Raw genomic sequence first — 57,671 nt, 5'->3', positions numbered from 1 at the left:
CGACCGCCTGGAATCCCTGCTCACCGGCGAGACGCGCCGCATCAAGACCGTGCTGACCGACCAGAAGACGATCGCCGGCATCGGCAACGCCTACTCCGACGAGATCCTGCACACCGCGCGGCTGTCGCCGTACGCGACACCGGCCAGGCTCACCTCCGAGGACCTCGATGCGCTGTTCGACGCCCTGCACGGCGTGCTCACCGCCGCCGTGACGCGTTCCGTCGGCCAGGACGCTGCGCGGTTGAAGGGCGAGAAACGGTCCGGGCTGCGCGTGCACGGGCGCACGGGCCTGCCGTGCCCGGTGTGCGGCGACACCGTGCGTGAGGTGTCCTTCGCCGACAAGGCGTTCCAGTACTGCGCGACGTGCCAGACCGGCGGCAAACCACTCGCCGATCGGCGGTTGTCACGGCTCGTCAAGTGAGTATGTCGCCCACGTGGCCCATGACGCGCCGTGTCGAATCGGATACGCGAAGTACTCTTGCGGGCCTTGCCACCGGGCCGGTGACCCTCCAGCATTGACGCCGTGTCCGAGCAGCTGACCGTGCCGATCGTCCTGGGGGCGATCATTGCGCTGCTGGTGATCGCGCTCGCGGTCGTGCTGCTCAAGCGGCGCAAACCGACCAGCGCGATCGATGACGCCGTGCTCGAGGCCGTGTACGTCATGGCGAAGGCCCCGCTCGAACTCCGGGAGGGACTCGACCAGGCCGCGGCCGAGAAACTGACCAGCCGGTTGCTGCAGCTGCTCAAAGGCGTCGCCGTGGGCATCACCGACGGTGAGGGCACGCTGCTGGCCTGGGACGGCGAGGCCAACGACCACTACGTCGACCTGGTCGACACCATCGGCACCTGCATCCGCAAACACCGTCGCGAGGTCGTCTCGCACGACAAGATGCCGTGCAACCACCGCGGCACCTGCAAAATGCGCACCGCCGTTCTCGTGCCGCTCATCGTGGAGGGTGAGACCGACGCGGTGCTGATCGTCGTCGGCAAGACCCGTGGCAAGCGCATCGTGCAGATGGCCGACGCGGTCGCGCGGTTCGTCGGCACGCAGCTCGAAGCGGCGCGGCTCGAGGACACCAAACATCAGCTGCACCAGGCCGAGATCAAGGCGCTGCGGGCGCAGATCTCGCCGCACTTCGTCTACAACGCGCTGAACACGATCTCCTCGCTCATCCGCACCGACCCCGAAGAGGCGCGGGAACTGCTGCAGGACTTCGCCGACTTCACGCGCTACTGCTTCCGCACCGAGGGCACGTTCACGACGCTGTCGGACGAGCTGCGCAACATCGACCGTTACCTGACCATCGAGAGCGCGCGGTACGGCGGCAGGCTCGGCGTGCGGCTGAAGATCGCACCCGAGGTGCAGTCGGTCGTCGTGCCGTTCCTGCTGATCCAGCCGCTGGTCGAGAACGCCGTCAAGCACGGCATCGCCAACAAGCCCGGCGGCGGCACCGTGACCGTGACCGCGCAGGACTACGGCACCGAGGCCGAGATCAGCGTCGAGGACGACGGCGTCGGCATGGACCCGAAGCAGCTCGACGGCATGCGCGACTCGCGTTCCAGCGCGCACATCGGGCTGACCGGCATCAACCGCCGGATGAGCCAGGTGTTCGGCAACCGCTACTCGCTGATCGTCGAGACCGCGCCCGGCGCGGGCATGAAGGTGACGATGCGGGTGCCGAAGTTCGTCCGCGGCGTGCGGCCGGACATGTTGAAGTTCGCCACCGAGGGCAGCGCGGACGACGAGGCACTGCTGGCCGCGCCGGACGGTGCAGCCGGGCAGGGCGGTGCGGCCGGGCAGGGCGGGAACGGACAGACCGCGGTGGCCTCGGGCACCGGCGGTGCCGGTGCCCAGACCCCGAGTGGTGCCGGCGTCCCGACTGCAGGCGCGGGTGCCGGTACGTCGATGGCCGGTGCCGCGGGTTCCGGTTCCGCGGGCTCCGGCTCTGCGACCGCCGGATATTCGCATCCGCAGCAGGCACATGCCGAGGTGTCGCGTGCCGAGTCGCCGAGTGCGGATCCTGCGGGCGCGGGCGCGTCCGGCGCCGCTGCACCGCCGCCGTCGGCACCCGCGCAGCGCGGACCGGGACGAACCGGCCCGCCACCGGCGGGATCGCCGGCGGCAGGACCCCCCGGCGCGCCCGGCCAGCCCGGTGGGGCTCCGGGGCGACGCGGTTCGACCCATCCCGGGATGACCCCGGCGGCCGCACCGCAAGCACCACAAGCACTGCAGACGGCGCAGGCACCGCAGCGCCCGTCGACACAGCAGCCTCCGTCGACGCAGCAGCCCCCTGCCGCGCCTCCCGCGGAGGCGTCTCCCGCCGCGCAGGGATCGCGGCAGACGTCCTCGCAGCCTTCGCGCAGACCGGTCGCACGGGAGGCGTCGGAGGCCAAGCAGGCCGCGCGCGCCGCGCAGGCGGCAGCCCGCGGTGGCAAGAGCGGCGGCCGGCAGCGGCGGGCCGACGACGAACCCGAACCACCGTCAGGGCAGCGGTCCGGCTGAGCACGGCGCCGAGATCGACCCGTCCGGGTTTCGCCGGCCACCCGGCGGGCCGCTCGTGGCTACGGTGGGGAGCATGGCAAAGAGAGGGCTGGCGGGTCGGATTCCCGTCGTAGGGGACCGGATCGAGCGCAGGGACTCCGATGTCGTCGCAGTCGTGAAGCTGCACGGCATCATCACGCAGCACGCATCACCGGTCGGCAGGGGAGTGTTGAACCTCTCGACCGTTGAATCGGCGCTGACCAGGGCTTTTAGTCACGACAACCTCAAGGCCGTCGCGCTGCAGATCAACTCGCCGGGCGGTGCGCCCACCCAGTCGGGCCTGATCGCCGAGCGCATCCGGCAACTGGCCGACGAGAAGGGCGTGCCCGTGATCGCGTTCTGCGAGGACGTCGCCGCTTCCGGCGGCTACTGGCTCGCCTGCGCCGCGGACGAGATCGTCGCGCACCGCACGTCGCAGGTCGGTTCGATCGGTGTGATCAGCGGCGGGTTCGGGTTCACCGGGCTCATCGACCGACTCGGCATCGAGCGCCGCCTGCACACCGCGGGACAGAACAAGGCGAGGCTCGACCCGTTCAGCCCGGAGAAGGACGAGGACGTCGAGTGGCTCAAGGGCGTGCACGACGACCTGCACGGCCTGTTCACCGAGTGGGTTCGTGAGCGTCGCGGCAGCCGTCTTGCGGCGGAGCAGGACCTGTTCACCGGCGACGTGTGGCTCGGTCAGCGCGCCGCCGACCTCGGCCTCGTCGACCGCGTGGGCAACCTGCGCGACGTGGTGTCGGAGCGCTACCCGGATGCCGAGGTCGTGGTGGCCGAGCCGAAGAAGTCGCTGGCCGCGCGGCTGGGGCTGGGCGCACCCGCGGCGGCGGTGCTGTCGGCGCTCGAACACCGCGCCGCATGGTCACGTTTCGGCCTATGACACCGAGTTTCGCCCGGAGCGGTGTAGACAGTCGCGCTGTACTCACGGCAGGATAACGCTCACTGTGAGTGCTCGTGATGACAACCGAAAGCTCCTCGTCCTGGCGGTTGACGATGAGCTACCCGGCCTTGACCAGCTCCGGCACTGTCTCGAGTCGAACGAGGTGGTCGGCCGGGTGATACCCGCTGTCGACGCGTCCGAGGCGCTGCGGCTGCTGGGATCCGAGGACGAGGACATCAACCGGCGTAAGGATGCCGGCCTGCCGCCGGTCGACGCGGTGTTCGCCGACATCAACATGCCCGGGTTGTCAGGGATGGAGATGTCGCGGGTGTTCGCGTCGCTGAACCCCGCACCGGTGCTGGTGTTCGTCACCGGCTACGCGAGCGAGGCCGTCGATGCGTTCGATCTCGGCGCGGTCGACTACGTGCTGAAACCGGCCAGGCAGGAACGGATCGACAAGGCGATCGGCCGCGTGCTCGAGAAGCTCGACTCGCAGCCCGCCCGCACGCCCGGTGGCGGCGCGGCCGGCGAACCGGTCGTCGACGATGCGACCGGGGGCGACGAGGAGGTCATCCCCGTCGAGCTGGGGGGCACGACCAAGCTGATCCCCCGCTCGTCGGTGCGGTGGGTCGAGGCGCAGGGTGACTACGCACGGCTCTACACCACCGAGGGCAGCCACCTGGTGCGCATTCCGCTGGCCCAGCTGGAGGAACGCTGGGGCGGGGCCGGGTTCGTGCGCATCCACCGGTCGTACCTCGTCGCGCTGCCGCTGATCACGGAACTGCGCATGGCCCAGGGCGGTTACCAGGTCGTGCTGGGCGACGAGGAGAAGGTGCTGCCCGTGTCCCGGCGGCACACGCGGGCGCTCAAGGACAAACTGGTCGGCTCCTCGCGAGCGGGGTGACGCGCCGTGGGGGACGCGACGGACCCACCGGAGCCGGCGGACAGGCCGGGTGGCATCCGCGAACCGGATCCGACGCTCGGCAAACCTGCGCAACCGTTCGCGCCCGAGCCGGTCGTGCAGCGGCCGTCGCAGCGGTCGCCGGAACCACGGTCGTCCCGGTCGGGGCCCTCCCATGCGGCGACATCGCACTCGGCGTCCCGAGCCGCGGCGTCCCGAACCACGGAGTCTCGTGCCTCCGAACCCCGCGCCTCCGAACCCCGGCAGCCGCGGATCCGCAGGCAGCGTGTCGTGCTGGCCGAGCCGAGCCGGTCGTCGACGAGCCTGCGCGCGCGGGTCGAACTCGAGCAGCAGACCAGCTGGGGCGAACTGCTCATCAAGGACCTCGTGAAGGTGCAGCTGCGCACGGCGGTGCTGCTCGGGCTGCTGGTGCTCGCGGTGTTGTGTGCGATCCCGGCCGTGTTCTACGTCGCGCCCGCCGTCACCGAGCTGCGTCTCGCCGGCCTCCCACTGCCGTGGCTGCTGCTCGCCGTGGCGCCGTTCCCGCTCATGTTCGGCGTCGGACTGTGGTACAACCGGCTGGCCGAGCGGCGCGAGCGGGACTTCGTGAACATGATCGAGAACTGACGCCGAGCCGCCGGGAGACTCCGCGAGGAAGGCGTGCGTACAGGTGAACCCGTGGGCCCTGGTCAGCGTCGCGCTGGTCGTGGTGGTGACGTTCTATCTCGGTCACCGCACCTCGCGGTTCGCGCGCAGCACCCATGACTTCCTCGTCGCCCGCCGTACCGTGCGCTCGCGGCGCAACGCCGCGGCCATCGCGGGCGAGTACATCTCCGCGGCCTCGTTCCTCGGCGTCGCGGGACTGGTGCTCAAGGAAGGTGCCGACGCGCTGTGGTTCCCCATCGGATTCACGGCCGGGTTCCTCGCGCTGATGCTGTTCGTCGCGGGGCCGCTGCGCCGGTCGGGCGCGTACACGCTGCCGGACTTCATGGAGGCGCGGCTGTCCTCACCGACGCTGCGCACCGCGTCGACGTGGTTCGTGGTGTTCATCGGCGTGCTGTATCTGCTGCCGCAGCTGCAGGGCGCGGGCCTCGCGATGACGATGATCATGCCCGCACCGGCGTGGGCAGGATCGGTACTGGTCACGGTGGTGATCGCCTATAACGTCATGGGCGGCGGCATGCGCGCCATCACGCTGCTGCAGGCGTTCCAGTACTGGTTCAAGCTCTTCGCGATCGCCGCGCCGACGTTCGTGCTGTGCGCGGTGTTCGTCACCGGCGGTGCGGGCGCTCCCGGGTCGGCGGGCAGCCTCGACGAACCCGCAGCGCCGAACTTCGCCGCGCGCACCGCGGTCACGGTCGACACGGACGTGACCCTGCGCGTCGACAGCCCGACCCGCGTGCACGTCGACGACGGCTCCGGCGACGCGGGCTGGACCACGTGGCGCGCCGGCTCCGAGCACACCGTCGACGCGGGCGCCGAGCTGACGTTCCCCGGGGGCTCGGCCGTCCCGACCGTCGACCAGGCGAAGTCGGCCAACATCGACTGGCTCCTGCCGAGCACCGACCTGACCGGGCTGCTGTCGACGTACTCGCTGCTGCTGGCGCTGCTGCTCGGCACGATGGGCCTGCCGCACGTGCTGTCCCGCTTCTACACCAACCCCGACGGGAAGGCCGCCCGGCGCACCACCGTGCAGGTGCTGCTGCTGCTCGGGCTGTTCTACCTGTTCCCCGTGATGCTGGGGATGCTGTCGCGGATGTTCGTCCCGGAGCTGTTGATAACCGGCGACACCGACGCGGCCGTGATCGCACTGCCGACGGCGATGCTGTCGGGCGTGACGGGGCAGATCCTCGCCGCGCTCCTGGCCGCGGGTGCGTTCGCCGCGTTCCTTTCGACGGCGTCCGGCCTCGTGTCCAGCATGTCCGGGGTGATCGCCACCGACCTGCTCGCGGGCAAGGTGCGCGACTACCGGGTGGCGAGCGTGGGCGTCGCGGCCGTGTCCGTGGCGCTGGCCGTGACGCTGCCGATCGACGACCTGGCGTTGAGCGTGGGCATGTCGTTCGCACTGGGCGCGTCCACGTTCGCGCCGCTGCTCGTGCTCGGGATCTGGTGGCGGCGGCTCACGTGGCTGGGCGCGATGGTCGGCATGTGCACCGGCGGCGGTCTCGTGCTGCTGGCGGTGGTGCTCAACGCGGTGTCCGCCCACACCGGCGGCTGGGCGCCGTGGCTGGTTCAACAGCCCGCGCTGGTCACCGTGCCGGTGGCGTTCGGCCTGACCGTGCTCGTCAGCACCGCCACCTCGAGTCGTGTCCCCGAGGACGTCGGCGCCGTCATGCTGCGACTCCACGCACCCGACCCGCTGGGCTTCATGCGGGACCGCGCCGTGCAGCGATTCGGGCGCGCCGAGGAACACACCCGCACCACGCAGGGCCGCCACCGCAAGTAGCGGCTGATGCCCCCGGCCGGTGCCCGCCGCGTGGGTGGGGTCTCGCTCCTACGCGGGAGTGACGCGGTTCGTGCGACGATGGGGCCGTGGTGAACCCAGCCGAGATCCCGACGACACGCGTGTCCGAACTGCCCGCCGACGGCGCGGTGCTGCTCGACGTCCGTGAGGCCGACGAATGGGCCGCGGGTCACGCACCCGGCGCGGTGCACATCCCGCTCGGCGACCTGCCGGCCAGTACCGACAAGCTGGCCGAACTGCCCGACGACCGTCCCGTGTACGTCATCTGCCGCACCGGTGGTCGGTCCGCGCAGGCGACGGCGTGGCTCAACGCGGCAGGCCTGGTCGACGCCGTCAACGTGGCGGGCGGCATGAAGTCCTGGCAGACCGAGGGCCGCGCGCTGGAAACCGATCACGACGCGGCGGAACCCGAGGTGCTGTAGCCGCGATGCATCCGGGTAGGTACCCGAACCGGCAGCAGGGCAGGCAGCCGAGGCCGAGCGTGCGGTGGGTCGCGACCGTCCCGCCGGGCGAGGCCCGCCCGCGCCCGCGCGGGCGGCGCAGGCCGTACACCGGCCCGCCGCGGTACCCGTCCCCGCCGCGCTGGGGTTTCCCCAACCTCGTGTGGCGCCCGTCGACGGCGGTGCCAGGAACCGCGTCCGGAGGTATGCAGCCCCGCCAGCGGCTGCGTTCGACCAGCAGGAACGCTGTCACGCTGCTGATCGCGCTCGCCGCGTTGGCGGGGCTCGCAGCGATCGCCGAGGTCTGGCGGTACGTGCTCCTGCTGCAGAGCCGTACGTCGGCGCTGAGCCCGGCGGTCGTGGGCACGTCGGACGCGTTCGTGCTGGCATTCGCACTGATGACGCCGATCATGGCGCTGCTCGCCGTGGGTGCGGCGCTGTGGTGGCTGTTCGTCGCACGGTCGGTGGCCGCGGCCGACGCGGGGCAGGACGTGCCCCGGCCTGCGTGGCAGGTGCTCGTCGGCACACTCGTACCGGGCATGAACGTGCTGCTGGCCGGACCGATCATCGCCGAGTTGGAACACGCGGCGTTGCGCAGGCCCGCCCACGAGCGGCCGCGGCCGTCGCGGCTGGTGCTGGCCTGGTGGGCGACCTGGTGCGCCAATTTCGTCCTCGCCGTCGTCACCGTCGTGTGGCGGCTCCGTGACGGGGTGCAGGCCGACGCCGACGGCGTGGTGCTCAGCGCGCTGACCGATGCCTGCGCCGCTGGGCTGGCGATCGTCACGGTGGTGCTCGTCAACCGGATCACCCGACTGTTGTCCCCGGTCGACGCCGACGTGCTCGCGCTGCGACAGGTCGTCAAGGTGGCAGGCGCCCCCGAACCGGATCGACGTCCCCGCCCGGAGACCTCGACCCGCTGACGGCTCTTCCGCTGTGGGCGTTTCTCACGCGGCCGGCACCGTCACCGGGAAGTCCCGCAGACCGCGGATGACGAACTCCGCCCTGCGCTGCGGTTCGCGGGCGAAGCGCAGCTCGGGCAACCGGGTCACGAGGGCCTCCAGTGCCGCGGCGATCTCGATCCGCGCCAGCGGGGCGCCCAGGCAGTAATGGATGCCACCGCCGAAACCCAGGTGCGGGTTCTTCTCCCGCGTGATGTCGAGCCGGTCCGGCTCCTCGAACACCTCGGGGTCCCGCGCCGCAGCCCCGAGCAGCGCCGCGATCTTCCCACCTTCGGGGACGGCGAAGCCCGCGATCTCGACGTCGGCGGTGGCCGTGCGCTCGAACAGCTGCAACGGCGAGTCGAACCGGATCAGCTCCTCGGTCGCCGTGTCGGCCAGTCCGGGGTCGGCGACCAGCAGATCCCACTGGTCGCGGTGGGCGAGCAGCGCCCGCACGCCGTTGCCGATGACGTTGACGGTGGCCTCGTGCCCGGCCATCAGCAGCAGCACGGCGGTCGCGACGGCCTCGTCGCCCGTCAGCTCACCGACCGCCAGATGACTCAACAGGTCGTCGCCGGGCGAGGCTGCCCGCTCGTCGACCAGGCCGCGCAGGTGGCCGGCGAACGCCTCGGCTGCGCGTTCGGCCTCGGCCCGCTTGTCGTCGGGCAGGCCGTACTCGTACATCTTGACGATCGCGTTGCTCCACTCGACCAGCTGCGGTCCCGCCTCCTCGGGAATGCCCAGCAGCTCGGCGATCACCGCGACCGGCAACGGCTGCGCCAGGTGCTCCAGCAGATCGGCCTCGCCGTCCTCCCGGATCGCGGTCGCCAGCGTGTCGACCATTCGTGCGGCCAACGCCTGCACCGTCGGCCGCAGCCGTTCCACGTGCCCGCGCGCGAACGCCGACTGCACGAGCCTGCGCAACCGGGTGTGCGCAGGCGGTTCGTTCTCCAGCAGCGAGTTCCGGTGGAGCATGTTGAACGAGGCGAACTGTTCCAGCGGCGTGGCGTCCGTCCAGATGCGGCCCAGCGATCGGTTGCGCAGCACGGCTGAGGCGGCCTCGTGGGAGACGGCCACGGCGAGCCCGAGGCCGTCGTGGTGGTGGACGCCGCCGGTGCGGCGCAGGCGGGCGAATTCGGGGTACGGATCGGCGAGGAAGGCCGGGTCGGCAGGATCGAACACCCGCCGACCGTAGCCGAATCGCCGGTCGAGTAGCGTTTTCCGCCAGGCGAATCATGACCGGGAGGCGAGCGCAGTGGGCAAAGCCGCGCGGAAGAAGGAGCGCAAGGAGAAGGTCCGCGACGTATTCGTCGGGCGGCCGTTCGAGGGCCTGGCGGCGGAGCCGGAGCTCATCGCGATGCGCGAGTTCGTGCCGTCCGCGACCGCGACGCTGCCGCTGGCCGGCGAGCACAGCGACCGCACGGTGACGATCGCGTCGGTGCTGCCCATGGCGGCGGCCGCGTTCGTGCGCGGCGACGGCGAGGTGTACGTCGGACTGCAGGTGCAGACCCGCTCCGGCGACATCAGCCGTGACCTGGGCAGGGCGTTGTCGTGGGCGCTGACCGCGCAGCCGGGGCAGGTGCTGTCGGTCGCCGACACCCGCAGCCCCTCGCAGCCGGGCGAGCGGTTGCAGGATCTGCTCGACCCCTCGGCCGAACTCGACGTCCAGGTGCACGAGGACTTCTCCTGGTGGCTGCCCGAGGGCGAGGAACCGACCGGCGAGGTCGCGATGTCGCTGCAGCGCGCCAACGAGGCGATCATGCCGACCGAACGTCTCGACTCGGGCGCCTACTGGGTGCTGGCCGGGGAGAAGGCGCACCTGCGGTGGGTGTGGCCCGCCGAGGAGAACCGCCTGATGCAAGCGCTTGCGCGCCTGTCGGCCGCGGGCACGCTGACGCTCGGCGAGGACACGAAGTTCGCCGGTTCGTTCCGGGCGCACGGGCTGCTGGTTCCGGTGTGGGACCTCGACCCGGAGGCACACGCCCGCGAGTGGGTCGAACCAGCCAAGGCGCTGGGCACGCGACTGCAGGAGGCGTTCGCCTCGCTCGACGACACACCGCTGGACGCCGCCGAGCGCCGCGCCCGCGACGGCCTGATCGGCCGCCAGTTCACGCTGCGTTGAGTCGGGTGCGGCGATGATCCTCCACATCTGTCCCGAGGCCGACTGGGCCGCGGTCCCGGGCGACGGCGAGTACCGGCCCGCCTCGCTCGACGACGTCGGGTTCGTGCACTGCAGCGATTTCGGCACCGTGCAGTTTCCGGCCGAGCGTGTGTTCGCCGGCCGCACCGACCTGATCCTGCTCGTGATCGACCCGGCCCGCCTCGACGTCCCGTTGCGCTGGGAGCCCGCCGATCCGCCCGAACCGGGTGCACCGTGGTTCCCGCACGTCTACGGTCCGATACCGGCCGCTGCTGTCACGCGAACCTGCGCGTTCCCGCCCGAACTGGACGGAACGTTCCGACTGCCGAAGGCGCTGCACGAGTATCCGGCCTGACAGGGCGGCCGTGCTCGCCGCGGCATTCGGCCCCGGCCGGGCGCCGCTGCGGGCGCGGACGCAGCGGTTCGGACACGGCAGCGGTCCGGACGCGGCAGCGGTTTGGACACGGCGGGCGGGTTGAAGTGAGGGAGGACGTTCGTGGCGAACGACCTCACGGGTTTCGGCGACTTCGTCGAGGCCAACCTGACCGGGCTGATGCGCTACGGGCACGCGCTGACCGGCAACCCGCACGACGCCGCCGATCTGGTGCAGACGGTGCTCGAGAAGGTCGGCTCGCGCTGGGCGAACGTGCAGCGCAAAACCGCCGACCCGGTCGCCTACGTCCGCCGGTCGATGGCCAACGCCCACATCAGCCGCTGGCGCAAACTCAGGCGGGAGAACCTCGTCGCTGAGCTGCCGGAGACCGGCGCGGCGACGCCCTCCGACCCGTTCGAACACGAACCGCTGTGGCAGGCGCTCAAAGATCTGCCGCCGAGGCAACGTGCGGTCGTCGTGCTGCGTTATTACGAGGGACTGTCCGAAGCCGAGATCGCCCGTTCGCTGGGCGTGTCGGCCGGGACGGTCAAGAGCCAGGCCAGCAAGGCGCTCGCGACGCTGCGCGGGCGGCTCGGTGAGGACGATCCGGAGGCAGCGGGGAGGGCGGCGGTGTATGACGGGCACGGGTGACGACCGCGACGACCCGGAGGTCCGTGAGGGGCTGCGGCGGTTGTTCGGCAGCGCGGAACTCGGTGCCGGTCGGGCACCCGACCCCGGTGCGATCGTCGCCGGTGCCGGCCGTCGCAGGCGGAGGCGCGCGACGTTCAGTGCTGGCGCGGGTGTGTTCGTGATGGTCGGTGCCGTGGCAGGGGGACTGGCACTGGCGGGGGCCGGCGGCGAGCCTCGCCCCGGCGACGTCGCGGTTGCTGACCGTTCCAGCGGCATCGTGCACTCGAGCGGCGCTCCGGCATCGGACGACGAGGGCCCGCGCAGCGAACAGATGACGTCGGAGGCGCCGACGGTGACGCGGGAGTCCCGGCCGAGTTCCCCCGTGAGTGCACCCCCGGCGATACCGACGTCGACACGGCCGGGCCCTTCGCCCGCGGATCCGCCGCCGGGGACGAGCACCGAGGCGGGCGAACCGCAGCCACCACCCACACTCGGACAATCGGGGAAAGAACCCCTGCACCTGCTGATGACCTACGACGAGGCGGTGTCCACCGGCGCGATGGATCCCGGAGAGGGGCCGCCCGCTCAGGGTGAATGCCGCTCGTACGAGGTGGCCGACCCCGCGATCTCGCGGGTCGCCGTCCGCGGCGGGCACGGCATCGTGCGGTTCCAGGCCGACGCCGCGCAGACACCGGAACGCATCGTCGTCGGGTCGTCGTGGGAGCAGTTGAACCGCGCCTACCCGGAGCTGCAACGCTCTGACGACGGCCGGTGGGCGCGCGAGAACCCCGAAGCGGATTCCCGGTACGTCTTCGGTGTCGAGGCCGACGAGGTTGTCACGCTGCGGCTGACCGTGCCGAACCCCGACGTCAGCTGCTGAGAAGCGGCCGTACCGTCGCCCGGCTGCGAACGGCCCACTCGCCGGGAGCGAGCCACTCGCCGGGAGTCAGCTGCTGCCGGGAGTGGGCCGCTGTCGAGAGTGGGCCGCTCGCGGGGAGCGGGCCCGGCCGTACGGGCGTGGGCTAGTCCGGCGCCACACCTCCGGGCGGACCACCTCCGCCGGACGGCCCACCCTGGCCGGAGGGCCCGCCTCCGCCGGAGGGCCCACCCTGGCCGGAGGGCCCGCCTCCGCCGGACGGACCGCCTCCACCGGACGGACCGCCTTCGTCGGAGGGGCCCCCGGAGGAACGCTGGCGTTTGCCACGCCGCCGAGCGCGGGACAACGTACTGATCGGGGTGCGCTTGTCCGCCCGGTTCCAGATTCCGGTCGTGGTCGACAGTGCATAGTCGATGCGGTCGTCGACCTGCTCCCCGAAGTGCCGGTCGAAGTCCTGAGACAGTTCCCCGGCGAGTTCGCGGCGGTAGATGCGCCGTTCGGCTCTGATGATCGCGCGGTGCTCGGAGTTGAGCGCCTTGTACAACGCGACCGCCATCGCCACCAGCACGACGGCGAACGGCAGCCCGGTGGAAACGGCGCCGGCCTGCAACGCGGACAACCCTTCGTCGCCGCCCGCGAGCAGCAGTCCGATGGCCACGAGTCCCTCGAGGGATGCGAACAGCACGCGACTCCAGATGGGCGGGTCGGGGTGCCCTCCGGAAGCGAGCATGTCGACCACGAGCGAACCCGAGTCCGAGGAGGTGACGAAGAAGATGACCACCAGAATGATCGCGATGACCGACAGGATCAGTCCCAGCGGCAGGTTCTGCAGCGTGTTGAACAGTGCCTCCTCGGCGACCACTCCGCCTTCGGGCACGAGGTCACCCTGCCGCTGCTGTTGGTCGATGGCCGTGCCACCCATCACCGTGAACCACAGGAAACCGACGAGGGTGGGCACGAGCAGCGCGCCGGCGACGAACTCACGGACCGTGCGACCTCGTGAAATACGCGCGATGAACACGCCTACGAACGGGGCCCAGGCGATCCACCAGCCCCAGTAGAAGATCGTCCAGCTGCCTGCCCACTCGATACCCGCGTCGCCGGTGTAGGCGAACGCGTCGAACGTCAGCGGCAGCACGTTGGCGAGATAGGCCCCGAGCGACTGCACGAAGTCCCTGGCCAGGAACAGTGTCGGTCCGAGCAGCAGGACGGCGATCAGGAACACCCCGGCCAGCGACAGGTTGAAGTTCGACAACCAGCGGATGCCACGGCCGATCCCGCTGACCACCGACACGATCGCGACCAGGGTGATGGCCACGATCAGCACGACGAGCAGCAGATTGTTCGCCTCGTCGACCACACCGATCTCACTGAGACCGCTGGCGACCTGGGTCACGCCGAGTCCGAGCGACGTCGCCACACCGAACAAGGTCCCGACGATGGCCAGCACGTCGATCACGTCGCCGGGCCAGCCCTTGACCTTGTCCCCGAGCAACGGTTCCAGCGCCCAGCGGATGGACACCGGGCGGCCTTTGCGGTGAATTGCGTAGGCGAGCGAAAGGCCGACGATGACGTACACGGCCCAGGGGTGGAAACCCCAGTGCAGGAACGTCTGCGCCATGGCTTGCGAGGCGAGTTCGGCGGAACCGCCGTCGACACCGGGCTTCGGGTCGGAGTAGAAGGTCAGTGGCTCGCCGACCCCGTAGAACACCAGGCCGATCCCCATGCCTGCGGCGAACAGCATGGTGAACCAGGAGAACAGCCCGAACTCGGGCTCCTCCCCGTCCTTGCCGAGGGTGATGTCGCCGAAGCGGCTGACCCCGAGGAAGATCGCGAAGAGTACGAATCCGGCGATGGCCAGCGTGTAGAACCAGCCGAACCCGGTGACGATCTCGCCTTGCACCGAGTTCCACAGGTTTCCGGCCGTTTCGGGCGCGATGATGGAGAACAGTGCGATAGCCGCGACGACGATCAGGCTCGGCCAGAAGACGGAGGGGGCGATCCCACCTCGTCCCAGCCGAACGCCCTGTCTGCGGAGCTCGTCCTCGATCTCGTCATGGGTGGCGTCGGCCTGGGCGATACTTCCCTCGACGGCCTGGCCGGGTGGGGCCGGTTCCTCGCCGGAAGGTCCGCCGTGACCGCTGTTTGACTCGCTCATGGTGCCCCTGCTTTCCGTCGACCACGTCGTCAGCCGAGCGCAGATGCTCCTTGTGTCCGAAACCTACGGTGGCGGTGGAAACACGACTGGTCAAGTCGAAAGGGGGCGATGTTGTTACCTCGTTCGGTTCGGGCGACGGATGAGTGGGCCGCCGGTCGTCCCGGTGATCGCCTTGGCCGGGGACGGAGATCGGCTAGGAGCGAATGTTGTGGTGAACCGTGGCAACCGCCGAATGCGGACGAAGCCGGGTCGTCTTTCCCGTGGTTCGCAGTTAGCGTGCCGTGAGGTGAGCCTTCCCTCATGGAATTTGCGAAGAATGCGAAAAGGGCGGCGCTTCCGCTCGCGGTTGATCCGTGATCAGGATCGACCGCGAGGGGCGCCGCCCCTTCCGGTTCTAGAACGCTGCGTGTGCCACGACGGGAAGCGTCAGAGCTTGCCGCCCGCGACCTCCGGCATGTCGTCGTCGGCGTCGTCGCTCTGCAGGTGCTTGTGCACGAACCGTTCGACCTCGAACAGGTTGCCGTCGGCGCGCTCGAACACGTTCACGAGCGTGCTCATCGTCGCGACCTCTTCGACCTGCTCCTTCAGGAACCACTGCATGAACTGTTCGCCGAGGAAGTCGTCCTCGGAGCGGGCGGCCTTCGTCAGCGTCTTGATGTCGCTGGTGACCTCCTTCTCCTGCTCCAGGGCCAGCTCCGCCAGCTCCTTGGCATTGGAGAACTCGTTGCGCACCTCGCCCGTGCTGGGGATCGTCACGTGGTGGTCGGTGTCCATCATGTACTGCACGAGCGCCATGGCGTGGTTGCGCTCCTCGATGGCCTGCGCGTAGAAGAACTTCGCGAGCTCGGGCAGGTCCTCGTTGTCGAACCACACGGCCAGCGCGGTGTACTGCTGCGAGGCGTGGAACTCGTTGTGGACCTGACCCTGCAGCAATTCGTAGAACTTGGAACGCGGCTGCTGGGAATTCTGCTTCTTCGTCGTGGTGGGCATGCATTCAATGTACGCCCCGGGTTCTACTTTTTTCCACCCGGGGGCTGGTGATCCGGAGCGCATTTGCCTACAATTCCTTAGCCAAGGATGAGCTAAATAAATTAAGCCTCACCTAAGTTCTGGAATTTACTTAGGTGAGGCTTAATTACGTCTCAGTCTGTCGATTGTCCCTCATTCGGGGAATGAATCACGGTCCGCGATGGGCATCCCGCTGAGAGATCACCGGTTCGGGGTCGGTCGGTGGTCGCCGCGAGCGCTTCCGGCCGTTGGGGGCAGGCTCCCCGGTCGCGGTGGTTCATCCCGGCAGGCACTGTTCCGGCAGTCGCCACGCGAGCGGCGCCGCCTCGGCGGTCGCTGCACCCCGGCCGCCGCCCTGAGGGGGCTTCACTCCGGCGGCCGCCGACTCCGAGCGCGCTCCCGGCAGGCACCGTCCCGACAGGCCCGTTCCGGCACCACCGTTCGCGCCACCGTTCGGCCGTCACCGTTGCGCGGCCCCCGGCGTCACCGGTCCTGTGGCACCGTCCGGCCGTCTCCGTCCCGGCTGATTCCGGCTCCGATCACCGTTCCGGTCGTCGCCGCCCCGACGTCACCGCTCCGGTGGCCGCGGTGCGGCGGCCACCGGAGCGGGAGCGCGTCGATGCGGGAGCGCCGGTGCGGGAGCGCCGATGAGGGTGTTCAGGACGCGCTGGGCAGTGGGCCCCTGGCGATGGGGCAGGACATGCAGCGCGGGCCGCCGCGTCCCGAGCCCAGTTCGGAACCGGCGATGGCCAGCACCTCGATGCCCGCTTCCTCCAGGCGTGCGTTCGTCTGGGTGTTGCGCTCGTAGCCCACGACCACGCCGGGCGCGAGCGCGAGCGTGTTGTTGCCGTCGTCCCACTGCTCCCGCTCGGCGGTGACGGGATCGAGGCCGGTGTCGATCACGCGCAGCCGATCGATGCCCATGGCGGTGGCCGCGGCGTCGAGGAACGGTTCCGGTCCGTCCACGCGCAGCTCCCGGGCGCCGTCGGCGGCGACGTCGTCACCCGGCCGCATCGTGTAGGCGACGAGCGAGTCGCGCGCGAGCGGGTACATGACGACCGCGTCGGGGCCGATCATCGTGCACACGGTGTCCAGGTGCATGGTCGCGCGGTTCTGCGCGATCGGGACGGCCAGCACCGTGTGCGCGATGCCGTCGGCGAACACCGACCTCGCGAGCGACTCGGCGCCCGCGGCCGTCGTCCGTTCGCCGACGCCCACGGCCAGCACTCCCGGCGCCAGCAACAGCACGTCGCCGCCTTCGACCGGAGCCGAATGCGCGCCGTACGCACGCGAGGCACCGCGGAACCGCGGGTGGTACGCGTACGCCAGGTCCAGCAGCGCCGTTTCCCTGCTCCGGGCGGGCATCGCCAGCGACGAGATCGCCACCCGGTCGGCGATCCATGCGGACGAATCGCGCGTGAACAGCAGGTTCGGCAGCGGATCGACCACGAAGTCGTGCGCGTGGTGCATCTTCCGTACGAGTGATGCGCCTTCGGAGGCAGGCAGCTCCTCGAACGTCATCCCACGCATCAGCGTTTCGCGCAGCGCGCCCGCGCCGAGGCCGGACAGGTGGGAGCGCAGCGCGTCCGCCAGCTCGCTGCCGAGTCGGCGTTCATCTACCGCGGCGTGCACCCCTGCGGCGTGCGCCCGTGGATCGGCCAACGATTCGCCGAGGACGTCGGCGAGCAGCAGCACCTCCACGCCACGTGAGGCGAGCACCTCGGCGAACGCGTCGTGTTCCTGTTGGGCACGTTCGACCCACGGGATCGAGTCGAAGAGCAGCTGGTCGTTGTTGCGCGGTGTGAGCCTCGTGAGCTCGCCGCCGGGCCGGTGCAGCAGGACCGACCGCAGCGGGCCGACCTCGCTGTCGACGCCCGGGGCGATCGTCGTGGTGTCGTCCGTGCCCGGGCCGGTCATCGTGTTGGCTGTGTTCGTCACGCGCGTGAGCGTAGTCACCCGGCGGGCGTCAGCTCCCGGTTTCGTGGTGCGCGCTCCGGGTAGGGACCCCAGCCGTACTCGGCGACGACCGAGGGCACGGTCGTGAACACCCAGTTCTCGACACCGCCGCCCATGATCTCGGCGTACCGCTCCGCAGCCTCCCGGTTCGCGAACCTGATCTGCTGATCGCGCAAGGCCCGGTGAGTGATCTTGCAGGCCATCTCCATCCCCTCCGACACAGTCCTTTCCGTCTTCGGCGGCGGCGCTGCCCGTCCGCCTGCGTTCCCCACTCGATCGCCACCTCCCGGCGGCGCCGGTTGGCCGACGAACTGCCGGTGAGTCGATGCACTGCCGCTGGGTCGACGAACTGTCGTACCCGCGACGTACCTTCCTTCTGTTCGACGCTCTTCTGATCGGCGCCGAGTCCATTCGGTGCTCTTCTGTTCGAGGCCGAGTCTGTTCGAACTCGAGTCCGTTCGACGCCGAGTCAGTTCGGGTGCCGGGGCTTCCTTCCGACGTCCGGATCCCCTGCAGTCCGGACGGTGGTGAAGGTCGGCAGCCCCTGCGCGGCGCCGGTCACAAGTAGAACACACGTTCGATGATGCGTGCAAACCTCCTGGTCGTGGTCAGGTCGGCGATCATGACCGCGAGCGGTTCGGGGGGTCGATCAGGACGAGGCGACTACGGCAGCCAAGCGACGTGGTCGCGCACCGCCGAATAACCCACGAACGCGACGACGTCGAGCAGGGTGTGCGCGGCGACCAGTGGCCACAGGCGGTTCGTGCGCTGCCACACGCGGCCGAAGATCAATCCCATGGCGACGTTGCCGAGGAATCCGCCGAAGCCCTGGTAGAGGTGGTACGAACCGCGCAGGACCGCGGAAATGATCAAGCTCGTATTCTCGCCTATGCCGAGCTGTCTCAATCGGGTGATCAGGTACCCGACGACGAGTACCTCCTCGGCGAAGCCGTTGCCGAAGGCCGACAGGGTCAGCGTGATCGGCCGCCACCACGTCTCACCCAGTGTCGACGGCTGCACGGCGAGGTTCAGACCGAACTGCCACATGGCGAGGTAGAACAGCAGCCCCGGGATCCCGATCAGCGCGGTGAGACCGATGCTCCATCGCAGATCGGCGGCCTGCGGCCGGCGCGGAAGGCCGACCTCGGCGAGCTTCATGCCGCCGCGCCACAGCAGGTACACGCCCAGTGCGCCCCACGCGACGAGCTGAGTCGCGCTGAGTAGTTGGAAGAGGAGATCGATTATCTCGTTGGTGGCCCGAGACGTGTTGATCGCGACCTCTTGATCACTCAGCGTCTCGGGCTGTAGCAGTGCGTCGACCAGCGAGAGCAGAGAGCGCGCGCCTGATAAACCAAGTGTGATCGTAAACACAAGGACGACTTCGACGGTCAGCATCCGCCGTCGTCGAGCGTCGTCACCGGTGGGAACCGGCGGTGGAAACGGTGCGCTGTGAGGTGTAAACCACCTGCGCAACCAGCGATTCAGGCGATCGCGTTGGCCGGAGGACACCCGGGAACACTAACGCCCCGTCACGGGCCCGACACCGACCGGGGGAATCGTGAATCATCACGATCCCACTAACAATGCGGCCGGTTATCAATAAATCGCCCGAACGGCCTACTAGGGTGCAGCGGTTGAAAGAAACGATGAAGGAGGAGAGCCTCGTGGCGGAAACGTCAGAAGCTGAGGCCGCGCCATCCACATCGCCGAAGGGTCAATCCTCTGGTCACAAGGGGGTCGCGCCGAGGGTCTTCTGGCCCTCCGTGATCATCGTGCTGGCCTTCGTCCTGATCTCGGTGATCTTCCCCGACACCGTCGCGGAGATCGTCGGGAACATCCAGGACGCCGTGATCGGCACGTTCAGCTGGTACTACCTGCTGCTCGTGTCCGTGTTCGTGGCCTTCGCGATCTGGATCGGTGTCAGCCACTTCGGTGACATCAAGCTCGGACCCGACGACGAGGGTCCGGAGTTCGGCCTCGGTTCGTGGTTCGCGATGCTGTTCGCGGCCGGCATGGGTATCGGTCTGGTGTTCTGGGGGGTGGCGGAGCCACTTAACCACTTCGCCGGTATCCCGAACCGCGCCACCGGGATCGAGGAGGGCACCGAAGCGGGCGCCCACGACTCGATCCTGCAGGCGGTGCTGCACTGGGGGCTGCACCCGTGGGCGATCTACGTCGTGGTCGGTGTGGCCATCGCGTACGCCATCCACCGCAAGAAGCGGCCGGTGTCCATCCGGTACGCCCTCGAGGGCGTGCTGGGTAGGAAGGTCAACGGCTGGATCGGTGACGTCATCGACATCGCGGCGATCTGCGGCACCCTGTTCGGTGTCGCGACGTCGCTGGGTCTCGGCGTCATGCAGGTCGCTGCCGGGTTGAGCTTCATCGACGTCATCGAGGAGCCGAACAACCTGACCTACGTGATCCTCATCGGTGCGATCACGACGGCCGCGGTGGTGTCCGTGGTCACGGGTCTGAAGAAGGGCATCAAGTACATCTCGAACATCAACCTCGGCCTCGCGGCCGCGCTGTTGATCTTCGTGCTGATCGCCGGTCCGACCCTGTTCATCTTCCGTGACGTGGTGCAGACGTTCGGTGACTACCTGCAGAACATCCTGCAGATGAGCGTCAACACCACCGCCTACTCGGGCGAGAACGGCACCGAGTGGCAGGGCTGGTGGACCACGTACTACTGGGCCTGGTGGATCTCGTGGGCGCCCTTCGTGGGTGTGTTCATCGCGCGGATCTCGCGTGGCCGCACGGTGCGTCAGTTCGTCGCCGGTGTGCTGCTGGTGCCGACCGTGGTCGCGATCATCTGGTTCTGCGTCATGGGTGGCACGGCGCTCTACCGTGAGCTGTTCGGCCAGGGCGGCCTGATCGGCGTCGAGGACGGCGCAGCGACGGTCGACACGAACACGTCGCTGTTCGCCCTGCTCGAGGGGATGCCCGGCGGAAGCGTGGTCATCGTCGGCGCGATCATCCTGATCGTGCTGTTCTTCGTGACCTCGTCCGACTCCGGTTCGCTGGTGGTCGACATGCTCGCCTCGGGCGGCAACCCGAACCCGCCGACGTGGAGTCGCGTGTTCTGGGGTGTCGCCGAAGGTGCGGTGGCCATCGCGCTGCTGTTGCCGGGCGAGGACAGTCTGTCCACATTGCAGCTGGTCGCGATCCTGATCGCATTGCCGTTCAGTGTCGTGATGATCGGTATGTGCGTGTCGATCTGGCGCGAGTTGAGCGCGGAACGCAAAGCCGCGCTACGTGCCCAGCGGCGCATGCAACGCGAGGAGCTCGCCGATCACGTGACGAGCAGCCTCGTGGACGCCGGCGTCGTCGAGGACCCGGACACCGGGGACGACGGCAAGGTGAAGGCGTAACGCCTGCCGGTGAGCGCGAGACGAACGGCGCCCTTGGGAGTACTGCTCCCGGGGGCGCCGTTCTCGTGTTTCCGGCTGTTGACTGCCGGCCTCGCCGCGCTGGGATCGTCGCGATCGCCTCCGCGGCCCGGCTTCACGGGTTCGACGTCGCTGGGGCAACGCTGCTGGGGCAACGCTGCTGGGGCAACGCTGCCGACTCGATGTCGCGGGCTCAGCCCCGCGCGTCCGGGCCCGGTGGCTGGAAGGGGCAGCCGACGAGTTTGCGCAGCGCGAGGCCGAGTCGCTGCCGGCAGTCGACGGGTTCGTCGAAGGCGAGGCGCACATCGTGGTCGACGGTGGTGCCGGACGGGTCCGGTGTGTTGCGGCCTCCGGGGTGTTCGACGCGCAGTCGCAGGCCGTAACGGTCGATGCCGAGCGGGCGGATTCGGCCGCCGCGCAGTTCGTCGGGTACATGCCGGGCGAGTGCGGTGACGACCTCGGGGTGGGCGTGTTCGAGGTGTCGGAGCCACGCGGACTCGTGCCGGCAGAACGGGTCGGGGCTGGCCGAGGCGAACGTCTGTGTGGTCAGCGAGTCGGTGCCCTCGGAGTCGGCGAGTACGAACGAGGTGGGTATGAGGTCGAGCATCGTCAGCCCGTGGCCGAGGTCGAGCAGGCTCGGTTCGGCGCGCTGCTCGGCGATCGTGACGGCACGGGTGCGGGCGGAGTGGGTGTCGAGTCGGCGGAGCCAGCCGGTGAGCCACAGCAGGCCTCGTACGGGGCTGCGCAGCGCGACCGGGGCCTCGTCGGTGATCTCGAGCGTGATGGCGAGCTCTCCTGCCGGCGTGGCGGCGCCGGTGTCGCCGCCGGTGCCTGACCGGCCGCCCACGGCGAGCACCAGCGGGTCGTCGTCGGGCAGCAGGATGCTGGCGCGGCCGCCTGCGTGCACGTGGTGCAGTACGGGTTCGGTGTGCGGTCCGGACGCGGGGTCGCGGTTGACGGCGGGCATCAGCACGGCGGGTCCACCGCGGGTGGCGATGCTCTTGGCGCGTTCCGCGGGAAGCGGGGTCCGGGGTGTGTGCGGACGGGTACGGGTCACCGGTCACCTCCAACTAAGGCGAGGCTAACCTATGTCCACGGTGAGGGGAATACCCGAGCGGCCCTGGTGAGGCGGGGCGCGGCGGTACCGGCTGCGGGTCTGCGGTCATCCCGATATTCATCCCGAAAACGGGCGCTATTAGCGTGTGAGGCGTGTCAAGCGCTGTGGAACTCACGCCCCCCGGCCCTCGCGGAGTCCCTCCGCTGTTCGCTCGGCTCGTCGACGACTCGGCGCTCTTTCCGCCCAGCGACGCGGCCATGCCGGAAGCGCTGAAGGGGCACTTCGCTTCGCGCAGCGGCGACAGGTCGGGCGTGCTGGGCGTCTTCCTGTGCCAGGCGTCGCGGCTGCCCGAGTTGATCACGGAACTCATCAAGATCAAGCCGGCCGAGCCGCTGCCGTTGTCGCTGATCATCGACACGGGCCTCGGCGGGGTGCCGAAGGCGATCTCCATCGTGGAGTCCAGGAGTGAGCTGCTGGCGCTGAAGATGGTCGAGATGCCCGCGCCGTCGGATGTCGACGAGGTGTGGCTCGAGCGGGTCTCGGAGTTCGTGCCTGAGGACGTCGTGCGCGTGGTGGAGCCGCGGCGCGGGGTCGGCTGGCTCGACGGCGTGCAGAAGGTCATCGAACACGGCAGCAGGCCCAAGATCCGGTGCGGTGGCCAGTCGCCGGAGAACTTCCCCGAGGTCGACGAGGTGGCCGACTTTCTCTCGGTGGTCGCGGCCTCCACGGGTGCGACGTTCAAGGCGACGAACAGTCTGCACCGCGCGGTGCGGCACACCGCCGACGACGGCATCGAGCACCACGGTTTCCTGAATCTGCTCGTGGCCTCGGCGCGGTGCCTGTCGGGCGGTGACGTGCGCGGGGCGCTGGCCAGCACGGACGGTGCTGCGCTGGCGGACGAGGCTCGCGGGCTCTCCGACGAGGCGGCGACGGCGGTGCGCGCGATGTTCGCCTCGTACGCGTGCGCCGAGTTCGACCGCCCGGTGGGTGACCTCGTGGAACTGGGGCTGCTCGGCACGGAGTGAGCCCGGGTGCTCGCAGGTGTTCCCTGGTGAGCGGCTGCGAGTCGTGCGCGGGTGCTCGTGTCCGGTGCGTCTCGTCGTCGGCTGCGGTATGGGCCGTCCCGGTGGGGTTCCGCCCTGTCGGGGTCAGCCCAGCAGGGCGGAGCCGAACGCGTAGGCGGCGAGTCCGGCGAACACCACGCCTGCGGCGCGCTGCAGCAGGTGTGGACGGATGCGGTGGCGGAGCTTGCTGCCGACCACGATGGCGATCGCGGTGACACACGCGACGGCGGCGAACGCGCCGAGGCCGACCGCGACCGGCTGGACGTAGCGGGCGGCGAGACCGGCCGTGGCGAGCTGCGAGGCGTCGCCCCATTCCGCGGCGAACAACACCCCGAAGGACGCGGTGGCCGCCCGGAGGAACGGGACGCGTGCCGGCCCGCTGCGCATCGCGTCCTCGCCGGTGTCGTCGGCCGAGCGGAATCCCGAGCGCAGCAGGATCGCCGCGCCGACGCCGAACATGACGCCGGCGGCAACCGAAACGAGGCGTTCGGGAAGTAATGTCAATGCGCCGCCGAATGCGACGGCGACGAGCGTTTGAATGGCGAAAGCGGCGGTGACGCCGGTCCACACCGCTCCCGCGCGGTAACGCGTGGTCAGCACCAGTGTGGCGACCGTGGTCTTGTCCGGCAGTTCGGCCAGGAAGACCAGCGCGAACGCCGTGAAGAAGGCCGGCAGCGCAGTGGACATCAGTAGTTTCACCCCTTGGTCACTTCAACGATAAAGGGGAATTGCCGAAAATCAAGCGGATCGATCACGCGAATCGGCATTTTTGGCGCCCGATGAAATTGCACGAACCCGCGGCTCACAATTTTTTTCGGTGTGCCGAAATTGCTGGCTGCGGAGCGGGAATGCCCGGTTCGCCGGGCGACGGCGCGGGGCGGGCGGGACTTACGTCCTGTAGTAGTCGGGACCGGCGTACCTGTCGGCCGGGTGCATCCGCGGAGCAGAGTCGTGATCGTGGAAGTTCTGGAGCTCGCGCGGTGGCAGTTCGGGATCACGACCGTCTACCACTTCCTGATGGTGCCGTTGACGATCGGCCTGTCGGTGCTGGTCGCGGGCATGCAGACGGCGTGGGTGCGCACGGGCAACGAGCGCTACCTGAAGATGACCAAGTTCTGGGGCAAACTGCTGCTGGTCAACTTCGCCATGGGCGTGGTGACCGGGATCGTGCAGGAGTTCCAGTTCGGCATGAACTGGAGCGAGTACTCCCGGTTCGTGGGGGACGTGTTCGGTGCGCCGCTCGCGATGGAGGGGCTCGTCGCGTTCTTCGTGGAGTCGGTGTTCCTCGGCCTGTGGATCTTCGGCTGGGATCGGCTGCCGAAGCGAGTGCACCTGGCGTGCGCGTGGGCGTTCTCGCTGGCCACGGTGGCGTCGGCGTACTTCATCCTGGCGGCGAACTCGTGGATGCAGCACCCGGTGGGTGCCGAGTTCGTCGACGGGAAGCCGACGATGAACTCGATCTGGGCGGTGCTGACCAACAACACGGCGTTGGCCGCGATCCCGCACACCGTGGCGGGGTGCTTCGCCGTGGCCGCGGCGTTCGTGGTCGGTATCGCGGCGTGGCGGTTGTGGCGCCGGCGCGGCGAGGACGACGAGCACCGCGCGGTGTGGCGCTCGTCGGTGAAGCTCGGCGCGTGGACGGGCGTCGTGGCGTTCGCCGTGCTCGTGGTGAGCGGTGATTTCCAGGGCAAGCTGATGTTCCAGCAGCAGCCGATGAAGATGGCGGCCGCGGAGGCGCTGTGCGAGACGGAGCAGCCCGCGAGCTTCTCGATCATCGCGGTGGGCGACGTGTCGGACGCCGACTGCGAGAGCGTGAAGACGTTCAACGTGCCCGCGTTGCTGTCGTTCCTAGCCGAGGGCGACTTCTCATCCGAGGTCAAGGGCGTGCAGGAGCTGGTCGGGGAGTACCAGGACAAGTACGGCTCGCACTATCCGGACGACCCGGCGCTCGGGGAGCTGGCGGGCAAGCCGGTGGACTACGTACCGAACCTGCCGGTGACCTACTGGGGCTTCCGGATCATGATCGGTTTCGGCGCGCTGTCGGCGCTGGTCGGCGTGGCCACGCTGTGGTTGACGCGCGGCGGGCGGATCCCGGGCGGCCGCTGGTTCCCGTGGATGGCGCTGGGCAGCATCGCGCTGCCGTACATCGCCAACAGTGCAGGCTGGATCTTCACCGAGATGGGCAGGCAGCCGTTCGTGGTGGTGCCGAACCCGGATCCGAGTGGCGTCGACGGCGTGTGGATGTACACCGCGATGGCCGTGTCGCGCGTGAGCCAGGGCGAGGTGTGGCTGTCGCTGGTGTCGCTGACCCTGCTGTACGCGGTGCTCGGGGTGGTCGAGGTGTTCCTGATGGCCAAGTACGTGCGCGGTGGGATCGAGAGCGTGATGCCCGCGAAGGCCGCCGCTCGTCTAGGGGCGGGTGGCGACGGGGACCAGGACGGTTCGGGCGACGGTTCGGGCGGTGGCGGATCGAACGGCGGTTCCAGTCGCGGCCAGGCGGGCGCGCCCGACGACCCCGACGACCCCGACGACGAGCCGTTGTCGTTCGCCTACTAGCCGTTCGCACCCCGCACGTGTCGATCAAACACCGTGCCGTTCGAGGAGACCGTGTCGTTCGAGGAGGCGTCGTGATCGTGATTCCCGGTGGGCATGCCCCCACCCTCTCCGGGGGACGACCCCAACTCCAGCCTACCGTCGCGAGCGGTTTTCCCAAGGCGTGTCCAGCAAGTTGTGGACAACTTCGGCCGTTGTGCACATCCGGCTGGGGAAAACAGGTTTCACCTGAAACATGTCGGAACGCCGTGGTAGCGCACCTGCGGCACGACCCGAGGCGGGTGGGCTGATGGAACTCGAGGTCGTCTGGTTCGTCGTCATCGCGTTCCTGTGGCTCGGCTACCTGTTCCTCGAAGGCTTCGACTTCGGCGTCGGGATGCTCCTGCCGGTCCTCGGCCGTGACGACACCGAGCGCCGCGTCATGATCAACACCATCGGGCCCGTCTGGGACGGCAACGAGGTCTGGATCATCGTCGCGGGCGGCGCGACGTTCGCCGCGTTCCCAGCCTGGTACGCAGGCCTGTTCTCCGCCGCCTACCTGCCGCTGCTGTTCGTGCTGCTCGCGCTCATCGGCCGCGGCGTCGCCTTCGAGTACCGCGGCAAGGTCGACTCGCAGCGCTGGCGCCGAGCCTGGGACAAGGTCATCGTCATCGGCTCCACCGTTCCGCCCATCGGCATCGGCTTCGTCATCGCCTCCACCGTCCTCGGCCTGCCGCTCGACGCCGACGGCAACCGGGTCGGCTCGGCCTTCGCGGCCTTCCGCTGGGACACCCTGCTCGGCGCGCTCGCCGTCACCGGCTTCTCCCTGCTGCACGGCGCCGTGTTCATCGCGCTCAAGACCGACGGTGACATCCGGCGCCGCGCACGCCGCCTCGCCACCGCGATCCTGCCCGTGGCGATCCTGCCCGTCGCCGCCTTCGCGGTCCTCGTCCAGGTCCGCCACGGGTCGGAGTGGACGTACGTGTCCCTCGCCGTCACCGTCGGCGCCGTGCTCGTCGCCTGGTGGCGCATCGCCGCAGGACGCGAAGGGCAGGCGTTCGCCGCGCTCGGCGTCGCGATCACCGGCACCGTCGTCACCCTGTTCGGCGCCCTGTTCCCCGACGTCCTTCCCTCCACACTGGACGCCGCTCACTCGCTGACCGTCGACAACGCCGCCTCCGGCGACTACACCCTCACGGTCATGACCTGGGTCGCGGCGTTCGGAACCCCGGCGGTGCTCGTCTACCAGGGCTGGACCTACTGGGTCTTCCGCAAACGCATCAAGACCTCCCACATCCCCGCCCCCCACACCGCGCAGCAGGTGTCCTCATGAGCCGTCCCACCCGCGACACCCTTTCCGCTACCGGCGCCGGCGCCGAACCGTCCACACCGGACACGCCGGGCCGGTCGCGGGTGGGACACGGCCCGCTCGGCGCGCTCCCGGCACTGTCCCCGGCGGCGCGCCGAGCGTTGGCCGCATCCGGCGTGCTCGCGCTCCTCAACGCCGCATGCCTCGTAGCGCAGGCCTTCCTGCTCGCCTCCGTGCTCGCCGACGTCGTCGCCGGGGGAGGAGCCGGAGCGGGACACACCGGCGGCCTCGCGCCCCGGCTCGGCCTGCTCCTGGCCACCGTCGCCGGGCGGGCCGTGCTGGCGTGGGCGATCCGCGTCGTCGCAGCCCGCGCTGCCGCGGGCGCCAAGGAGGAACTCCGCGCCCACGTCCTCGACCACGCGCTCCGCCTCGGCCCCGAATGGATCGCCCGCCGCGGCCCCGGCCAGCTCACCGCACTCACCACCACCGGCCTCGACGCGCTCGACGCCTACTTCACCCGGTACCTCCCCGCGCTCGTCACCGCCGCCGTCGTGCCCCTCGCCGCGGGCGCGGCCGTGCTCGTCGCCGACTGGCCATCGGCCCTGCTCATCGCCGTCACCCTGCCGCTGCTGCCGCTGTTCGGCGCGCTCATCGGCTCCTACACGCGCGACCGCGTCGCCGCGGCCAGCGACTCCGTCGCCCGGCTGTCGGCCCACGTGCTCGAACTCGTGCGCGCCCTGCCCGTGCTCGCCGCATTCCGCCGCGCCGACGCGCAGGCAGACACCGTCCGCCGCGTCTCCGACCGGCATCGCCGCGCCACCCTCGGCACCCTGCGCGTCGCGTTCAGCTCGGCGTTCGCCCTCGAACTCGCCGCGACCCTGTCGGTCGCCCTCGTCGCCGTCGTCATCGGCGTGCGCCTCGTCCACGGCGACATGCCGCTCGCCGTCGGACTCGGCGTGCTCCTGCTCGCACCGGAGTGTTTCGCGCCGCTGCGCAACGTCGGCACCGCGTTCCATGCCAGCACCGACGGCGTCGAAGCCGTCCGCCGCGTCACCGACGTGCTCGCCGAACCCGCACCCTCCGACGGCACACTGCCCCCGCGCCGCGGCGACATCCGGGTGTGGAACCTGCGCGTCCACCGCCGCGGCGGCCACGCACCGGACGGCGAGACGTTCACCGCGCGTCCGGGGCAGACCGTGTGGCTGCGCTCGCCGAGCGGCGCCGGCAAGAGCACCACCCTCGCCGTCCTCCTCGGATTCGTCCGCAACGACGCAGGCGACGTCGAGGTCGCCGGCGTCCCCCTCGCCGAGCTCGACCCCGACGCCTGGCGCGAGTGCATCGGCTGGGTTCCCCAGTCGCCGTCGTTCACCGGGGGCACCGCGGCCGCCGAGATCGCCCTCGCCGCGCCCGGACTCGATGCCGCCCACACCCACGACCTGCTGCACCGCCTCGGGCTCGACGGATTCGCCGACCGGCCCGTCGCCACGCTCTCGGTCGGCCAGCGCCAGCGCCTCGCGGTCGCCAGGGCCCTCGCACGCGTGCGCGCGGGCGCATGGCTGCTGCTGCTCGACGAACCCACCGCGCACCTGGACGCCGACAACGCCCGCCGCGTCCAGGAACTCATCGACGAGGCGGCACGCGCAGGCTGCACCGTCATCGTCGCCGCCCACGACCGCGCCGCGCTCAGCACCACCCACAGCACCGACCCCGCGACCGAGCCGCCCGACACCCACGAGGCCACCCCGCTCGCCGACCGTCGTGCCGGCTCGGCCCGCCGCATCGCGCTGCGCAGCCTCGTCGACCGGCGATTCCTCGGCGGGGCCGCGCTCGGCGCGGGTTCGCTCATCGCCGGAGTAGCGCTGACCGCCACGTCGGGTTGGCTCATCGCCCGCGCATCGCAACAGCCGCCGATCCTCATGCTCAGCGTCGCCGTGGTCGGCGTGCGCACCTTCGGCCTGGCCAGGGCAGGGTTGAACTACGCGGAACGGCTCGTCACCCACGACGCCGCGTTCCGCATCGCAGCCGCACTGCGCGTCCGGCTGTGGCGCGGGCTCGTCGCACGGGGACCGGCCGCCGCGCTACGGCACGGTGCGGACCACCGCCGCCTCGTCGGCGACACCGACACCGTCCGCGACCTGCTGCCGCGCGTGCTCACCCCGCCGCTCGTCGTCGGCGCCGTACTGATCGCCGCCTGCACCGCGGTGACCATCGTGCTGCCGGCCGCCGGACTGGTGCTCACGGCCGCGGCCGGTGTCGCCGCGATCGCCGCCCCGTGGGCCGCTCTCGTCGTGGAGCGCCGCGCCACGACCACGCTCGCGGCCGGTCGGCGCCGGCTCGACGAGCGGATACTCGCCCTGTTCGGCACCGCGGCCGAACTGGTCGCCGTCGGCGCCCACCACCGCAGGCGCCGCGCACTGGCACGGCTCGACGGCCGGCTCGCCGCCGCGGCACGCAGGCAGGCCTGGGGCGAGGGCGCCGCCGACGCCGTGATCGCCGCCGCCACCGGCGCCGCCGCGGTCGCAGGTGCCTGGCTGGCCGCAGGTGCCGTCGCAGCCGGGACGCTCACCCCCGTCGCCGCCCCGGTGGTCGCGCTCGTGCCCCTCGCACTCGCCGAGGTTCTCGCCCTGCTGCCACCCGTCGCCCAGCACTGGGACACCCTCCGCGACGCCCGCGCCCGTCTGGCCGCCGCCGAGCACGACACCGAGACCAACCCCGACGACAACTCCGGCCACAGCGGCGTCGGCAACGACGTCGGCAACGAGATCGGCCAGAACCACGCCGACCACAGCGACGCACACCAAGACGACGCACACCAAGACGACACACACCAAGACGACACACACCAAGACGACGCACACCACGGCGCCACCGCCCGCGCGCCGCACGCGGATCGCGAACCGACACAGCGCCCGGGGAGCGTGCGGTTGCGTGGCGCCGACGTCGGCTGGCCGTCGAGTGCGCGTCCGGTGTTGCGGGACGTCGACCTCGACATCCCGCAGGGAACGCACGTCGCGGTCGTCGGTGCGTCCGGTGCGGGCAAGTCCACGCTCCTCGCCGCGCTGCTGGGGTTCCTGCGGCCGGTGCGCGGTGAGGTCGACGTACCCGCGCGTGCCGCGTGGGCGCCGCAGGATCCGCAGCTGGTCTCCACGACCGTCGCCGAGAACCTGCGCCTCGCCGACCCGCACGCCACCGACGCCGAGCTCGCCGACGCCCTCCGCACCGCACACGTCGACCTCGACCTGCACACCGTGCTCGACTCGGCGGGCGCCGGTCTCTCGGGCGGGCAGGCGCAACGGGTGGCGCTCGCCAGGGCGCTGCTCGCCGTGCCCGGCGCCGACCTGGTCCTGCTCGACGAGCCCACCGCCCACCTCGACGAGCCGACCGCCGATCGGGTCCTCGCCGACCTGCGCACCGCGCTGGCAGGAAAGACGGTCGTGCACGTCACCCACCGGCCGGACGAGGTCGCGGGCGCCGACCTGGTGCTCGAGGTCGCCGACGGGAGGGTGCGCACGCGAGCCGCGACACGTCCGCGGGCCCACGCGAGGTGAACACCTCGTACCGTCGGAAGTCTGATGGAACCGAACGTCGCCGCGCGGGCCCTTTCCGCCGCCACCGAGATCACGACGACCGTGCTGTCCGGGGACGATCCCGACGCCGTGCTGCCCATGGTCGTGCGGCACGCCGTGCAGATCGCCGACGCCGACCTCGGCCTGCTCATGGTCCGCGACGAGGACGGCGGCGTCACCGTCGAAGCCGCCTACGGCGCCGACACCACGGGTCTCGTCGGCCTCGTGCTGCCTGCCGAGTCGGCCGCCGGCCGGGTCGCGGGTGGTGCCGAGCCGGTGTTCGCCGACGACGTCACCAGCGACCCGCGCACCTCGCAGTTCGTGCCCGTCGAACTCGCCGGATACGGCCCGTTCGCCGCGGCACCGTTCGGCACCGGCGGCAAACGACTCGGGGTGCTCACCGCATACCGGTCGCCGCACCGCGCGCCGTTCGACACCGGCACCGGCGACCTGCTCACCGCGTTCGCGGGACAGGCAGGGGTCGTACTCGCACTGGCCGACGGCGCCGACGCCCGTCACCGGCTGACCCTGTACCAGGAGCGCGAACGCATCGCCCGCGAACTGCACGACGTCGTCGTCCAGCGGCTGTACGCGGCGGGTATGCAGCTCGACCGCGTGCATCGCAGGCTGCACCGGCGGTTCGCGCGCACCGAACGCGACCGACTCGGCGAGGCCATCGAACAGCTCGACCAGACGATCGAGGAGATCCGCGGCACCGTGCGCGAGCTGCGATCACCCGAACCCGTGCCCGAGACCCCCGACGCCAGCGACCTCGCCGAGTCGGCACGCTCCGAGGTTCGCATCGCCGGTGAGCTGCTCGGCTATCCGCCCACCCTGGAACTGTCGGGGGAGCTGGCCGGCATTCCCGGCGAACGCGGCGACCACATCCGCGCGGCTCTGCGGGAGGCACTGTCCAATGTGGTGCGTCATTCCGGCGCGAGTGAGGTGCGCGTGACGCTCGAACGCGACGACCGCCAGGTCCGGCTGCGTGTGCGGGACAACGGCTGCGGCGTCCCTGCCGACGTCGCCCGGCGCGGGCTGCGTCATCTCGCCGAACGCGCCGACGCCGCGGGTGGCCGGTTCGACGTCAACTCCTCGCCCAGCATGGGCACGATGGTCGCGCTCGAGATTCCGCTGTAGCGAACGATCCGCCGCGTCGCAAAACCGGCCGGCCCGTGGGGACGTCGTCGGCTCGGGGTGTCTCGGGCACCGAACGCCGTGGACATGACCTGCTCGTGCGGTGCTGAGTGCAGGACACGCGGTGCTGAGCGCAGGACACGCGGTGCTGAGTGCAGGACACGCGGTGCTGAGTGCAGGACACGCGGCTCAGGGGGTGCGGTTCGGGTTCGCGGTGTGGCGGGCGACCCATGCGGCGGCCTGGGTGCGGCGTTGCATGCCGAGCTTGCCGAGCAGCGACGTCACGTAGTTCTTCACGGTCTTCTCGGCGAGGAACAGGTGCTGGGCGATCTCGCGGTTCGACAGGCCCTGGCCGATGAGGTCGAGGACGCTGCGCTCGCGCTCCGACAGCCCTGCCAGACGATCGGCCTCGGCGTCGCCGCGCATCGTGTCGAGCAGCCGGGCGGTGGTGACCGGGTCGAGCAGCGACCGCCCCGCGCCGACCTCACGCACCGCGTGGACGACGTCCTGCCCGCGGACCTGCTTCAGCAGATACCCCGACGCTCCCGCGCGGATGGCGCCGACCATGGCTTCCTCGTGCTCGAAGGCGGTGAGTACCAGACAGTACGGCGGGCTGCTCAGCGCTCGTAGCCGACGGCACAGCTCCACCCCGTCGCTCTCCGAACCGCCGAGCCGCATGTCGACGACCGCCACGTCCGGTTCGACGTGCAGCGCGACCGCCAGTGCCTCGTCCGCGGTGCTGGCCTCGGCTACGACGGTGATGTCCGGTTCGTCGCCGAGCAGGTCGCGCAGTCCGCGGCGGACGACCTCGTGATCGTCGACGAGGAGCACCTGGATGGCCATGATTCGAGGTTACGTCCTCCCCGATGGCGTCGCGGCAACGCGAGCCGCCTCCTCCGTCACCCGCTGAGCCGCCACCCGATGAGCGTCCACCCGAGGTTTCAGCGCCCATACGGGTGCTCGGCGCTGAAACCCCTCGTCAACGCGCGTACCGTCACGACCATGGTCGCCGAGGAGCCCCGCACGGAGCAGTCCGCGAAGCGGGTGCGCGTCGTGTTCGCGGGAGTCGTGTTGGCGGACACGACCCGCCCGTTGCTGGTGTGGGAGAACCCGTACTACCCGACGTACTACGTGCCGCGGGAGGACGTCCACGGCGATGCGCTCGTCCCGAGTGGACGGACCCGCGCGTCGCACCTCGGTGACGGGAAGCTGTCGACCGTGCACGCCGGCGGTCGGGAAGCCGTCGACGCCGCCGTCGAATACCCCGGTGACGTGCTCGGAGGTTACGTTCGCCTGGACTGGCACGCGATGGACCACTGGTTCGAGGAGGACGAGGAGGTCTACACCCATGCCCGCGATCCGCACACGCGGGTCGACATCCTCCCGAGCTCGCGCGAGGTGCGCATCGACATCGACGGCGAACCGGTCGCCGTATCGAACTCGCCGTGGTTGCTGTTCGAGACCGGCCTGCCGGTGCGGTACTACCTGCCGAAACCGCACGTGCGCCTCGACCGCCTGAACCGCACCGACACCGTCACGCACTGCCCCTACAAGGGTGCGGCCGAGTACTGGTCCGTCGGCGAGCACACCGACATCGCCTGGTCGTACCGCGCCCCGCTGCCCGAGAGCCAGCGCATCGCGGGGCTGATCTGTTTCGCCGACGAGCGCGTCGACGTTCGCGTGGACGGCCTGCTCCAGGAGCGCCCGCAGACCCCGTGGTCGTAGGCAGACCGCCGTTCACCCCGGAAGTCCGTTCAGCACGGCCTTGGCGACGTCGTCGCTCACGGCGCATGCGTCCTTGGCCGCCTCGTCGGTGTGGTCGCTGTTGCCGATGACCGAGAACTGCTGACTTTCGTCATCTTCCGCGAGGTTCACACTCGCGCCGCACGATGTCTCCCGGCGCGACCCGCCGCCGGGCAGTGCCGATCGACCCGCCGGGCAGCGCCGATCGACGCTCAACCAGGTCGTGTCGCGCCACCGGCCCGTTCCGTTACCGGAGCTCCACGATCGGGGACGTTCGACACGGCGCTCTCACACCCTCGAAGGACATTCCCTCCGGTCAAGCCTCGAAGACGGTTGGATACCGGCAGGTGTGAAGGGGGACGAGATGGTGAACTGGCGGCACGAGGCTGCCGAGGCGGTCGGCACGGAGACCGCCCACACCGGGGGAACGGAACAGGCCACTGAGGACGAGTGGCACGACCTGGGCCCGGTGCGTGACTCCGGCGACGGTCTTGTCGTGGACCTGCGCGCAACGCGCCTCGGCAGGCTGCTCGACGTGCGCCTCGCCGGGGCCGCCGGGCCGCGGGAGGGCGCGGCCGTACCGGTCGGGGTGCGCCTGCGGCGCGGCGTCCTCCGGCTCGACGACCCCGGCCCCCTGCCCGCCGAATGCGATCGTGCGTGGGCGCGGATCGCCGCCACCGATTACCGCGCGAGCGTCCTGCAGGGCCTCGGGTTCGCGCCCCTCGCGGACCGGCTCGCCACCGGCAGACCCGACCGTACCCACGGCGACCCCAAGCGGGCGTGTTTCCTGCCCGGTGTCCGGCTCATCCGGGGCGGACCGGGCAGCGGCAAGACGACACTGCTGAACGAGGCGGCCGACGAACTCGCCCGGGACGGGTTTCGGGTCCTCCTGCTGACCCGCACCGAACAGGTCCTCACGTGCGTCCCCGACCAGGCACGGCTGACCGTGCAGCAACAACTCGCCGACCTCTCCGCGGCCGAATCGCGGTTGCCGGAGCTGCGCGAGTTGCTGCGCGGATTCGACCGGGCCGCCTACGACGCGGTGCGGCGCCGGATCGACGACCAGCTCCGTGCCGACGAGTTCGAGGAGCAGCTCACCGCGGCGCAACGGGACTACGACGTCGCGGCCGCGGATCTCGCGCAGGCCAGGCAGGAACTGCGCCGCGCCCGCGCCGACTGGACCGACGCCGCCGAGGGCAGGCGCAAGCTGACCGAGCTGCGGGCACTCACGGCGCGACTGGCCGACGTCGATGCGGAGTTGGCCCGGCTGCACCTGCGGGTCGAACGGCGCCCGTACCGGGGCAAGAACCGCGACCGCAAGGCGCTGTACCGCGCGGAACGGGAACGTGATTCGCTGCGGCAGCGCATCACGGCGTGCAGCGAGGAAGCGATCACGGCCGAGCGCGCGTCGGCGTTGGACACCGCACTGTCGGATGCGCACCACTGGCTGGACGAGGCCGCGCGTGACGAGTCGGAGGCCTACACCCGCGTGCAGAAGCTGCACGCGAAGATCGCGCAGCTCCGGTCCACGAAGCCGTCGGAGCAGGACATCCGTTTCCATGCCGAATGCGTGCGCCGCGGCCTGCCGGATCTGCAGACCGAGTACGACGACCTGGCACGTGCCTCGGCGGAACAGGCGGCCCGGCGCGGCCAGCTCGAGGAGCGGCTGTGGTGGCTCGGCGAGGGTGCCTGTGTCGGAACCGACGGCCCGGTGCACCGGTGCGACACGCTGCCGCACGGCGACGCCGGCACGCGGTTCGACGTCGTACTGGTCGACGATGCGGGCAGCAGGCCGCTGTCCGAGGTGCTCGCCGCCGTGGGGCTCGCCCGTCACACCGCCGTCGTAGCGGGGGATCCCGACTCGCCGCAGCCGTGGCTGGGTCCGGAGCTGCGTGACGAGGCCGCGGTGCGGCGCTGGTGCGGGGGGACGGTGTTCAGCCACTGCGGTATCCGCACGGCCGAGGACGCCCGCATGCACGGCGGCTGCTACGTGTTGACCACGTCGCGCCGGGTGTTGCTCGACCGTGACACCGACCTCGCCGGTGCTGCCGATGCGGACGGTACGGAGCGGCGGAAGGGCCGTGTCGTGGTCCTCGACACCGCGGGCGAATCGGTGCGGCACGCGGGGATCATCTCCTCGCTGCCTCGTGGCTCGGCGGTCATCGCTCCACATCGGACGGCTGCGGCCCGCTGGCTCGAAGCCGCGGGCCAGCGATACGACCTGGCCATCGGCACGGCCCGAACGATGCACGGCGAGGAGTTCGAGGTCGTGCTCGTCGACCTCGTCTCCGACGACTGGCACGCGCGCACCCGCGCCTTCGCCTCCGCGACCAGTCGTGCCCGCGGCACCCTGTACCTGTTGGCCGACGCCGCCGCGCTCGCGTCGGCCGCTCCGGGAACTCCGCTCGGCCGGGTCCATGCCGCCGGTGCGGAGCTGCGTGCCGTCGGTGACACCGGGGTGCCGGCACCGAGAGCTACCACCGACCCTGCGGTCGTGACACCATGATCCGGTGCGTCGACCCGGTGAACCTGCGCAGGTGACCGCGGTACTCGACACCCTCGAGCGGATGCTGGACGCGGGCACCAGGGCGGATGTCGCCCGGCTCGCGCGGCTGGCCGTCGATCGGCTCACCGCGTCGGCCGTGCCCGCCGCCTCCGCTCGGACCCCTTCGGAGCCCGTTGCGGACGAACCGGGCGCGCTCGAGGCGCCCTCAGCCGAGGCCGGCGCACTCGAGGCCGGAGCACTCGAGGCCGGAGCACTCGAGGCCGGAGCACTCGAGGCCGGAGCACTCGAGGCCGGAGCACCGGGGGTCGGGGCGCGCGGGACAGCTGCGCACGAGGCGTCGTTGGAGCGGGCGCTCGCGTTGTACGCCCGCGCGTGTGCGGCGCATCCGCCAGAGGCGATCGATCTCGCGGACTGGATCCTCGGCATGTCGTTCGGTGATCCGCCCCGTGTCGTCTCCCTGCACGATTTCGCGGATTCGCTCGGTGAGTACGGCCTGGCGCACATTCGTGCCACTGTCGATTCCCGACTCGCGGAGTCCACAGTGGAAGACCCGGATCCGGTCGCGGAGCGGCTCGCGCAGGAGCTCGCAGCGCTGACCGGCGAGGTCGGCGGACTGGTCGCCACCTGGGAGAAACGTCTCCCGAACATCGAGGTCAGCCTGAAGATCGTACGGGTGTTGCGGGCCGCGGGCAGACACTCCGAAGCTCTCGCGCACGCCGCGCGCGCCCGCAGCAGCGATCCTTCCCGGATCGGTGATCTGCTCGCCGCGGGCCGCGACGACGACGCGTGGACATTGACGCGGAACCTGCTCGCCCCACAGACCGGGTCCTGTTCGCACGCCGAGCCCGTGACGCCCGCCGCTCCGGCCGGCGTCGTCATCGACGTGTACCGCAGGCACGTCGACTCGCTCATCGACGGCAGGGATGCCCGTAGTCCGGCCGAGAACTACGCACGTGCCGCGGTGGCGCTGCGCCGGCTGCGGACTCTGCACCGCGACGCGGGCACGTCCGCCGAGTTCGCCGATTACCTCGCCGGTCTCGTCGAACGTCATCGCCGCAAGACCCGGTTGCTGGACGAGATCCGCGCCGCCCGCATCGCGTTGCCGACAGCGCCGTCACAGCGGCGGTCCCGGCGGTCCTGACCGGTTCGCTCAGGGCGCGGTCTTCTGCGCGCGGCGGGACTCGTCGGCGTCGAGTACGAAGGCGCCGCACGCCATCGCAAGCAGCACGATGATGCCGAGAATCGCACCGATCCACGTCACGATGGTCGCCAGCATGGCTACCGTCCTTTCCCCCTCGTAGGAGTTCGTGTTCCGTTCACCAGGGTCGGGCCTGGACTGGACCTTCAGCCATCGGCCAACCGGCTAAACCACGCGCCCTTCGATCGACCGAAAGCACGAGAGAGCGTCGCGCTCCGCGGTCGTCGAAACCCCTGGGCGGCGTGTGGGTGAACAGACTCGTGACGGTAGCCGGGCATGCGCCGTTCCGCCGCGGGAACGACGAAACCCGCAGCCAGGATGCGACCTTCGGAGGAGCGCCGACGACCCTCGGCACCGAGGCCGTCGCACGGTGGAGCCATGCCGGTGAACCACCCGCACCCGGCCGTCCCGCCGCTGTCGCAGGCAGGATCACCGCCGGTCGTCGGCCGCGGGCGGACATGGCACCCGCGTGCCCTCACCGAGGGTCACCGTTCGTCGTCCCCGGAAGGGGATCGTCAGAGCTTGCGCAGGCGCACGCGGTTGATGGAGTGGTCGCTGTCCTTACGGAGCACGAGCGTCGCGCGCGGGCGCGTGGGACGGATGTTGTCCACCAGGTTCGGCTCGTTGATCGTCTTCCACAGGTGCTGCGCCTCGAAGCGGGCGTCCTCGTCGGACAGGCCCGCGAAGTGGTGGAAGTGCGAACTCGGGTCGGCGAACGCGGTGTGCCGCAGCTTGAGGAACCGCTCGATGTACCAGCGTTCGATGTCACCGGTGTGGGCGTCGACGTAGAGCGAGAAGTCGAACAGGTCCGACACGGTCAGGCTCGGACCGGGCTGCAGCACGTTCAGCCCCTCGATGATGAGGATGTCCGGGCTCTGCACCGTCTGCTGCTCGCCGGGAAGGATGTCGTAGGCGAGGTGCGAGTAGACGGGCGCGTGCACTTCGGCGGCACCGGACTTGACGTCGGTGACGAACCGCAGCAGCGCACGCCGGTCGTAACTCTCGGGAAAGCCCTTGCGGTGCATGATCCCGCGGCGCATCAGTTCGTCGCGCGGGTACAGGAACCCGTCGGTCGTGACGAGGTCGACGCGCGGGTGGTCGGGCCAGCGGGCCAGCAGGGTGCGCAGGATGCGCGCGGTGGTCGACTTGCCGACCGCGACGCTGCCCGCGACGCCGATCACGAACGGGGCCTTGGAGGGACGGGTGTCCTCGCCGAGGAACGTCGTCGTGGCTTCGTACAGCCGTTGCCGAGCGGCCACCTGCAGGTTGATCAGCCGGGACAGCGGCAGATACACCTCGGCCACCTCGGTGAGGTCGATCTGCTCGCCGAGGCCTCTCAGGCTGACCAGTTCGTCCGCGGTGAGCGGGAGCGGCGTGGAGCGTCTGAGCTCCCGCCACTGGTCACGCTGCAATTCAACATAGGGGCTCAGCTCACGGACCCGTGGCATTCGCTCACTCCTCGCCCGTCGGTGGGCCGGCGTTCCCGCGACTTTCGTAACGCAGTTCTTACGGTAAGACGTGGCGTCCGAAAACGGACTGTGACGTTGTGCACCTCACCGGTGGTGTCCGTTGCGACCTCGGGGGCGCCGCTGACCGCGCGCTACGCGGGTGCGGGGGCTTCGGTGGCGATCTGGATGAGGTTGCCGCACGTGTCGTCGAGGACCGCGGTCGTGACCGGGCCCATCTCGATGGGCGCCTGGGTGAACTCCACGCCGAGCGCGGTCAGCCGTTCGTACTCGGCGTGCACGTCGTCGACGGCGAACTGCGCGAGCGGGACCCCGTCGGCGATCAGTGCGTCGCGGTAGGGCTTGACCGCGGGGTGGCCGGCGGGTTCGAGCAGCAGCTCCGTGCCTCCCGGGTTCTCCGGCGAGACGACCGTCAGCCAGCGGGCGCCGCCTCCCATGTCCACGTCGTGCTTGGTGCGAAAGCCCAGCACGTCGGTGTAGAAGTGGTGGGCCTTCTCCTGGTCGTCGACGAAGACGCTCGTCATGTTGATTCGCATGGTCGGCTCCATTTCGATGTCGGGTGGGTGCGGCCGGTCATTGCCCGGCTGCACCGATGTCGTGGGTCGTGCCGGTGTGGCTGTCGCCGGTCTGAGGTGTGCCGGTCTGTGGTGTGCCGGGACGGTCGAGCCACCGCACGGTGATCTCTTCGAGCGGGCCGGTGTCGAGGTAGTGGAACTTGTACCGGCCCTCGCGCCGGGTCTCGACCAGTCCGGCGGCTTCGAGGACGTCGAGGTGCTGTGAGATCGCCTGCCGCGACGAGGCGAGCCCGTGCCTGGTCGTCAGCCGGCCGCAGAGTTCGAACAACGTCTGGCCGGTGCGTTCGGTCAGCTCGTCGAGGATCGTCCTCCTGGTCGGATCGGCGAGTGCCTTGAAGACGTCGGCCACGACGACCACGTTAGGCAAGTAGCTACTTGCGTGTCAATCGCTTGCCTGTCCGGGTGAATGGGTCAGCCAGTCCACCCCGGGACGCCGAGCGCCCGGAGTCGCGCGCCGAGCTGCGCGGCCAGCAACTGCGGGTTCTCCGCCGCGAAGCACGCCTCGCCCTGCGGCGTCGCGACGGCGACGGCGGGTCCGGGCGGCACCTGGATGTTCGGGTTCAGCTGCGGCTGGGCGCCCTGCTGGATGTCGACGAGGCGGATCCCCGTGATCTGTGAGAGGGGGATCTCCCCGGTGCCCATCGTGATGTGAATCATCCGGGAGGACGCGCGCAGTGACCACCGCAGCGCACGGTCGTCGAACCAGACGCGGCAGTCCCGAAGCGCGTCGTACGGCTTCATCCGATGTTCGAGCGGCATGGCGGGGGCGGCCGCTGCGACACCGATCGGATCGGGGCCGGCCGCGGCGGGCTGACCGGTTCCGAGGGGCTGGCCCACGGGTGGGGGCTGGCCGGATCCGGTCTGGGGTGCCGGGTAGGAGCCGGCACGGGACGTGCGGGAAGGCCGAGTCATGAGCACGGCAAGGACGACCGCGACCGATCCCAGCCCGACGAGCACCCAGATCCAGATGGTCATGGACACGATCGGAACCCTACCGCCGCCCCGGGTGCCGGGACCCGATCAGCGGAGCCGCCCCCGGACCGGTCCTCGCGTCGTGCCGCACGCAGGGTCAGCGCGGCCACACTGGCAGCCCCAGGGCGTGCAAGCGGCTCTGGAGCTGCGCGGCCAGCAGCTGCGGATCCACCGCCGCGAAGCACGCCTCGCCCTGCGGCGTCGCCACGGCCACAACCGGCCCTGGCAGCACGGGGAAGTTGTTCAGCCGCGTTCCGGCACCCTTCTCGACCTGGGCGATGCGAACTCCCGTGATGTGGGTGAGCGGGATCTGCCCTGAGCCCATGGTCACCTTGATCATGCTGCGGGACAACCGCAACCGCCAGCGCAGCGCGTGGCCGTCCATCGACACCCGGCAGTCCCCGAGCGTGCCGTGCGACTTCATTCGATGCTCGATCAGCAGGCCCGGTGCGGTGGCCGCGAGCGTGGCCGGGTCGGGACCCGCAGGTGTGGTCGGCCGTGGCGTCGCTCGGCCGGCCGGCTCGCCGTACAGGGTGCGGTGCGCGTGACCGGTGGCGACGACAGCGGCGCCGATCGCGAGGGCGGCGAGCCCGACGAACGGCCATGCCCAGGCGTTACGCTGGAAGGTCGCGATCACGGCGGCGAAGGCGACTCCGCACAGCTGCACCGCGCCGAGCCCTGCAACCCGGGAAACCCAGTGCGTCGTATGCGTTCGAGAGTGTTCGGACAGCACGAACCACAGCAGGTACGCCGTGATCGGCGCCACCACGAACGCCGAGATTCCGACCGTCCACCACTGCGACAGCACCAGTACGACGATCGTTGTCGCGACCACGACCGCCTGCGACACCATCACGGCGGCGGTGAGGGTCGTGCTCGCTCTCGTTCATCGACGTTCGTGCTCGGCCTGCCATTCGGGCCGGACGGAGAAGGGGACGGGCACGGCCTGACCCTACCGTCGCCCGGTATCGGGACCGGGTTGTCGGACGTCCGGCCCCCGGGGCCCGTCATCGCGGTCGGGGCCGCCGGGTCAGCTCCCGAACACCTCGTCCCACGCGGCGGCGACCTGGTGGGCACAGGTTTCCGGTGCGACGCCGCCGACGCCGGTGCCGAGTCCGGGCAGCGCGATCGTCGTGACCGCCTCGCGCAGCGGCACCGCTCCACCGGCGACCGCGCCGTTCGCGCCGTCCGTTCCGTCGGAACCCTCTGCGGGGTCGGCCGTTCCCTCGGCCCACAGCATGAACACCGCCTTCGCCGCGAGGTACGGATGCACGGTGTCCGGCGGCAACTGCTCACCGGGTTCGCGCATCGTCGGCGCGCTGATCAGCCACGCCGGAGTCGGTTCCCCGGTCGGTACGGCGAGCGCTTCACCGACGGGCAGTTCCCCGCCGTGGTAGGCGAGCACCGCGCTGCGTACGCGCTGCTCGATGCCGGGAAACGCCTTGGCGTACATCGCGTCGATGCCGCCGCGCATCCAGCCGTACGAATTGGCCGGGCTCACTACGGCATGCGCGCCGACGTCCAGCACCGAGCCGTGGTGGACGCTCACCGGCCCGGACACCTTGCCGGCCGCCGATTCCCACGCCAGGGCGAGCGGCTCGTCGACTGCGCACAGCACGACCTCCGGTGCGGCCGGACGGCGGTCTGCACCGGTCACGTCAGCCACACCATTCCGCGTTATATGGGTGCCTGATTCGGCGGTCACCCGTCCAGGATCGCAAATACTCGCGAGTTGTGTAACGGGCTGTGGGAGTGAACATTTTCGCGATCGGTAACCTTGTCGGTTGTGGTACGCATAGCGTTCTTCGGTCCGGAAGGTACTTTCACCGAGCAGGCGGCGCGGAATCTCGCCGGCGGTGATCAGCTGTTTCCGGTGGAGACAATCCCAGCAGCTTTCGACGCCGTTCGCAGCGGAGTGGCCGAGGGCGCGTGCGTGCCGGTCGAGAATTCCGTCGAAGGCCCGGTCACCGCGACGCTCGACAGCGCCGTCGACGGTGACCCGCTCGTCGCGGTCGCCGAGGCGCTGTTGCCGATCCGGTTCAGCGTCCTCACCCGCTCCGACGCACCCGACCCGCCCCGCACCGTCGCCAGCCATCCGCACGCGCTCGCGCAGGTCCGCGGCTGGCTGGCCGAGCATCTGCCGAAGGCCGAACAGCTCGTCGCCTCGTCGACGGCCGGCGCCGCGGTGGGAGTGCTGGAAGGCGAGTACGACGCCGCCGTAGTCGCGCCGGTCGCCGCGGAGCACTACCCGTTGCGCGTGCTGGCCACTGACGTCGCCGACCTCGCCGATGCGCGCACCCGGTTCCTGCTGCTGCGCAGGCCGGGACAGCTGCCCGAGCCGACCGGCGCCGACCGGACGTCGATCGTCGTGGCCGCGGCCAACCGCACGGGGTCGCTCGCCGGGCTGCTCACTGAGCTGGCGATGCGCGGCATCAACCTCACCCGCCTCGACGCGAGGCCGGTCAAGGGCGACTACGGCACGTACCGGTTCTTCTTCGACTTCGAAGGCCACATCGCCGAGCCGCGTATCGCCGACGCGCTCGCCGCGCTGCGCAGGCGCTCGACCGAGGTGCGGTTCCTCGGCTCGCACCCGCGCGCCGACGGCGTGGCGGCCACTCTCGAACCCGGTGCGGGTAACGATGACTTCGCCGCGGCCGACGCCTGGGTGGAGGCCGTCCGGAAGGGAGAGCTCGCGTGAGGCTGTATCTGGTGCGGCACGCACAGAGTGAGGCGAACGTCCGCAAGATCCTCGACACGGCGTTGCCGGGGCCGCCGTTGACCGAACTGGGCAGGCAACAGGCCCGGGACCTGGCGGAGCGGCTGGGTGGCGAGCCGATCGCGGCGGTGTACGCCTCCTACGCCACGCGTGCCCGGCAGACGGCCGGCCCGTTGGCCGATGCGCGCTCGATGGAGGTGACGTTGTTGCCCGGCGTGCAGGAGGTCAGCGTCGGCGATCTCGAGGGACGCGGCGACCAGGAGGCCCTCGAGCTGTACGGGAAGATCGTCGGCCAGTGGCTGGACGGGCGGCTGGACGTGCCGCTGCCCGGTGGCGAAACCGGCCACGATGTGCGGAAGCGGTACGTCGAGGCGATCGACGGGCTGCGCGACCGGCACTACGGCTCCGGCGAGGCCGTCGTCGTGGTGAGCCACGGCGGTGCGATCCGGTTCGGCGCGGAATGGCTGGCCGGGAACGTGACCTCGGAGATCGCCGACAACGGCCTGTTGCCCAACACCGCGCTGGTGCGACTCGACGCGGACGCGAATGGCGGCTGGCACTGCTCCGAATGGGCGGGTATCAGCGTCGGGAACTGATCGACCGCTTCCCGTCGTGTCTTCACCGTGTCGTCATCGTTGTCACCGTGTCGTCGCTGTTGTCACGGTGTCGGCGCGGCGGTGCCGAGCGCGTACTGCTGCCGTGTTTCCGTGACGCGAATGGGTGGTGTCGAACGGGAAACCGTCGATGCCGGCGTGAGGAAAGTGTTGCCGAACACATTCGGGCGGTTCACCAGAACGGTCCCATGATGTTGTCAGCGTGATGTTGCGCCGATGATGTCGGCCGATCACGGTTGTGGGCCCGGCGGGCTCCGTGCGCAGGCGTTTCGAGCATGCCGTGAATTGTTATCCCGCCTTGACCGCGGGCGGGAAAGTTCTGCGCAACCGAAGAGTGCGTGAAACGTCTTCCGGGTAGCCGACATTCCGGCAAGGGAGGCGCGTGATGAACAAGATTCGTGAAACCGCTTCGCATAGGTCGATCGTCGCGGGTGCGGCGATTCTGGCGCTCGTTCTCGCCGGCTGTGGTGGCCCGGCGGACGGTTCCGATTCGCAGGGAGTGGGCCAGCAGGAGGCCTCGTCGACCGCATCCGAGGGAACCGGATCCGGTGATTCCCCGGCAGCCACCGCCGACAAGCCCACCGCAACGGCTGACGCCGACGCCGGTGACGGCTCCGCGCCGCAACAGGACGCACCCAAGCAGGCCGTGCCCACGCGTGAGCGGGCCGGATCCGGAGACACGTGCCTCGCGGCGGACCTCGAGCTGTCCCTCGGCCGCGGCGAGGGCACCGCGGGCACCCACTACCGCCCGCTGCGCTTCACCAACGTCTCCGACTCCGCGTGCGTGATCCACGGCTATCCCGGGGTCTCGTACGTCGCGGGCGACGACGGGCACCAGGTCGGCACGGCCGCGTACCGCACGGGCGGCAAAGGTGCGCCGGTGACGCTGCAGCCGGGCGCCACCGCGCACGCGGACGTCGGATTCGTGCAGGTCCGCAACTACGACCCGGCCGAGTGCAAGCCGACCCCGGTTCGCGGTCTGCGCGTGTACCCGCCGCACGAGACGAACTCGATGTTCGTCAAGGCTCCCGGCACCGGGTGCGCCGAGTTCCCCGGCGGCCAGCAGCTCACCGTCGCGACCGTCAAACCCGGCCGCTGATCGCGCAGGACCGACCGTGTGGGGATCTCGTCACGCTGGGGTCCCCACCGGTACCGGCCGCGGCTCAGACCGTGCCGGGGCGTCGGCCCAGCATCAGCACCGCGACGACCGTGACGACGCCGAGCGCGATCTGGCAGGCGCCGGAGAACGCGAACGTGGCGCTCGTCGACCCCAGGACGGTCGTCAGCAGACCACCCAGCAGGGCACCGACGGGCAACATGCCCCACACCACGGTCCGCCACACACCGAGCACCCGGCCCAGCAGGTCGGCCGGCACGAGGCGGTGGCGCGTGGTGGCCAGCAGCACGTTGGCGACGACCACGGCACCGGCGAACACGCCGAACAGCACCGCGCTCACCACAGGTTGGGCCGAGAAGCCCATCGCCACGAACGCGGCCCCGGCCGTGGCCATCGAACCGGCGAGCACGTAACGCCCGCGGAACCGGTCGATCAGTCGTGAGGCGACCGCCGCGCCCGCCAGGCCGCCGAGGCCGCCGACGAGGCCGAACACGCCGAACGCGGCTTCGGTGAGCGAGAGGTCCTCGAGCGCGTACAGCACGAGCTGGGCCTGCGCGAGCTCCGACGTCAGCGCCAGCCCGCCCGCCGCGACGACGAGCCGCCACATGATCGGGTTGGCGATCAGCCAGCGCATGCCATCGGCGAGGTCGGAGCGCAGGGTGGCCGCGGGCCGGTCCTCGCCGCCGGCCCCCGACGACCGCTGCGGCCGGAAACTGCCGGCCAGCGCCAGCAGCAAGGCGGCACCGATGGCGAACGACGCCGACGTCAGCAGGAACGGGAACGCCGCGAACACCGCGAACGTGAGACTGCCCAGTGGGCCGCCCGCGAAGGTCTGCCCGACGATCTCGGTGGCCTGCAGCTTGCTGTTGGCGCCGGACAGTCCCCTCTGATCAACCACCGATGGGATCAGCACGTTGGCCGCGCTGTCGGCCACGACCTCGGCCACGCCCACGACGAGCGCGCCGAGATAGACGAGCCAGATCGACGCCGAGTCGGTCAGCACCAGCACGGTCATGCCGGCGATCGCCACAGCCCTCCCGGTGTTGGCCAGCACGATGGCCTTGCGCCGGTCGACCCGGTCCAGCATCGCGCCGGCCAGGACCGCGAGCAGCAGCCACGGCAGGAACTGGGCGGCCGACAACCCGGCGATCAACACCGGGTCGCGCGTGACGGTTGCGGCGAGGAGCGGGAAGGCGACCTTGGCGATACCGTCGCCGAGGTTTGCGGCGAGATTGGCGCCCAGCAGCAGGGATAGTCCGCGGCGGGCGGGGGCGGGGGAAGTCACTGTTGTGGTCGGATCTTGCGCCATCGTGTTAGAGCAGAACGTGCTCGGCCGGTAGCCGCTAGTAATCCTACCCTTTCGGGCGAATGTCTCAGTCGGAAACGCGACTTTCGCAGGGTGCGTGCCGCATGCGCCGTCGGTGTCCGGACGGGCGGCCTCGGGTCAGCCCCAGCCGAGTTCGTGCAGCTTGGCGTCATCGATGCCGAAGTGGTGGGCTATCTCGTGCACGACGGTGACCAGCACTTCTTCGACGACGTCCTCCTCGGTGTCGCAGATACTCAGGATCGGCCCGCGGTAGATCGAGATGCGGTCGGGCAGCACCCCGCCGTAATCGTGGCCGCGGTCGGGGAGCGCGACCCCGTGATACAGCCCGAGGATGTCGGGCTCGGACTCGTTGTGTTCCTCGACGAGGACGACGACGTTGTCCATCGCACTCGCGAACTGTTCGGGAACCTGGTCGAGCGCCGACGCGACGAGCTCCTCGAAGCGCTGCAGCGGCATGTCTACGGCCACGCCGGTCAGCCCCCGTTCCGCTCGCCGCTGACGTCCCCGCCGACGTCGCCCACGTCACCGTCGAGCTCGCCGTCGAGGTCACCGCCGGATTCTAGACCGGAGCCCGTGTTGCCCCCGCCGTCGCCGGAGCCGTCGGAGCCGTCGGAGCCGTTGCCACCGTTGCCACCGTTGCCGTCGTTGCCGGAGCCCCGGCCGTTGCCGTTGCCGTTGCCGCCGGAGTTCTGGTCCGAGCCCTGCGACGTCTTGTCATCGGCACCCGCCGAGGCGCTCGGCTTCGACGCGGCGTCTTTCGCGACGCTGCCGCGGATCGGAGCGAGCCCGCTCTCGTCGTCCAGCAGCGCCCCGACCTTGCAGTTCACCCGGGTCGAGCCGGCCTGCCAGCTCTCCTTCGTGCGGGTGTCCCACGCGGTGATCAGGCCCTGTTTGCGCAGGTCTGCGTCGCCGGAGTAGTCGCCGACGAGCTTGTTGCACCGCTTGTCGAGGAACTTGTTCTGGTCTTCCTGCGACGGGAACGAGTCGAACTCCTCGCCCAGGTCGACGACCGCGACCATCTCGTAGGAGTGCTGCTCGGCGCAGTCGACGGGGTCGCTCGGCGACTTGTCCTCGATGCCGAGGCAGGTGCCCTTGTCCCACACGTCCGACTGGTCGAGCTCGGCGGCGGGCGCGTCGAGGGTCTGCAGCGATCCGCCCGGTGCGGTGCGCTGGAGGCCGCAGTGCATCCGGCGGTCGCCGGAGTCCCACCGGCGCTCGTCGGGTTGCAGCACGCCGAGGCTGAGTTTGCCCTCCGGGTCCAGTTGCCCGTCCAGGTACTCGCGCGCCTTCTGGCCGCAGCGCTGTTCGGTGAGCGTGCGCCAGGTGTCGGCGTCGGGCTGTTTCGCATCGCGCGGGTACTGGTCGGAGATGTCGATCGAACCGATGACCTCGAACAGGTGCGGCTCGTCGCAGCCGACCTTGCGGATGTCGCCCGCGTCGGCGGCCTGCCAGGTCAGACAGGTGCCCGCGGGCGAACTGAACGCCTGGTAGCGGGCCTTCGCGGCCACTTCGGAGCGCTCCTGCGTGCGCTCCTCCGGCGTCTCGAAGCCCCACCCCAGCAGCCACGACAGGGACATCGCCGCAATGGCGCCCACGAACACGCCCGCGACCAGGACACGGGTACGGCGCGCCGTTTTCGTGCGCGCGGGCTTTTCCGGATGGAACCGGCGGGGCTCTTCGGACATCCATTCCATGATGCCTGCTCGTGACAGCTGTTGCCCGCGGGTCGCTAGGGTTGGGGCCGACCTCGGACGGGTGATGGCCCGGTCGGCGGACGAGCCGAGTGGTCGAACGACCTGGACCGGCGAGCCGGGGGAGCGAACGCAGGGTGCGCGAGCGAGGCCGATGACCGGACTCCGGTGGCCGGCCCTGGGGAGAGACCCCGGTACGGGGCCGGCGGACGGGAACCGGCAGACGAGAACAGGTGCCGACATGTGGAGCCTTCGAGCATGAGCGACGACAACAACACGGCTGGGGGGCCGCAGGACCCGTGGCAGGGTCGGCCGCCGGGGCCACCACAGGGCGGGCAGTCCTACGGGCAGCAGCCGCCGGGGGGAATGCCCGGCGGTCCGGAGCAGCAGGGCGGACAGCAGCAGCCGGGACAGCAGGGCGGGCCCGAACAGCACGGGGCGTCACAGCCGGGACAGTCACAGCCGGGTCGGATGCGGTTCCAGGATCCGTCGACCGCGGCGCCGCGGGAGCCCACGCTCGCCGAGCAGCGTGCTCGCCAGCAGGCGGCCGTCGCCGAGCGGGAGCGGGCCGCACAGGCCGAGCAGGCGCGGCTCGCGGCCGAGCAGAAGTCGGACAGCCGGCGCAAGCTGCTCATCGGCAGCGGCGTCGGGCTGGGCCTGGTCGGTCTGGTCGCGGGGTGGTACCTCGTCAAACCGGACGACGTCACCGCGGTGTGCACCGACGCCGAAGGCACGGTCGTCGCGAACGACGACTACTGCGACGAGGACTACGTCAACAGCCACGGCGGATACGTCAGCGGCGGGTTCATGTTCCTGCCGATGCCCGGCGGCGGCATGCAGCAGTACCGCTACAACTACGGCGGCAGCGGCACGCCGGGCACTCAGGTGCAGGGCGGTTCGTACAACAAGCCGTCCGGGGCGAACATCTCCACCAAGTCGGGCAAGTCCATCCAGCGGGGCGGCTTCGGCGTCAGCGGCGGCAGCTTCGGCAAGAGCGGAGCCTGATCCGTGCGGCGATCCACCTCAGCACCCCGCCCGAACTGGCAGCAGACCGTCGAGCAGCAGGGGCTCGTGTTCGGCACCCCGGCCCGCTACGGCGACGGCAAGGCCCGGCCCTACTGGGACGAGTCGGTGCACTACGTCATCCCCATGGAGGAGGTGCTCGCGCTCGAGGCCGACGTCGAGCTGCTCCACTCGATGTGCCTCGACGCCGTCGACCACGTGGTGACCACCGAGCGGTACCGCGAGTTCGGGTTGCCCGAATGGCTGTGGCCGTACATCGCCGAGTCGTGGAAGCGGCAGGATCCGCACCTGTACGGCCGGTTCGACCTGCGCTACGACGGCCGCGGCCCCGCCAAACTGCTGGAGTACAACGCCGACACGCCGAGTTCGCTGCTCGAGGCGGCGATTCTGCAGTGGCACTGGAAGACCGAGGTCTTCCCCGACGCCGACCAGTGGAACTCGCTGCACGAACAGCTCATCGAACGCTGGCAGCACGTCGGCGGGCTGCTGCCGTCGAAGGAAGTGCACTTCACGTGGTCGAGCGCCGACACCAGCGGTGAGGACCACATCACCACGACGTACCTGCAGGAGACCGCCGCCGAGGCCGGTCTCGACACGGTCGCGCTCGCCATCGAGGAGATCGGCTGGGATCCGCTGCTGAAGCGATTCGTCGACCTCGAGGAGGCGCCCATAGGCACGGTCGTGAAGAACTACCCGTGGGAATGGATCGTCGAGGAGGAGTTCGGCAGGTACGCCGCCGAATCATTGCCGCAGACACTGTGGGTCGAACCGCTGTGGAAGACCCTGCTGTCCAACAAGGCGCTGCTCGGCATCCTCTGGGAGAACTATCCGGGGCATCCGAACCTGCTGCCCGCGTTCAACGACCAGCCCGGTCTGCTCACCGAGTACGTGCGCAAGCCCAAGCTCGGCAGGGAGGGTGCGAACGTGCAGATCGTCGCGCCCGGCTACGAGACCGAGACCGCGGGCGTCTACGGCGCCGAGGGCTACACGTTCCAGGCGTTCGACCCGCTGCCCGAGTTCGACGGTTTCCGCCCTGCGATGGGCGCCTGGATCGTCGGCGACAACGCGGCGGGACTCGGCATCCGTGAGACCGCGGGCCTCGTCACCGACGACGGTGCCGCGTTCGTCCCGCACCGCATCCCGGAATGACCGCAGACCGATGACCGCAGACCGATGACCGCGGACCGGCGCCGGGCACCGGCTGGCACCGCGTCCGAAATGTACCCGCAGCCGATACCGCGTCCGATTGCACGCGGAGCCGGCTGGCACCGTGTTCGACCGACTCCGTGTCCGGTGGATGACCGCGCCCGGCCGGCGACCGCCGGCCCCCGGCACCGGCCGGACGCCACCGCTTTCGAAAACTGAGCAAGGGAGAGTTCCACGTGAACGTCGCACTGTCCGAAGGCTTCTTCGGGAACATCGCCTGGGGCATCGGGGCGATCGCCCTGTACGCGATCGTCGGCCTGCTGCTGATGTTCATCGGCTTCTACGCGATCGACTTCACCACGCCCGGCAAACTGTCGGAGCTGGTGCGCCGCGGCCTGCCGAACGCCGTGATCGTCACCGCCTCGGGGCTGCTGTCGATGGCATTCATCGTCGTCGTCGCCATCTGGGCCTCCACCGGCGACCTCGCCGAGGGACTGATCATGTCGCTGGTGTTCGGGTTCGTCGGAATCGTCGTGCAGGTCGCCGCGGTGCGCGTGCTCGAGTTCGCGACCCGCATCGACGTCCGGTCGACCATCGAGAGCGAGCGGTTCGCCCCCGCGAGCCTCGTCGTCGCGGCCGCTCACCTGGCGCTCGGCCTCGTGGTGGCCGTCGCCATCTCGTAGCGGTCCCGCCGCGCCGGACGCCGCCACCGGCGCCGCGGATGCAGTCTCGTGACCGGACCGTCGCGTGATCGTTTCGCGGGCTTGTCAGGTGCACCTGACGCGCTACGGTGGCGGCGTGCGGCTATTGCGGACCCCAGATGATCGTTTCGAGAACCTCCCCGGCTTCGACTTCCCCGAGCGTTACGCCGAGATCGACAGCCCGGAGACCGGCATCGTCCGCATCGGGTACGTCGAGGCGGGTCCCGCCGACGGCCCGGTCGTGCTGCTGCTGCACGGCGAGCCGAGCTGGTCGTACCTGTACCGGAAGATGTTGCCGGTGCTCGCCGACGCAGGGCTGCGTGCGATCGCACCCGACCTCGTCGGCTTCGGTCGTTCGGACAAGCCCGCCGACGTCGCCGACCACACCTACGCCGCGCACGTCGAGTGGATGCGCGCGTTCGCGTTCGACGCGCTCGACCTGCGCGACGTCACGATCGTCGGCCAGGACTGGGGCGGGTTGATCGGCCTGCGCCTCGTCGCCGAGCACCCGGAGCGGTTCGCGGGCGTGGTGGCGGCCAACACGGGACTGCCGACCGGTGACGAGGGCATGCCCGACGTCTGGTGGTCGTTCCACGACGCCGTCGAGAAGGCGCAGGTGCTCGACATCGGCCGCTTCGTGCAGTCCGGCTGTGTCACGAAGCTGACCGAACCGGAGCGGGCCGCCTACGACGCGCCGTTCCCGAACGAGATGTACAAGGCCGGTCCGCGGGCGATGCCGTCGCTCGTGCCGACCACGCCGGACGACCCGGCCACGGAGGCGAACCGGGCGGCGCGCGCCGCGCTCGGCAAGCTGTCGATCCCGATGCTCGTGGCGTTCTCCGACAGTGACCCGATCACCGCGGGCATGCGCCCCGTGCTCGAGCGCCTCCCGGGTGCGGAGAACCGCAACCACCCGACGATCACCGACGCGGGTCACTTCCTCCAGGAGGACGGCGGACCGGCGCTCGCGAGCGAGATCGCGACGTTCGTCCGCTCCCTATAGTCCGCGCTCGACACCGCGTGTCCTGCACTCGGCACCGCGTGTTCTGCGCTCGGCACCGCGTGTTCTGCGCTCGGCACCGCGTGTTCTGCACTCGGCACCGCGTGTTCTGCACTCGGCACCGCGTGTTCTGCGTTCCGGCGCCCGTGTTGCTCCCGCCCGTCTCCCTGCCCCGGACCCTCGCCGACGGCGCCCGTGCCCTGCGTTGCAGGGCCGGGTTGCCCCCACGCGTCACCCGGTGACCACGCCTCGACGGCACCGGCGCGAGACGGCTGTCTCGTGTGGGGCGCCGCCTCGGCGAACCTGCCGCCGACCGCGTGGTCCGGCCCGCGCGTGGGCTGTCGCGTCACTGCTGTTCGGCCGCGCGCTTGATCGTCCGCAGTCGGCGATCCCACCGGTCGGCCAGTGCGGACATCCAACTCGCCGTGGCGGCGAGTGACTCCGAACGGACGGTGTAGCGCACCTCGCGGCCGCTGCGTTCGGGTTCGACGAGGCCGGCCTCGCTCAGCACCCCGAGGTGTTTGACGATCGCCTGCCGCGAGACGGGCAGGTCCGCGGCCAGCACCGACGCGCTCGCCTGCCCGTGAGCGGCGAGCGCGTCGAGCAGTGCGCGCCGCGTGGGGTCGGCGAGCGCACCCAGTACCGCGTCTGTCCCGGGGTCCGTCACGCCGCCGTCGTCGCCGTCGTCAGTCGGTCGAGAACCCAATCCCAGCCTCCGGTGTTGTCCTGGAACGCCTGCCGTCCGTCCTGCTCCGGCAGGGTGGCGAAGCCGCTTTCGATGACCTGCAGCCGGGTGCGGCCCGCTTCCTCGGTGAGCGTGAACTCGACGAGCGTGGAGTTTCCCGCCCCGGGTTCACGACCGGGATAGGCGCTGGCCCAGCGGTACGAGAGCACGCTGTGGGGATCGGCGCGCTCGATGACGATCGGGTACTCGTGGTCGTGTTCGTCGCGGGTGACCAGCCTCGCGCCCGGCACGACGGTCAGTGCGCCGCCGCGGGCGTTGACCCAGAAGAATTCGATGAGCTCGGCCCACACCCGCTCGGGCGGGGCGTCGATCAGGATCTCTCGTTCGATCCGGTCCGTGTCCATGGGCTTTCCTTCCGTCGGTTCGTGCAACTTCAGAGTTGCACGAACTGTGCGTTGGCGCAACCAGTCAGTTGCAGGTCGGTGGCGGTTAGGATCCCTGTGTGATCGACCTCAGGATTCTGCGCGAAGACCCGGACCAGGTACGCGCCTCGCAGCGAGCCCGCGGCGAGGACCAGGGCGTCGTCGACCGGCTGCTGTCCCTGGACGCCGAACGCAGGTCCGCGATCGCGACCGCCGACCAGCTGCGCGCCGAACACAAGGCGCTCGGCAAGCAGATCGGCAAGGCCTCCGGTGACGAACGGGAGGCGCTGCTGGCGAAGGGTAAGGAGCTCGCCGCGCAGGTCAAGGAGGCCGAAGTCGAGCAGTCCCGCGCGAGTGACGAGTTCGAGCAGCTCCACCGCACGGTGCCGAACCTGATCATCGACGGCGTCCCCGCGGGTGGCGAGGACGACTTCGAGGTGCTCAAGCAGGTCGGCACCCCGCGCGAGTTCGACTTCACCCCGCGCGATCACCTCGACCTCGGCGAGCGTCTCGGCGCGATCGACATGGAGCGGGGTGCCAAGGTCTCGGGCGCCCGCTTCTACTTCCTGACCGGGGTCGGCGCCCAGCTGCAGCTCGCGCTGCTGAACATGGCCGCCGCGCAGGCAGGCGCGACCGGCTTCGAGCTCATGGTGCCGCCGGTTCTCGTGCGCCCGGAGATCATGGGCGGCACCGGGTTCCTCGGCGCCCACGCGGACGAGGTCTACAACCTCGGTGCCGACGACCTGTATCTCGTCGGCACGTCGGAGGTGCCGCTGGCCGGGTACCACGCCGACGAGATCATCGACCTCGGCGCGGGCGCGAAGCGGTACGCGGGCTGGTCCACGTGTTTCCGCCGCGAGGCAGGGTCGTACGGCAAGGACACGCGCGGCATCCTCCGCGTGCACCAGTTCGACAAGATCGAGATGTTCGTCTACTGCAAACCCGAGGACGCCGAGTCCGAGCACGAGAAGCTGTTGGCGTTCGAGGAGGACATGCTCGCCAAGATCGAGGTGCCGTACCGCGTGATCGACACCGCGGCCGGCGACCTCGGCACGAGCGCGGCGCGCAAGTACGACTGCGAGGCGTGGGTTCCGACGCAGGAGACGTACCGGGAACTGACGTCGACGTCGAACTGCACGACGTTCCAGGCCCGCAGGCTCGGCGTGCGCTACCGCGACGCAGGCGGCAAGCCGCAGACCGTGGCCACGCTCAACGGCACGCTCGCAACGACTCGGTGGCTCGTGGCGATCCTGGAGAACCACCAGCTCGCCGACGGTTCCGTGCGCGTGCCGGAGGCGATGCGCCCGTTCCTAGGCGGCCGTGAGGTCCTCTCCCCGGTCGGCGAATAGGGAGCCGGGGGCGTCGACGCCGGTGATCCCGGCGTCGCGCATGGCCGCCCACATCGTCACCTGGTTGGCCGTGAGTACGGGCACTTCGAGCTGCGCCTCGAGCGGAGCGATGAGGTCGTAGGTCGGCACGTTGGTGCACGCGATGAACACCGCGTCCGCTCCGCTGGTGTCGACAGCGGACACTGCAGTTCGGACGTCGGCGTACGACGTCTTCCAGATCCCGCCGCTGAGGCCGAGGTCGTACCGGGCGGTCGTGGCGATGCCGAACGCGGCGAGGAAGTCGACGAGCTTGTCGGTGATGGCGTCGACGTACGGCGTGACCAGCGCGACGCGGCGGGCGCCGAGCTCCGTGAGCGCCGCGACCATGGCGCCCGACGTCGTGACGGCGGCGGGCGCACCGGCGTCGAACATCGCGGCGACGATCGCGGCCTCGCCTGCGGCACCGTCGATGAAGCTTCCCGAACTGCACGAGTAGGCCACGGAACTCGGTTCCGGCGCGAGGATGTCGCGGGTGGCGTTGCGGACGCCGCGAGGATCGCTGAGCGCGGTCGCCAGCTCCACCGACACCGGATCCGGCAGGTGGGGCAGGCGCGTGGCGTACAGGTCGACGTGGGCGGGCAGCCAACGCCACAGCTCGCGGTCGAGGGCGAAGTCGAACGGCGCCACGAGGCCGATGCCCGTGGTTGCGGGCTCGACCGGCCGGATCATGCAGTCTTCGGACACAGATTTCACGGTAGGGCCGCACAGGCTGCGGGTGCGTTAAAACGCAGAAAACTTTCCCGCGAGTTTTCGGCTCTCGGCGAACCGGCCGGGAACCGCGGCGCCGGAGTCCGGCGCAGGTTCAGTCCGGGGTGGCGTCGGCGACGTGACGGGCGATTTCGAGGGCGCTCGTGGCCGCAGGGGACGGGGCGTTGAGCACGTGCACCTGACCGGGTGCGCGGTCGATGAGGAAGTCGTCGGCGAGCGAGCCGTCCGGCAGCACCGCCTGTGCGCGCACACCCGCGCCGTGGCGGGTGATGTCGTCAGGCCCGACCGCGGGCACGAGCCCCGCCAGGCTCCGTGCGAACCGTTTCCGGGACAGTGATCGCCGCACCTCGTCGAATCCCACCGGGAACGCGTACCGCCGGGCCAGTCGCCACGCACCCGCGAACCGCGCCACGTCGGCGACGTCGCGCGGTGAGACGTCCCGCCACCGGTAGCCCTCGCGGCGCAGCGCCAGCACCGCGTTGGGTCCGGCGTGGACACTTCCGTCGAGCATCCGCGTGAGGTGCACGCCGAGGAACGGCAGCGACGGATCCGGCACCGGGTAGATCAACCCGCGCACGAGGTGCCGCGCGCCCGGGCTCAGCTCGTAGTACTCGCCGCGGAACGGGACGATCCGAGCCCGCGGGTGCACTCCGGAGAGCTCGGCGACCCGGTCGGCGTGCAGGCCCGCGCAGTTGACGAGCACGTCCGCGCGGAGCGTGTCGGTCACTTCGGCGCCGTCGGTCGCCGTCTCGGTCGCGATGTCGACACCTCCGCCCGTGCGCGGCCGGATCGCCACCGCGCGCGTGCCGAGTCGCAGGTCGGCACCTGCGGCCGTCGACAGCCGTGCGAGCGTTTCGCACACGGCGGGGAAGTCGATGATGCCGGTTGTCTCGACCCGCAGCGCCTCGACGCACGCCACCTCGGGTTCGTACTCGCGTGCCTCCGCAGGGCCGATCAGCCGGGCGGGGACGCCGTTGGCCTCCGCCCGTTCGGCGAGTACGTGCAGCGGCGCGCGTTCGGACGGCTGGGTGGCGACGACGAGCTTTCCGCAAACCTCGGCGGGGACCCCGTGTTCGCGGGCGAACGCGAGGATCGACCGGTTGCCGGCCACCGACATTCGCGCCTTGTGCGAGCCCGGCTTGTAGTACAGACCCGCGTGGACGACGTTCGAGTTGTTGCCCGTCTGATGTGCGGCCCAGCGGTGTTCCTTCTCGATCAGGGTCACCTCGTCGCCGCGTCCGGTCAGCTCGCGCGCAACGGCGAGTCCGAGAATGCCGCCGCCGATCACCACAACCCGTCGCATGGCCGACGACGGTAACGCCTCTCGTGCGGCGATCACGTGTCCGCTCGGAGTCGGGTTCCTCACGCGGTGGCGAGATCACGCCTGGCGAACGCCGCCGTGCCCGCAACGGCCAGAGCCAGCGTGAGCAGCAACATCACCACCGGCGCCGTGAGCGGCGGCACACGGGTGCCTGCGCCCACTGGTGCACGAGCCCATCGCATTGATCGAATACGGGCACGGCACCGACTACCGGAACCGTTCGAGGACCTGGTCGAAGAAACGTTCTCGATGCTCGAGAGTCTCGAGCCGTAGCGTCGGCCGGCGGCGCCGCTCGGCACCCGGCGGGTGCCCGCCGAGTCGGCCGTCCGGTCTCGGTACGTTGTCTGCTCGGCCGGTCGTTCGGCTTCGGCGGGGATGGGGTGGTCGCGCCATGATCGCCACAGGCGTGGTGGTGGCACTGTGGGTGGGTCTCGCGGTGCTGCTCGTCGCGGTGTGGCATCGGCTGAGCGACCATCGCGGCTGGCGCCTCGTCACGCTCGCGGTCACGGTGGTCGCGTCGCTGGCGCACCAGCTCGCCTACGGCACGGTGCCCGACGAGGCCCACGTCGGCTTCCGCTACGCACGCAACATCGCCGACGGCTACGGGCCGGTGTTCAACCCGGGCGAACCCGTCGAGGGCTACACCGACTTCGCGTGGATCGTGCTCCTGGCGCTGGTCCGCGCGATCACGGGTGCCGAGGTCGAACCGGTCGCCGTGACCCTCGGCATCGTCTGCGCACTCGGCTGCGTACTCGTCGCGTACGTGCTCACCGGACGGATCCTGCGCTGGTCCGGCCGGGCACCCGCGTTCGCCGTCGCCGCTGCCGTGGTCACCGCAGCGACCGGCGCGCTCGCCGCCTACGGGCCGTCCGGACTCGCCACGCCGCTGTTCGTGTTGCTCGTGCTGACGCTCGTCTACACGCTGGTCACCGGCCATATCGTGCTGGCGGGCCTCGTCGCCTCGCTCGCGGTGATGACGCGCCTCGACGGCGTGGTCGTCGCCGTGGTCGCGTGCGTGTGGCTGGTGATCGCCGCGGTGCGCGGTCGTATGCCGCGGCCGTCACCCGCCGTGTACGTCGCCGGCGCTGCGGTGCTGCTCGTGCCGTGGGCGGCCTGGCGCATGACCTACTACGGCGACAGCGTCCCCACAGCGGTCGTCGCCCGCCTCGTCCGCGCCAGCGATTCCCTGGTCGGCCGGTTCGAGGCGGGGTGGACCTACGTCACCGACTTCGCGCTCACCTACCAGGCCTTTCTGCTGGTCGCGGCCGTGACGATCGGCCTGCTGAGCTATCGCCGTCGACTGCCCGGAGCGACGTACGCGTGGCTGCTGTTGGCGCTCGCCCTGGCCGAAACCGCGTACGCGATCGCGATCGGCGGCGGGACCCTGCCCGCGTGGGAACTGCTGGCGGCCGTCCCGGTGCTGCTCACCGTCGCCGCGGCGAGCGGATTCGCGTTGGCCGGGACGCCGGCCGACGGGTCGGCACCGGCTGGCGGTCCGAACACGACGTCAGAAGGGGCTGCACCGGGCGGTGCCGGCGCCGGACAGGTGCCGACCGGACGCGGCGTCGCCGTCGTCGCCGTGGTGCTCGCCGGGTTGTCACTGACTCTCGGGATGACCAGGACCCTGCCCGCGATGCAGGAACTGCGAACCGTCGAAGACCAGCTGGACGAGATCGGCGACTGGCTTGGCGAACGCCTCACCGGCGGCACGGTCGTCAGCGCCGTGCCCGCGGGAGCGCTCGCAGCCGCGGCGGGCCCGCAGCTGTACGTCGTCGACCCCAGTGGAACCACCGACGCACACCTGGCACGTAACCCCGGGGACCACGCCTACGTCGTGCGCGACCGCATGCCCGCCGTGGTCGTCGACGCAGCAGGTGGGTACCTGCCGAGCCGGACGTGCCGGATCCGCACCGAGTACGCCGGTCCTTACGAGGTCGTGCCGTTCCGCCGCGCCGGAGGCGAGGCGACAGGGGGCCGGTGGGTGGAGCTGTACC

53 protein-coding genes and 1 pseudogene (2 of these 54 cut by a window edge) are annotated in these 57,671 nt (G+C 70.5%); 30 read left to right on the top strand and 24 right to left on the bottom strand.

Annotation, left to right across the window (positions count from 1 at the left end; genetic code table 11):
- From FB384_RS07385 to FB384_RS07350, 8 genes and pseudogenes are all read left to right on the top strand, one after another.
- Positions 1-421: the end of an Fpg/Nei family DNA glycosylase gene (locus tag FB384_RS07385; RefSeq protein ID WP_183780632.1), read on the top strand. It extends 473 nt beyond the left edge of the window; 421 of the gene's 894 nt are visible here — the last part of the coding sequence; its start codon lies beyond the left edge, outside the window; the stop codon is at positions 419-421.
- Positions 422-514: 93 nt separating this feature from the next.
- A pseudogene (locus FB384_RS07380) lies at positions 515-1,777 on the top strand (sensor histidine kinase); the annotation flags it as partial.
- 799 nt (positions 1,778-2,576) lie between these two features.
- On the top strand, positions 2,577-3,419 hold the full coding sequence (locus tag FB384_RS07375) for a S49 family peptidase (protein WP_183780629.1): 843 nt from the start codon (positions 2,577-2,579) through the stop codon (positions 3,417-3,419).
- Positions 3,420-3,471: 52 nt separating this feature from the next.
- Positions 3,472-4,323: a LytR/AlgR family response regulator transcription factor gene (locus FB384_RS07370; protein ID WP_183785120.1), complete on the top strand. Its 852-nt coding sequence runs from the start codon at positions 3,472-3,474 to the stop codon at positions 4,321-4,323.
- 6 nt (positions 4,324-4,329) lie between these two features.
- A complete protein-coding gene (locus FB384_RS27280; protein WP_183780626.1) occupies positions 4,330-4,947 on the top strand; it encodes a hypothetical protein in 618 nt (205 codons plus the stop codon).
- A 43-nt stretch (positions 4,948-4,990) separates the two neighbouring features.
- The gene (locus FB384_RS07360; protein WP_258936460.1) at positions 4,991-6,766 is read left to right on the top strand and encodes a sodium/solute symporter; all 1,776 of its coding nucleotides are present in this window, start codon (positions 4,991-4,993) and stop codon (positions 6,764-6,766) included.
- Positions 6,767-6,855: 89 nt separating this feature from the next.
- The gene (locus FB384_RS07355) at positions 6,856-7,206 is read left to right on the top strand and encodes a rhodanese-like domain-containing protein (RefSeq protein WP_183785117.1); all 351 of its coding nucleotides are present in this window, start codon (positions 6,856-6,858) and stop codon (positions 7,204-7,206) included.
- A 5-nt stretch (positions 7,207-7,211) separates the two neighbouring features.
- A complete protein-coding gene (locus FB384_RS07350; protein WP_183780623.1) occupies positions 7,212-8,144 on the top strand; it encodes a DUF4328 domain-containing protein in 933 nt (310 codons plus the stop codon).
- Between the two features lie 24 nt (positions 8,145-8,168).
- Here FB384_RS07350 and FB384_RS07345 read toward each other — a convergent pair whose 3' ends face one another.
- The gene (locus FB384_RS07345) at positions 8,169-9,344 is read right to left on the bottom strand and encodes a cytochrome P450 (protein ID WP_183780620.1); all 1,176 of its coding nucleotides are present in this window, start codon (positions 9,342-9,344) and stop codon (positions 8,169-8,171) included.
- Between the two features lie 73 nt (positions 9,345-9,417).
- Between FB384_RS07345 and FB384_RS07340 the strand changes: the two genes are divergently transcribed.
- The 4 genes from FB384_RS07340 to FB384_RS07325 all read left to right on the top strand — a co-directional run bounded on the left by FB384_RS07340 (position 9,418) and on the right by FB384_RS07325 (position 12,185).
- The gene (locus FB384_RS07340; protein WP_183780617.1) at positions 9,418-10,284 is read left to right on the top strand and encodes a DUF5926 family protein; all 867 of its coding nucleotides are present in this window, start codon (positions 9,418-9,420) and stop codon (positions 10,282-10,284) included.
- 13 nt (positions 10,285-10,297) lie between these two features.
- Complete coding sequence (locus FB384_RS07335) at positions 10,298-10,657, top strand: DUF952 domain-containing protein (protein WP_183780613.1); 360 nt, start codon at positions 10,298-10,300, stop codon at positions 10,655-10,657.
- Between the two features lie 141 nt (positions 10,658-10,798).
- Positions 10,799-11,326, top strand: a complete 528-nt coding sequence (locus FB384_RS07330) for a SigE family RNA polymerase sigma factor (protein WP_183780610.1) — start codon at positions 10,799-10,801, stop codon at positions 11,324-11,326.
- Positions 11,310-12,185 (top strand): hypothetical protein, encoded by an 876-nt coding sequence (locus FB384_RS07325; protein WP_183780607.1) that lies wholly within the window; start codon positions 11,310-11,312, stop codon positions 12,183-12,185. The genes FB384_RS07330 and FB384_RS07325 overlap by 17 nt, the downstream gene beginning before the upstream one ends.
- Positions 12,186-12,327: 142 nt before the next feature.
- On the opposite strand, the gene FB384_RS07320 is transcribed toward FB384_RS07325, so the two are convergent.
- From FB384_RS07320 to FB384_RS07300, 5 genes are all read right to left on the bottom strand, one after another.
- Positions 12,328-14,340 carry a BCCT family transporter gene (locus FB384_RS07320; protein ID WP_183780604.1) on the bottom strand — a complete coding sequence of 671 codons (2,013 nt, stop codon included), beginning with the start codon at positions 14,338-14,340 and terminating at the stop codon, positions 12,328-12,330.
- A 426-nt stretch (positions 14,341-14,766) separates the two neighbouring features.
- Positions 14,767-15,330 carry a ferritin gene (locus FB384_RS07315; protein ID WP_183780600.1) on the bottom strand — a complete coding sequence of 188 codons (564 nt, stop codon included), beginning with the start codon at positions 15,328-15,330 and terminating at the stop codon, positions 14,767-14,769.
- Positions 15,331-16,005: 675 nt separating this feature from the next.
- Positions 16,006-17,265 (bottom strand): arginine deiminase, encoded by a 1,260-nt coding sequence (locus tag FB384_RS07310; RefSeq protein ID WP_183785115.1) that lies wholly within the window; start codon positions 17,263-17,265, stop codon positions 16,006-16,008.
- Positions 17,266-17,300: 35 nt separating this feature from the next.
- Positions 17,301-17,507 (bottom strand): hypothetical protein, encoded by a 207-nt coding sequence (locus FB384_RS07305; RefSeq protein WP_183785113.1) that lies wholly within the window; start codon positions 17,505-17,507, stop codon positions 17,301-17,303.
- 460 nt (positions 17,508-17,967) lie between these two features.
- Positions 17,968-18,699: a CPBP family intramembrane glutamic endopeptidase gene (locus FB384_RS07300; protein WP_183780597.1), complete on the bottom strand. Its 732-nt coding sequence runs from the start codon at positions 18,697-18,699 to the stop codon at positions 17,968-17,970.
- Between the two features lie 269 nt (positions 18,700-18,968).
- On the opposite strand from FB384_RS07300, the gene FB384_RS07295 reads away from it, so the two are divergent.
- On the top strand, positions 18,969-20,675 hold the full coding sequence (locus FB384_RS07295) for a BCCT family transporter (RefSeq protein ID WP_258936465.1): 1,707 nt from the start codon (positions 18,969-18,971) through the stop codon (positions 20,673-20,675).
- Between the two features lie 211 nt (positions 20,676-20,886).
- Here the strand turns inward: FB384_RS07295 and FB384_RS07290 are convergent, their stop codons facing one another.
- Complete coding sequence (locus FB384_RS07290) at positions 20,887-21,750, bottom strand: DUF2470 domain-containing protein (protein WP_258936466.1); 864 nt, start codon at positions 21,748-21,750, stop codon at positions 20,887-20,889.
- A 164-nt stretch (positions 21,751-21,914) separates the two neighbouring features.
- Between FB384_RS07290 and FB384_RS07285 the strand changes: the two genes are divergently transcribed.
- Positions 21,915-22,775 carry a hypothetical protein gene (locus tag FB384_RS07285; RefSeq protein WP_308216688.1) on the top strand — a complete coding sequence of 287 codons (861 nt, stop codon included), beginning with the start codon at positions 21,915-21,917 and terminating at the stop codon, positions 22,773-22,775.
- A 123-nt stretch (positions 22,776-22,898) separates the two neighbouring features.
- Here the strand turns inward: FB384_RS07285 and FB384_RS07280 are convergent, their stop codons facing one another.
- Positions 22,899-23,501 (bottom strand): TMEM165/GDT1 family protein, encoded by a 603-nt coding sequence (locus tag FB384_RS07280; RefSeq protein WP_183780594.1) that lies wholly within the window; start codon positions 23,499-23,501, stop codon positions 22,899-22,901.
- Between the two features lie 270 nt (positions 23,502-23,771).
- On the opposite strand from FB384_RS07280, the gene FB384_RS07275 reads away from it, so the two are divergent.
- From FB384_RS07275 to FB384_RS07260, 4 genes are all read left to right on the top strand, one after another.
- On the top strand, positions 23,772-25,370 hold the full coding sequence (locus tag FB384_RS07275; protein WP_183780591.1) for a cytochrome ubiquinol oxidase subunit I: 1,599 nt from the start codon (positions 23,772-23,774) through the stop codon (positions 25,368-25,370).
- A gap of 286 nt (positions 25,371-25,656) precedes the next feature.
- Complete coding sequence (gene cydB, locus FB384_RS07270; RefSeq protein WP_183780589.1) at positions 25,657-26,679, top strand: cytochrome d ubiquinol oxidase subunit II; 1,023 nt, start codon at positions 25,657-25,659, stop codon at positions 26,677-26,679.
- Positions 26,676-30,203, top strand: coding sequence for a thiol reductant ABC exporter subunit CydD (cydD, locus tag FB384_RS07265; protein WP_183780587.1), 3,528 nt, complete (start codon positions 26,676-26,678; stop codon positions 30,201-30,203). The genes cydB and cydD overlap by 4 nt, the downstream gene beginning before the upstream one ends.
- A 24-nt stretch (positions 30,204-30,227) precedes the next feature.
- Positions 30,228-31,361 (top strand): GAF domain-containing sensor histidine kinase, encoded by a 1,134-nt coding sequence (locus tag FB384_RS07260; RefSeq protein ID WP_183780585.1) that lies wholly within the window; start codon positions 30,228-30,230, stop codon positions 31,359-31,361.
- Positions 31,362-31,547: 186 nt separating this feature from the next.
- Here FB384_RS07260 and FB384_RS07255 read toward each other — a convergent pair whose 3' ends face one another.
- Positions 31,548-32,201 (bottom strand): response regulator, encoded by a 654-nt coding sequence (locus FB384_RS07255; protein WP_183780583.1) that lies wholly within the window; start codon positions 32,199-32,201, stop codon positions 31,548-31,550.
- Between the two features lie 159 nt (positions 32,202-32,360).
- On the opposite strand from FB384_RS07255, the gene FB384_RS07250 reads away from it, so the two are divergent.
- Positions 32,361-33,083 (top strand): DUF427 domain-containing protein, encoded by a 723-nt coding sequence (locus FB384_RS07250; RefSeq protein WP_183780581.1) that lies wholly within the window; start codon positions 32,361-32,363, stop codon positions 33,081-33,083.
- 12 nt (positions 33,084-33,095) lie between these two features.
- Here the strand turns inward: FB384_RS07250 and FB384_RS07245 are convergent, their stop codons facing one another.
- The gene (locus FB384_RS07245; protein WP_183780579.1) at positions 33,096-33,233 is read right to left on the bottom strand and encodes a hypothetical protein; all 138 of its coding nucleotides are present in this window, start codon (positions 33,231-33,233) and stop codon (positions 33,096-33,098) included.
- A 232-nt stretch (positions 33,234-33,465) separates the two neighbouring features.
- Here FB384_RS07245 and FB384_RS07240 point away from each other — a divergent pair, with 232 nt between their 5' ends.
- A complete protein-coding gene (locus FB384_RS07240) occupies positions 33,466-35,607 on the top strand; it encodes an SMC family protein (protein ID WP_183780576.1) in 2,142 nt (713 codons plus the stop codon).
- A 31-nt stretch (positions 35,608-35,638) separates the two neighbouring features.
- Positions 35,639-36,748: a hypothetical protein gene (locus FB384_RS07235; RefSeq protein ID WP_183780573.1), complete on the top strand. Its 1,110-nt coding sequence runs from the start codon at positions 35,639-35,641 to the stop codon at positions 36,746-36,748.
- Positions 36,749-36,757: 9 nt separating this feature from the next.
- Here the strand turns inward: FB384_RS07235 and FB384_RS27080 are convergent, their stop codons facing one another.
- The 7 genes from FB384_RS27080 to FB384_RS07205 form a co-directional block, all read right to left on the bottom strand.
- Positions 36,758-36,883 carry a hypothetical protein gene (locus tag FB384_RS27080; protein WP_258936475.1) on the bottom strand — a complete coding sequence of 42 codons (126 nt, stop codon included), beginning with the start codon at positions 36,881-36,883 and terminating at the stop codon, positions 36,758-36,760.
- Between the two features lie 437 nt (positions 36,884-37,320).
- Complete coding sequence (gene coaA / locus FB384_RS07230; protein ID WP_183780570.1) at positions 37,321-38,253, bottom strand: type I pantothenate kinase; 933 nt, start codon at positions 38,251-38,253, stop codon at positions 37,321-37,323.
- 152 nt (positions 38,254-38,405) lie between these two features.
- Positions 38,406-38,807: a VOC family protein gene (locus tag FB384_RS07225; protein WP_183780567.1), complete on the bottom strand. Its 402-nt coding sequence runs from the start codon at positions 38,805-38,807 to the stop codon at positions 38,406-38,408.
- A gap of 37 nt (positions 38,808-38,844) precedes the next feature.
- The gene (locus tag FB384_RS07220; protein ID WP_183780564.1) at positions 38,845-39,195 is read right to left on the bottom strand and encodes an ArsR/SmtB family transcription factor; all 351 of its coding nucleotides are present in this window, start codon (positions 39,193-39,195) and stop codon (positions 38,845-38,847) included.
- A 62-nt stretch (positions 39,196-39,257) separates the two neighbouring features.
- Positions 39,258-39,827: a hypothetical protein gene (locus FB384_RS07215; protein ID WP_183780562.1), complete on the bottom strand. Its 570-nt coding sequence runs from the start codon at positions 39,825-39,827 to the stop codon at positions 39,258-39,260.
- 88 nt (positions 39,828-39,915) lie between these two features.
- Positions 39,916-40,653 carry a hypothetical protein gene (locus FB384_RS07210; protein ID WP_183780559.1) on the bottom strand — a complete coding sequence of 246 codons (738 nt, stop codon included), beginning with the start codon at positions 40,651-40,653 and terminating at the stop codon, positions 39,916-39,918.
- Between the two features lie 195 nt (positions 40,654-40,848).
- Complete coding sequence (locus FB384_RS07205) at positions 40,849-41,523, bottom strand: macro domain-containing protein (protein ID WP_183780556.1); 675 nt, start codon at positions 41,521-41,523, stop codon at positions 40,849-40,851.
- An 81-nt stretch (positions 41,524-41,604) separates the two neighbouring features.
- On the opposite strand from FB384_RS07205, the gene pheA reads away from it, so the two are divergent.
- From pheA to FB384_RS07190, 3 genes are all read left to right on the top strand, one after another.
- Positions 41,605-42,516: a prephenate dehydratase gene (gene pheA, locus FB384_RS07200; protein WP_183780553.1), complete on the top strand. Its 912-nt coding sequence runs from the start codon at positions 41,605-41,607 to the stop codon at positions 42,514-42,516.
- Positions 42,513-43,130 carry a histidine phosphatase family protein gene (locus tag FB384_RS07195; RefSeq protein WP_183780550.1) on the top strand — a complete coding sequence of 206 codons (618 nt, stop codon included), beginning with the start codon at positions 42,513-42,515 and terminating at the stop codon, positions 43,128-43,130. The genes pheA and FB384_RS07195 overlap by 4 nt, the downstream gene beginning before the upstream one ends.
- A 403-nt stretch (positions 43,131-43,533) precedes the next feature.
- A complete protein-coding gene (locus FB384_RS07190; RefSeq protein ID WP_183780547.1) occupies positions 43,534-44,247 on the top strand; it encodes a DUF4232 domain-containing protein in 714 nt (237 codons plus the stop codon).
- A gap of 64 nt (positions 44,248-44,311) precedes the next feature.
- On the opposite strand, the gene FB384_RS07185 is transcribed toward FB384_RS07190, so the two are convergent.
- The 3 genes from FB384_RS07185 to FB384_RS07175 all read right to left on the bottom strand — a co-directional run bounded on the left by FB384_RS07185 (position 44,312) and on the right by FB384_RS07175 (position 47,277).
- Positions 44,312-45,574, bottom strand: a complete 1,263-nt coding sequence (locus FB384_RS07185; RefSeq protein ID WP_183780544.1) for an MFS transporter — start codon at positions 45,572-45,574, stop codon at positions 44,312-44,314.
- 135 nt (positions 45,575-45,709) lie between these two features.
- Positions 45,710-46,048 (bottom strand): metallopeptidase family protein, encoded by a 339-nt coding sequence (locus FB384_RS07180; RefSeq protein WP_221213050.1) that lies wholly within the window; start codon positions 46,046-46,048, stop codon positions 45,710-45,712.
- A gap of 17 nt (positions 46,049-46,065) precedes the next feature.
- Positions 46,066-47,277, bottom strand: coding sequence for a septum formation family protein (locus tag FB384_RS07175; RefSeq protein WP_183780539.1), 1,212 nt, complete (start codon positions 47,275-47,277; stop codon positions 46,066-46,068).
- Between the two features lie 477 nt (positions 47,278-47,754).
- Here FB384_RS07175 and FB384_RS07170 point away from each other — a divergent pair, with 477 nt between their 5' ends.
- The 4 genes from FB384_RS07170 to FB384_RS07155 all read left to right on the top strand — a co-directional run bounded on the left by FB384_RS07170 (position 47,755) and on the right by FB384_RS07155 (position 51,156).
- Entirely contained in the window at positions 47,755-48,288 is a 534-nt protein-coding gene (locus tag FB384_RS07170) for a hypothetical protein (RefSeq protein ID WP_183785105.1), read from the top strand.
- 3 nt (positions 48,289-48,291) lie between these two features.
- Entirely contained in the window at positions 48,292-49,455 is a 1,164-nt protein-coding gene (locus FB384_RS07165; RefSeq protein WP_183780537.1) for a glutathionylspermidine synthase family protein, read from the top strand.
- Positions 49,456-49,688: 233 nt separating this feature from the next.
- The gene (locus FB384_RS07160) at positions 49,689-50,135 is read left to right on the top strand and encodes a DUF350 domain-containing protein (RefSeq protein WP_183780535.1); all 447 of its coding nucleotides are present in this window, start codon (positions 49,689-49,691) and stop codon (positions 50,133-50,135) included.
- A gap of 115 nt (positions 50,136-50,250) precedes the next feature.
- Positions 50,251-51,156, top strand: coding sequence for a haloalkane dehalogenase (locus FB384_RS07155; protein WP_183780534.1), 906 nt, complete (start codon positions 50,251-50,253; stop codon positions 51,154-51,156).
- 343 nt (positions 51,157-51,499) lie between these two features.
- On the opposite strand, the gene FB384_RS07150 is transcribed toward FB384_RS07155, so the two are convergent.
- Together FB384_RS07150 and FB384_RS07145 are read right to left on the bottom strand one after the other, a co-directional pair.
- Complete coding sequence (locus FB384_RS07150) at positions 51,500-51,820, bottom strand: ArsR/SmtB family transcription factor (protein ID WP_183780532.1); 321 nt, start codon at positions 51,818-51,820, stop codon at positions 51,500-51,502.
- Positions 51,817-52,242, bottom strand: coding sequence for an SRPBCC domain-containing protein (locus FB384_RS07145; RefSeq protein WP_183780530.1), 426 nt, complete (start codon positions 52,240-52,242; stop codon positions 51,817-51,819). Before FB384_RS07145 ends, FB384_RS07150 begins: the two co-directional genes overlap by 4 nt.
- A gap of 98 nt (positions 52,243-52,340) precedes the next feature.
- Here FB384_RS07145 and serS point away from each other — a divergent pair, with 98 nt between their 5' ends.
- Positions 52,341-53,609, top strand: coding sequence for a serine--tRNA ligase (gene serS, locus FB384_RS07140; protein ID WP_183780528.1), 1,269 nt, complete (start codon positions 52,341-52,343; stop codon positions 53,607-53,609).
- Here the strand turns inward: serS and FB384_RS07135 are convergent.
- A complete protein-coding gene (locus tag FB384_RS07135) occupies positions 53,571-54,317 on the bottom strand; it encodes a maleate cis-trans isomerase family protein (protein WP_183785103.1) in 747 nt (248 codons plus the stop codon). The genes serS and FB384_RS07135 overlap by 39 nt on opposite strands.
- A gap of 133 nt (positions 54,318-54,450) precedes the next feature.
- Positions 54,451-55,659: an L-2-hydroxyglutarate oxidase gene (gene lhgO / locus FB384_RS07130; protein WP_183780525.1), complete on the bottom strand. Its 1,209-nt coding sequence runs from the start codon at positions 55,657-55,659 to the stop codon at positions 54,451-54,453.
- A gap of 409 nt (positions 55,660-56,068) precedes the next feature.
- On the opposite strand from lhgO, the gene FB384_RS07125 reads away from it, so the two are divergent.
- A protein-coding gene (locus FB384_RS07125) for a hypothetical protein (protein ID WP_183780522.1) crosses the window boundary here: on the top strand, positions 56,069-57,671 show its 5' portion. Its footprint extends 74 nt past the window's final position; only the first 1,603 of its 1,677 coding nucleotides appear in the window; the start codon lies at positions 56,069-56,071; the stop codon falls past the right edge of the window.

The organism is Prauserella sediminis (assembly GCF_014195435.1).
GTDB lineage: Bacteria > Actinomycetota > Actinomycetes > Mycobacteriales > Pseudonocardiaceae > Prauserella > Prauserella salsuginis.
This window is presented reverse-complemented; position numbering and strand designations above follow the sequence as displayed.

Excerpts from the sequence above, each read along its gene's own strand:
- FB384_RS07255 (WP_183780583.1), bottom strand. The coding sequence starts at position 32,201 with ATGGCCATCCAGGTGCTCCTCGTCGACGATCACGAGGTCGTCCGCCGC.
- FB384_RS07375 (WP_183780629.1), top strand. The coding sequence starts at position 2,577 with ATGGCAAAGAGAGGGCTGGCGGGTCGGATTCCCGTCGTAGGGGACCGG.
- coaA (WP_183780570.1), bottom strand. The coding sequence starts at position 38,253 with ATGCCACGGGTCCGTGAGCTGAGCCCCTATGTTGAATTGCAGCGTGAC.
- lhgO (WP_183780525.1), bottom strand. The coding sequence starts at position 55,659 with ATGCGACGGGTTGTGGTGATCGGCGGCGGCATTCTCGGACTCGCCGTT.
- cydB (WP_183780589.1), top strand. The coding sequence starts at position 25,657 with ATGGAACTCGAGGTCGTCTGGTTCGTCGTCATCGCGTTCCTGTGGCTC.
- FB384_RS27080 (WP_258936475.1), bottom strand. The coding sequence starts at position 36,883 with ATGCTGGCGACCATCGTGACGTGGATCGGTGCGATTCTCGGCATCATC.
- FB384_RS07305 (WP_183785113.1), bottom strand. The coding sequence starts at position 17,507 with ATGGCCTGCAAGATCACTCACCGGGCCTTGCGCGATCAGCAGATCAGG.
- FB384_RS07240 (WP_183780576.1), top strand. The coding sequence starts at position 33,466 with ATGGTGAACTGGCGGCACGAGGCTGCCGAGGCGGTCGGCACGGAGACC.
- FB384_RS07260 (WP_183780585.1), top strand. The coding sequence starts at position 30,228 with ATGGAACCGAACGTCGCCGCGCGGGCCCTTTCCGCCGCCACCGAGATC.
- FB384_RS07225 (WP_183780567.1), bottom strand. The coding sequence starts at position 38,807 with ATGCGAATCAACATGACGAGCGTCTTCGTCGACGACCAGGAGAAGGCC.
- FB384_RS07335 (WP_183780613.1), top strand. The coding sequence starts at position 10,298 with ATGATCCTCCACATCTGTCCCGAGGCCGACTGGGCCGCGGTCCCGGGC.
- cydD (WP_183780587.1), top strand. The coding sequence starts at position 26,676 with ATGAGCCGTCCCACCCGCGACACCCTTTCCGCTACCGGCGCCGGCGCC.
- FB384_RS07325 (WP_183780607.1), top strand. The coding sequence starts at position 11,310 with ATGACGGGCACGGGTGACGACCGCGACGACCCGGAGGTCCGTGAGGGG.
- FB384_RS07350 (WP_183780623.1), top strand. The coding sequence starts at position 7,212 with ATGCATCCGGGTAGGTACCCGAACCGGCAGCAGGGCAGGCAGCCGAGG.
- FB384_RS07300 (WP_183780597.1), bottom strand. The coding sequence starts at position 18,699 with ATGCTGACCGTCGAAGTCGTCCTTGTGTTTACGATCACACTTGGTTTA.
- FB384_RS07250 (WP_183780581.1), top strand. The coding sequence starts at position 32,361 with ATGGTCGCCGAGGAGCCCCGCACGGAGCAGTCCGCGAAGCGGGTGCGC.
- FB384_RS07180 (WP_221213050.1), bottom strand. The coding sequence starts at position 46,048 with ATGCCGCTGCAGCGCTTCGAGGAGCTCGTCGCGTCGGCGCTCGACCAG.
- FB384_RS07170 (WP_183785105.1), top strand. The coding sequence starts at position 47,755 with ATGCGGTTCCAGGATCCGTCGACCGCGGCGCCGCGGGAGCCCACGCTC.
- FB384_RS07320 (WP_183780604.1), bottom strand. The coding sequence starts at position 14,340 with ATGAGCGAGTCAAACAGCGGTCACGGCGGACCTTCCGGCGAGGAACCG.
- FB384_RS07280 (WP_183780594.1), bottom strand. The coding sequence starts at position 23,501 with ATGTCCACTGCGCTGCCGGCCTTCTTCACGGCGTTCGCGCTGGTCTTC.
- FB384_RS07175 (WP_183780539.1), bottom strand. The coding sequence starts at position 47,277 with ATGTCCGAAGAGCCCCGCCGGTTCCATCCGGAAAAGCCCGCGCGCACG.
- FB384_RS07145 (WP_183780530.1), bottom strand. The coding sequence starts at position 52,242 with ATGGACACGGACCGGATCGAACGAGAGATCCTGATCGACGCCCCGCCC.
- FB384_RS07190 (WP_183780547.1), top strand. The coding sequence starts at position 43,534 with ATGAACAAGATTCGTGAAACCGCTTCGCATAGGTCGATCGTCGCGGGT.
- FB384_RS07135 (WP_183785103.1), bottom strand. The coding sequence starts at position 54,317 with ATGATCCGGCCGGTCGAGCCCGCAACCACGGGCATCGGCCTCGTGGCG.
- FB384_RS07185 (WP_183780544.1), bottom strand. The coding sequence starts at position 45,574 with ATGGCGCAAGATCCGACCACAACAGTGACTTCCCCCGCCCCCGCCCGC.
- FB384_RS07310 (WP_183785115.1), bottom strand. The coding sequence starts at position 17,265 with ATGACCGGCCCGGGCACGGACGACACCACGACGATCGCCCCGGGCGTC.
- FB384_RS07315 (WP_183780600.1), bottom strand. The coding sequence starts at position 15,330 with ATGCCCACCACGACGAAGAAGCAGAATTCCCAGCAGCCGCGTTCCAAG.